This window comes from Streptomyces sp. NPDC005004 (genome assembly GCF_053600675.1).
The window spans coordinates 1-41,810 of sequence record NZ_JBSGAH010000033.1 but is presented as its reverse complement, the minus strand read 5'-3'; the positions used below and the strand labels follow the sequence as shown (position 1 = coordinate 41,810).

The following is a 41,810-nucleotide window of genomic DNA, read 5'->3' as shown; positions in this document are numbered from 1 at the left end:
AACACCAGCGCAAGCATGTGACCTACTACCCCACAACGGAGAAATGCCCGAAATGTGATGTTTTGATGGTGGCGGTGCAGGTCGGGGCGGGAGGCAGTCTACGACCGGCGGTAGGACGTGATCTACCTCCTATGACCACCACCACAACCACACCCCCCAAACCAGCGCCCACCAACCCCTCCCTTGCCGCCGCCGAGCCGCTCGCGAAGGCAGGCGAGCAGGACGCCCAGGGGTGTCGGCGCGAGGGGCAGGGCAACGAGGGTTAGCGCGGCCGGGGTGATGGTGACGAGGACGCCGGTGACCCCGAGCCGAACACCGGGCGCCGATCGCGGCCAGGGATCCGCAGGGCCTCGGCCACACCTGAGGCGCCGGCCCGGCGGTCGTTCGAGCGGAACCCGTGACTGCGGACCGTCATGACGCACCCACCCTCTGCTCATGAACCCGTGCACGGCGGCGTACGAGTGGTCCCCCCTGGGCGGGGTGGCCGGCTATGTCAGGGCTCTGACCGGAAAAGATCATCGGAAGCGCCGGCACCCGCAGACCCGGGCCACAGGTCCTGCAAGCCCACCACCCGCAGCAACTGCAGGCGCTCGTACGACTCCGTGCCCGGGCGGGCCGTGTGGATGACGAGCTGCTGGTTGTGGCCCGAGTTGACGAGGACCTCGCAGTCGAGTTCGAGGATGCCGATCGCGGGGTGCCGGAAGCGCTTCGTGGAGGCGCGGCGGACGGCGACCTCGTGCTCCTCCCAGAGGCGGGCGAACTCCTCGCTGGCTGAGCGGAGTTCGGCGACGAGGGCGGCGGGTTCCGGGTCCGTGGGGCGGGCCGACGCCACCGCGCGCAGGCCGGCCACCTGCTCGCGGGCGCGCTCCGGACGGTCCTCGGGCGGGAACAGCTCCTCGGCCGCCGCGTCCAGGAAGAAGCGGCGGATCATGTTGCGTTCGCGAGGCGGCCGGGCGAGGACGTCCCCGGTCAACGCCCGCGACAGCGCGTTCTGGGCGAGGACCTCGCCGCAGTCGGTCACCACCAGCGCCGGGGTGTCATGCAGCCGGTCCAGCACCAGGAGCAGACCCGGACGCACATGCGTGCCGGTCGCCTCCCGGCGCGGCGGCTCCTCACCGGTGAGGTGGAAGAGGTGGTCGCGTTCGTCCTCCGTCAGGCGCAGGGCGCGGGCCAGCGCGCCGAGCATCTGGCGGGACGGGCGCGGGCCACGGGACTGTTCCAGCCGTGTGTAGTAGTCCACGGACATGCCGGCCAACTGGGCCACCTCCTCGCGGCGCAGCCCCGGCGTACGACGGCGGGCTCCGGCCGTGAGACCCACGTCGGAGGGGGCCAGGCGGGCACGGCCGCGGCGCAGGAAGTCGGCGAGTTCGGCACGGTTCACCTCTCCAGGGTGCGGGACACCGCCTGGCTTATCCAGGGACTGCCGATCCCCTGATGACAAGGTCTCTCCCGTCCCTCCCCCGCTCGGCCGAGGCTGGTGACCGACGACAGGCGACACCGTGCGTGAGGAGCACATCATGCTGACTTTGGTGACCGGAACGACAGGACAGGTCGGACGCCGCTTCGTGCCCCGGCTGCTGGCCCAGCGGCAGCCGGCCGAGCAGGTGCGGGTCCTGGTCCGGGACGCGGCCCGCGGCGAGCGTTTCGCGGAGCTGGGCGCCCAGATCGCCGTAGGGGACATGCGCGAGGAGGAGTCGCTCGGCAAGGCGCTTGCCGGTGTGGACGCCGTCGTGAACGTCGCCGCCTCCTTCCGCGGAGTGCCCGACGAGGAGGCGTGGGCCGTCAACCGGGACGCCGCGGTGGCTCTGGGACGCGCCGCGCGGGCCGCCGACGTGGAGCGGTTCGTGCAGGTCAGTACCGGCAACGTCTACGGCACCGGACGGGGACGCCCGCTGACCGAGGAGGACGAGAGCCGGCCGGGCGGCGAGATGTGGGGCGCGTACCCCGAATCCAAAGCCGAAGCCGAACGCGAACTGCTCGCGCTGGAAGGTCTGGACGTACGCATCGGGCGGCTCCCCTTCGTCTACGGCGAAGGCGACCCGCATCTCGCCAACTCCCTGCACTGGGCCGCCCGCTGGGCCCCGCACCAGCGTCTGCAGATGGCCCACCACGCAGACGTCGCCCAGGGCCTGATGCGTCTGTTGTACGCGCCCGGCATCACCCGCCGGATCTACAACATCGCCGACGACGCCCCCGTCACCACGATCGAGCTGTACCAGCTCAACGGCGTCGAGGTACCCGCCCGACTCCACGAGAACACCGACCCCGACCCCTGGTTCGGAATCATGTCCACCCAGCGCATCCGCCGGGAACTCGGCTTCCGGCCGATCTACCCGAGCGTCTGGACCGCCCGCGACGCCGGAGCCCTGTAACCACCAACAGACCCCCCACAGCACCGAGGACAGCACCGGCAGACCGGGTGTGTACCGATCGGCGCGCGAGGGCGGCGCCCCCACCGGACGCCGCCCCCACGCCGGACCATCCGGGTCAGACCCGGTCGGCCACAATCAGCAGGTACTGGAAGCTGCCATTGCGGTAAGCGTCCAGGAACGCGTCCTCGATGCCCGTGACCAGGTGGTCCGCCTCCTTGCGCAGTTCCCAGTAAGGGATGGTCGCCGCGGTGAGGTCCTCGACATGGACGGGCACCAGACGGTTGCGGGCCATCGCCTTGAAGTACTCCGAGCGCGGATGGATGTCGCAGATGTAGTGCGCGTTGATCAGCGACACCTCGCGTGAGGCCTGCCCGTAGGTGTTGTTGTAGCAGCCGGTGATCGTCACGTACCGTCCGCCGCGGCGCAGCAGCCGGGCGTGCTCGGCGAAGAGCAGGTCCAGCTCGACGTACATCGTGGACTCGTTGTTCCACGACGCCGCGTACGCGCCCGTCTCGAAGCCGGTGTCGAGCATGTTGCGGTGGTGGTAGCGCACCTTGTCGCCGATGCCCCGGGCGCGGGCCTGCTCGTTGGCGAAGTCGCACTGCTTGGCGGAGATGGTGACGCCGTCGGCGTGGCAGCCGTAGCGCAGATGTGCCGTGACGCTGCCTCCGCCGCGCCCGCAGCCCGCGTCGAAGACCCGGTCGGCCGGGGACAGCGGCCCGAGGTGGGCGGCGAGCAGCTCGGCCTGGGCGTGCTCCAGGCGGTGCAGCTCGGCGGTGATCCGCTCCTTGCGCTGGCCCGGGTCGGGCTCGTCGAGGACCGACCGGTCGGCGGCACCGATGCCGTAGTGGTGGTGGTAGAGGTCGTCCACCTTTCCGAGTTCGAGGTTGACCGGGTTCTCCTCGGCGTTCCAGTACTCCGCGACGCGGTGCTGGTACGTGGACTGCGTCGGCACGGCGACGGCCGGTGCGGTCGGGGCGGGGACGGTCGTCAAGGGTGGCTCCTTGTTGCACAGGTGACGGTGTTCAGGGACAGCGGTGACGGTTGCCCGTGAGGGGCCGTCACCAGTAGTCCGGCAGGTGGTAGCGATGGGTGTTGGTCGCGTGCCACTCGTGGTTGCCGGACACCCAGGCGGCGAGCCCCTGGGTGTAGCGCTCCACGAGGGGTGAGCCGGCGGAGAGGAGCGCGGACTCCTCTTCGAAGGCCGCCATGATCCGGTTGTGGATCTCGACCGACTTCAGATAGGCGGCCTTCAGCCCGCGACGGTCGTTGGCCGCGACCACCTGGGGCAGGTTGAGATGGTCGGGGTCGCTGGCCAGTTCCTTGGTGAAGGAGTACAGGTCGTTGACGATCGTCGTGGCGTTGCAGGCCAGGGCGGTGATCCGCTGGATCTCGGGACGGGCGTAGATCTGCTCGGGCAGTTCGTAGCCGTCCACCGCGTCGACGATCGACAGACAGGGGCGGAAGTTGTTGAACTGCCGCATCACGAGGTACTCCCAGACCCGTGGCACGTACCGGGTCTCCGCCCAGGCGGCCTCCGCGAGATAGCCCATGTGGAGGCGGGCGATGTCGTGCACGAACCGGTCCGTCTGGCTGGGGGTGGCGAAGCCGGCGTAGTCGGCGAGGGCGAAGTGGTACGAGCGCAGGGGTCCGTCGGCCCGCACGCCCTCGCGCCACTCCTCTTCCAGTTCCGGGACTCCGTGGTAGGGGTCGACCGCCGACTGGGCCATGATCAGGCGGGCCCCGAGCCCGCGCCGCGCTCCGCCGCGGCCCTCGTCCTCTTCGCAGTAGCAGGAGTCCACGACGTTCTCCGCGAGCAGCAGCTTTCCCGCGACCGTCAGCCGGTCGAGGTCCAGGGCGCCGGGATGCTGGAGGGCGACGGCCCGCCCGAACTGGAAGCCCGAGAAATCTCCCTTCCAGGCTTCGGGGAACAGGTCCAGGCCGCGCGCCCAGGTCTCCAGCCGGCGGTCGATCTCGGCCGCCTTGACCGGGTCGGCGGGTGCGGCCGGGCGGTGGTGCAGTCCGGGGATCACCCCGGTGCGCCGCTCCCGGCGCAGGCTCCGGGCGATGTCGGGCGGGCCGGGCAGCGCGTAGGAGTCGGTGGATGTGCTCATGGCGTGCTCCAGACCGTCACTCGGCCGTCCGGCCGATCTGTACGTTCTCCAGGACTCCCGCCGCGTCGGGGACCAGGATGGCCAGCGAGTAGTAGGCCGTGACGAGGTAGTTGACGATCGCGGCGCGGTCGATGCCCATGAAGCGCACGTTCAGACCCGGTTGGTACTCCTCGGGGATGCCGGTCTGGTACAGGCCGATGACCCCTTGGCTGGCCTCGCCGGTGCGCAGCGCGATGATGCTGCTGGTGTGGTCCTCGGTGATGGGGATCTTGCCGCACGGGAGGATGGGCACACCGCGCCAGGCCGGCACCTCGCGCCCGTCGACGTCGGCGGTGCCCGGCACCAGCCCGCGCCGGTTGCACTGCCGGAAGAACGCCGCGATCGCCTTCGGATGGGCGAGGAACACCTTGGTGCCGCGCCGCATCGTCAGCAGCTCGTCCAGGTCGTCCGGTGTCGGCGCGCCGCTGTGGGTGCTGATCCGCTGGCCGTAGTCGATGTTGTGGAGCAGCCCGAACTCGCGGTTGTTGACCAGCTCCCACTCCTGCCGTTCGCGGATCTCCTCCACGGTCAGCCGCAACTGCTCGGCGGTCTGGTTCATCGGCTCGTTGTAGAGGTCGGCGACACGGGTGTGGACCCGCAGTACGGTCTGGGTGAGCGACAACTCGTATTCACGTGGGGCGAGTTCGTAGTCCACGAAGCCGCCTCGCAGCGTCTCCTCGCCGACGTGACCCGCCTGGACGGGCACCTCGGCCTCGCCCTTGCGGTTCATGGGCCTGCCCTGCCGCTCGGCGTACGCCCGCAGATGGGCGTCGAGGGACGGCACCCGGTCGGTCAGCTCCCGCACGGCCGCCCAGGGCAGCACCAGGACGATGCCGGCGGTCTCCGCCCGGACCGAGGCCGGCCACAGCGGATCGGACTGCCCGACCGCCTCGTCCCCCAGCTGGCCGCCGTCGGTGACGACGCCGAGGATCTCCTCCTCTCCGTACTTGCCGGCCGTGTATCGCGTGAAGCGGCCGTGCACCACCAGGTACGCCTCGGTGACCGGCTGCCCGGCCTCGAACAGCACCTGTCCGGGGCGCACCTCCTGCGGCCGGAAACGGGAGGCCAGCTCCCGCAGCACGTCCAGGTCCGGGTAACCGCGCAGGACCGGCAGCTCGGTCAGCGTCTGCGGCACGACGCGGATGTCGTCCGCGCCGTTCTGCTCGAAGTGCACGCGCCCACGACCGGTGCGCAGTTGGAGCCGTCGGTTGACCCGGTAGGTACCGCCTCGCACGTCCACCCACGGCAGCGACTTCAGCAGCCACCGCGAGGAGATGCCCTGCATCTGCGGTTGCGACTTGGTGGTGGTGGCGAGCTGGCGGGCCGCCCGGGTGCCCAGGCTGGTGGCCTGCCTGTCGGCCGGGGGGCCGGGTTCGGGCCCGTCGACGACGGAAGCGGTGGCGATGTCCGGTGTGGACACTTTCCTCCCATCACAGAGGTGAGCGATTGGCGGCGGATGGCGGTGGTGATCATCGGTGGCGGATGACGGCGCCCGGGAACGCTGGGAGCGACGGTGAACGGATCGGTCGGTGGTGCTCCGGATGCCGGTGTGCTGTGCCAAGCCAAACAGCGCGTGTGATCTACGGATACAGCGCGAAGGGGGCGGATTCGATCTTCGCGTAGCGCAAACCTGCTGTTGGAAGCACTCGGGGTAGCGCCGGTGATCACGCGCCCGTCTTCCGCTTCCGTGCGTGGAGGGGACGTCGTGGCCGGAGAGAAGGGGATGGGGGGGAGACCCTTGGGGGCGGTACGGGGCTTACGTGCCGGCCGGTGCGCGGCAGCGAGGGGTACGTCGCCGCGCCGGTTCCGCAACGCAGTGAGACGGTGGGCGCTGTCCCGCCGAGTGCTGGGCGGGACTGATCCTCAGCTGGTGATCACGGCTCTCGTCGGAAGTCCCTCAAGATCCGTCCGGGGTCTGCCGATAGAGCCAGCATGATCAGTGGATACGAGACCGGGCCGGAAGCCGTGAGCACCGGGGCGGTACCGCGATTGGACCCGGCGCTGGACACGGTGGCGTTCGCTGTCGATCAGCTGCGTGCCGGGCGCCCGGTGATCGTGGTGGACGACGCGGACCGCGAGAACGAGGGCGACCTCGTCATGGCAGCGGAGTTCGCCACCGCCGAAGCGCTGGGCTTCTTCGTGCGCTGGACCAGCGGTCTGATCTGCGCGCCGATGGCGCCGGAGATCGCCGACCGGCTTCGGCTGCCGCTGATGGTCCCCTCCGCTTCCGACCCCGATACCTGCGCGTACACGGTGTCGGTCGACGCGGTCGGTGTCGGCTCCGGGATCTCCGCCGCGGACCGCGCGCTGACCGTACGGACGCTCGCCGACGCCAGTACCGGCCCCGACCAGCTGATCCGTCCCGGGCACGTGTTCCCCCTGCGCGCCCGACCGGGGGGAATCGCGGAGCGGCGCGGTCACACCGAGGCCACCATCGATCTCCTGCGCCTCGCCGGCCTGGCCCCGGTCGGCGTGCTCAGCGAGGTCTGCGAGGACGACGGGTCGACGGCCCGCTTCGACCGGCTGCGGGACTTTGCCGACGAGCACGCCCTGGCACTGGTCTCGATGGAGCAACTGGCGCAGGCGCTGCGCCCCGCCGACCCGGTGCCCGCGTGAACCCAGTGCGCCGGGCAACCGTCTTCGACCTGGACGACACACTCGTCGACAGCGGTGCGGCATGGTCGAGGGTGTGCAGCGCCTTCGCCGCCAGGTACGGGCACGTCTGGAGGGCCGAGGACCATGCCGCGCTGCACGGCAACGGCGGATGGGCCTCCTACGTCGCCGGGCTGTGCGGCGGCGCGGCGAGCGCGGCCGAGGTGGTGGAGTCCTGTACCACCGCGATGGCGACCGAAAGCGCCGAGGGTCGGATCATGGCGTTGCCCGGCGCGCTGGACCTCGTCCGGGAAGCCGAACGCCACGGCCCCGTCGCCGTGGCAACGGCCAGCTCCCGTCGCTACGTCGAGGCGATTCTGCGCGAACTGGGCCTGGCAGAGCGGTTGTACGCCGTCGTCTGCGCCGAAGACGTCACCCACGGCAAGCCCGCCCCGGACGCTTACCTGCGTGCCGCGGCCGGCCTCGGCCTGCCGCCCACCAGTTGTGTGGCCGTGGAGGACTCCCCCAATGGCATCCGCTCCGCGGCCACCGCCGGGCTGCGCGTCCTGGCCATCCCCCGCGCCGGCACTCGTCTCCCCGCCGAGGTGGCCGGACTCACCGTGGTTCAAGCCCCGACCGCGTCCGACGCTCTCCCCCTCTTGGCCCAGTTGCAGACGCTTCGGCACACATCGCCCCCGCCCGCTCCGCTCACCGTCTGAGCGACCGGGAACGCTGCCTCACCACAGGACGCCGTCCTGTGGTGAGGCGGCGTTCGAACACCACCAGGCCGAATCACATGGCCACATCGCGGTCTTGGCCCGGACACTGTCACCCGTTAAGGTCCGGACTGACAACGTTGCCAAGCCGGGTACGGTCCCGCGCTCGTGCCGTGCCCCCTTCCTGTGGAGAACCTGATGCCGGGTCCACATTCGAAGAGCCGCATCCTCGACCGGAGATGGACGCGTGTGATGTGCGCCTTGGGCGTGGCGTTGGTCCTTTCCGTTGCCACGCCCACGACGGCCGCCTGGGCGCGGGCACGGTCCGGGCCCGGCGCCGCCTCGGCCGACGCCGCCGCGGGACTCGGCTACGTCGCGATGGGCAGCTCCTTCGCGGCCGGACCGGGCATCCCGCCGGCGCAGACGGGAAGCGGAGCAGCGGTGTGCGCCCGGTCGGCCGCCAACTACGCCACCATCGTCGCCCGCGGGACCGGGGCAGATCTGACGGACGTCTCGTGCAGTGGCGCGACCACCGCGAACGTGCTGACGGCCAGTCAGTCCGGTCTGCCGCCGCAGGTCCGGGCCGTGACCCCGTCGACCCGGGTGGTCACGGTCACCATCGGCGGAAACGACGTCGACTACCTGGGCAGCGTCAACACCTATTCCTGCCAGACCGGCGGCGGCACCAACTGCGGGACCGTGGACCAGAACGCGATCGACCAGACCTTTCCCAGCCTGGCCGGGCGCATCGAGAACATCGTGAACGCCGTCCACGGCACGGCACCGCAGGCACAGGTCTACCTGGTCAACTACTTCACCATCCTGCCGGACGCCGGGGTGTGCACCGACGTCCCGCTGACGGGCGACCAGGCGGCGTTCGAGCGTGGCATCGCCGCACGCCTGGCGGACGCCACCGCCACCGCGGCCTCCGCCACCGGAGCGACCCTGGTCGATCTGGCGGCCGCCAGCCACGGACACGACGCGTGCGCCGAGAATCCGTGGGTGGAGACGTACCGTCCGGCGGCGGGCCGCTCCGCGTACCACCCCAACGAGGCGGGGATGGCGGCGGCCGCTTCGCTCGTGGAGTCCGCGCTGACGTCCCACGGCCAGGTCGGCACCGCGGTGTTCCGCTCGGGTATCCCGGGCAAGTGCGTCGATGTGCGGAACTCCGGCACGGCCGACGGCACGCGGGTTCAGTTGTACGCGTGCAACGGCACCGACGCGCAGCGGTGGACCTACGTTCCCGGCGCGGGCGGCACGCTGCGGGCGCTGGGCGGCTGCCTCGACGTGAGCGGCGGCGGGACCGCGAACGGGACCAAGGTGCAGCTCTGGCAGTGCAACGGCTCCGGCGCACAGCGCTGGGTGCCCGGCCCCGACTCCTCGCTGGTCAACCCGCAGTCGGGACGGTGCCTGGACGACCCGGCGAGCTCCACCGCCGACGGTACGCAGCTGCAGATCTACGACTGCAACGGCACGGCTGCGCAGCGCTGGGTGCCGGCCGCCTGACACGGGCGCCGATATCTGGGCAGAGGTACGAGCCTCTTGGTCCGCGGTCCGCCACGCTCGCTCTCCGACCGTGCCCGCGCCGATCACCATGACGTCGTACGCGCGGTCGCCCATGTCAGTTCTCCCTGGTGGCACGCCCCAGGCGCAGGGCCGAGACGAGGAAGAAGATGCCGCCCGGGACGGCGTAGCCGACCGCGCCGGTGAGCATGGGATGGTCCGCGCCGGCCGACGCGACGAACGACGCCCCCGCCAGGACCGAGATTCCGCCGCTGAGGATCATCGGCCACTGGCCACCCAGTTCGCGACGGGGGACGGCCACGATGAGCTGGACCAGCCCGGACACGATCGCCCAGGCTCCCCACACGCGCAGCACCGCCGGGATGCCGGACGTACCGGCGATGGCCACGCCGACGGCGGCGGCCAGGCTGACCGCCATGTTCACGTAGAGAAGTGCCGGTGATCCCGTGGTGCGCGACGACCGCGCGTCGACGACGGCCGCACCCACGTCGAACAGCGGATACAGCACGAGCAGGACGATCCCGACCGGACTGAGCCTGGCGGTCATCGTGAACATCACGAGGGCCCAGACGATGGCGAACGCGAACCGGACGAAGTACAGCCGCCGCAGGGCGGACGCCGTACTGGTGATGCCGGATGGAGCGGCAAGGGTGCTCACGATGATCCTTTCGACGGACCTGCGAAGGGCGAGGTGACGCGGGGTTTCCTGCGGTCGGCCTTGTCGCTCGGGACGACCGCCTTCACCGAGAACGAACGTTCTGTTCATCAACATTGGCAAGGGTGCCACGGCTTGTCAAGACCGAACGTTCTACCCTTTAAGATGGCCGTATGGTGCGCAGCGAATCCGAAGGCCGGCCGTCCGAAGCACGGTCCCGGCTGCTCAGGACAGCCAGCCAGTTGTTCTACGCGGAGGGGATCCACAGCGTCGGCGTCGACCGCATCGTCGCGGAAGCGCAGGTGACACGGGCCACCTTCTATCGCCACTTCCCCAGCAAAGAGAGCCTCGTGGTCGCCTATCTGGAAGAGGCCGACCGCACTCTGCGAGGGCAGGCGGACCAGGCTGTCGCTGCCGGGCTTCCAGCGGCCGACACCGTCCGGGCCATCAGCTCGTCCATCGCGCAGGGCATCCAGTCCCCCGGCTTTCGGGGGTGCGCCTTCCTCAACGCCGTCGCCGAGTACCCGGACCCCGAACACCCGGTGCACCTGGCCGTCCTGGCGCACCGCAAGTGGTTCCTCGACACCGTGACGGGACTTCTGGCCGAGATCCGGGAGCAGCCCGCCGAACCCGCCGCCCGCCACTTCGTGATGATGCGCGACGGGGCGATGGCCGCCGGCTGCCTTTTCGACCCGGCTCTGGTGTGCGAGACCTTCCTGCTCGGAGTCGAGGGGCTCCTGAAAGCCCACGCCGCGACGCCCTCCCCCGCCGAGCCGACGGACACCTGAGCGCGGAGCGCCTCCCCGCGCCGCACCGCTGCCTGACTCAGGACCGCGGGGCGGTGAAAGGGCCGTCCTCTGTGTGCCGGTACCCCCGGGCTTCCGATGGCTGGAAGTCGTGGGGGTCCAGCCTGCACCGCCCGTGCGCGGCTGGTCCCGGGGACGGCGTACCGGCCCGCGCGGCTGGGCACGGCACCATGCTGCCGCCCTCCTCTCAGCCTGCCTCCGCGTACTCCGGCAGTCGCAGCGCCGTGCTCGCCGCGCGACCTTCCGCGCCCGTCAGGGCCGCCGTGTCGCGCAGCACGTCGTCGCGGGCGGCGAGCATTTCCGGGGTGCTGGGGGCGACGAAGGAGCCGCCCGTCGTCGCCAGCGCCTGGTTCCGCTCCACGAACTCGCGCGTCAGGCGCTCGTACGCCGCGAACGCCTCCGTGTGGTCGGCGTGGCGGGCCAGTTCGCCCGCCAGGACGTAGGCGCCCACCAGGGAGACGCTCGAACCCTGGCCGGACAGGAACGACGTGGCGTGGGCGGCGTCACCCGCCAGGGCCACCCGGCCGTGGGACCAGGTGGGCATGTGGATCTGGCTCACGATGTCGAAGAACAGGTCCTCCGCCTCGCCCATCGCCTCCACCAACCGGGGAATGTGCCAGACGCGCTCCGGGAACGTCTTGGCCACCAGCGCTCGCTGCGCACCGGGGTCGCGGAAGGCGTCGTACGGCGGCACCTCCTGGGTGAACGTCAGGAAGCCGTGGAGGCGGTCCGACGGTTCGTGGGCGTACAGCACCGCCGCACGACCGGGGGTGTTCCAGATGACGCCCTCGTGGGCCAGGCCGAAGTCGTTGGGCAGGGTGAAACCGGCGAAGGTGTAGCCGAGGTAGCGGTGGAACCGCTCCTCCGGGCCGAAGACGAGGCCGCGGGTGTGGGAGTGCAGACCGTCGGCACCGATGACCAGGTCGAACGTGCGGCGGGTGCCGCCCGCGAAGACCACGTCCACGTCGTCGCCCCGGTCGTCCAGGGTCGCGATGGAGTCGCCGAACAGGAACTCGACCCGGTCGCGTATCGGGGTGTACAGCGCGTCGGCCAGGTCGCCGCGGCGTACCTCCAGGTCAAGGCCCTCCTCGCCGCCGGTCAGGGACTCGGGACGCAGGGAGGCGATGGGGGCGCCGACGGCGTCGACGAAGGACAGCTCGCGGGTGTCGACGTGGGCCTCGCGCAGGCGCGGCAGGAGACCCATGCGGGAGACGACTTCGCGGGCGGTGCCACGGATGTCGATGGCGTAGCCTCCGCCCCGGACCGCGGCAGCCTTCTCGACGACGGTGACATCGAAGCCGTAGCGGTCGAGCCAGTAGGCGAGGGCGGGGCCGGCGATGCTGGCGCCGGAGACGAGGACGGTGCGGTTCGCGGAATGGTTCACTGCGGGGGTCCTTCCCGGACAGACCAAAGATACGTACTTTAGGTATCCTTTTTGGGGGTACAGGCACCCCTGGGACACTTTCGCACCCGAGTGTATAGATACCTAAGTTAGGTATGCAAGTGGAGTTGATGTGAACGCCGAACCATCGGACACGCCGTCGGCGGACGTGCTCGCCGTCGTGCCACGGCTCGCGCAGTTGAGCAACGCCCTCAACCGTGGCCGCCTCGCCGAACGCGCGACCGCGGCCGCCGGGCTCTCGCTCGACCGGCCCGCCATGGGCGTGCTCGTCACCCTCCACATGGCCGACCGGCCGCTGCGCGTCGGCGAGATCGCCGAGCGGATGCAGGTTGTCGGCCCGCACGTCACCCGTCAGGTCCAGGAACTGGAGCGCCGCGGTCTCGTACGGCGCATCGCCGACCCCCACGACCGGCGCGCCAGCCTCATCGAGCCCACCCCGGACGGCGCCGACGCGGCCAACCGCTACGCCGCCTCCCTCGTCGGCTGGTTCACCCAGGCCGTCGCCGACTGGTCCGAGCAGGACCGCAACGACCTCACCCGCCTCCTCGGGCGCCTCGTCGACGACGTCACCGCCCGTATGAACCGCATCGAACAAGACGCCGGGGAAGGCGGAGGAGGGGAATCTCCGGTGGGTGGTTGACCTGGGGGTGCGGCCCTCGGCCCGCCGGCCGGGCCCGGCTCCCCGGCACCGCTCGGGAGCCGGACCCTCCGGCCGCCTCAGGTCAGCGGGCCCCGCGTCGCCACCAGCGTGCCCAGCGGCATCGGCGGGCCGTCCGTGCCCGACAGGGCCAGCAGGGGGGTGCCGTCCTCACCGTCGCGGCCCAGGTAGCGCCACGAGCGGCCATGGCGGTCGGCGAGGGGGCGAGCCAGGTCGTAGACGCGACCGCCGAGACGGTACGGGGTCACCAGCGTGCGGGACGCCTCGTCCAGCAGGCGGGGCACCTCGTGGGCGGTCAGGCGGACCTCCGTGCCCTCGATACGGCCCGTCACCACCTCCGCGTCCCCCACCCGCAACGTCCGCGCGTCCGGCGGCACGCCGATCACCGCCAGCCAGTACTCCCAGTCCGCGAGGCCCAGGGCGTGGATGTGCACCCCCACCCGCTCCGCGTCCGCCGTGATCTGCGTGACCTCGAGACGGCCCGCGCTCTCCACCCGCAACCGCCCCGCCAGCAGCATCGGAGCGCCGGTCCCCTCCCCCGCCTCCGGGGCCGGAAGCATCACGTCCTCGCCGGCGGCCGTCGGCGGCTCGGGCAGCGGGCGTTCCGAGACCGGGCGCGGGGCGGGGGCCGGGTCCTCGGGTGGCGCGGCGGGTGCGTGGCGGCGTGTGTGCGGGAGCGTGATCGCACCCCGCAGCATCCCGGCGGGCGGGGTCGCAACCGGCTCCAGCCGCGCCGCCGGATCGGGCGGTGCCTCCGCGGCGCGCGCCGGGGACATCACGGGTACGGCCGGCTCCGGGACGGCCTCGAAGTCCGGCACCTCGGACGCCACCGGCATCGCCGGGTCCGGTACGAACACGGCCTCGCGTCCCCCTGACACCAGGGGCGACGCCAACTCCGAGACGGCATTCGCCTCTTGGTCCGGTACCCCGGACATGATCGGTGAGACCGCACCGGAGACGAGCCGGACCTCCGGGGCAGACGTCCTCAAGCCGGCATCGGACACGACCCGTTGAAAATGCGCCGGACCCTGACGCGACGTCAGCGCGACCACCCGCTCGGGCGGCCGGTCCAGACGGCCGCCCTCCCCCCGCCCCGCGTCTCCAGGCTCCACCAGCCGTCCTTCCGCCCGGAGTTCGGTCACGAAGGCGCGCGCCACACGAGCCAGCCGGTCGGCCAGTTCCCGCTCGATTCCGGCCGCGCCACTGAAGTCGAAGTCGTCCGTCATGCCGCCGCCCCCGAGTAGGCCTTGCGCAGCGAGCCCAGGGCGCGCCACTGCAGCGTCTTGACCGCGCCGTCCGTCGTGCCCAGCGTGCGGGCCGTCTCGCTGATCGACATCTCGTCCAGGAACCGCAGCCGGATCACCGCCTGTTGGCGGGGGGTGATGCCCGCGAGGGCGTCGAGGAGACCGTCCACGTCGAGGGTGGACAGGACGGTGTCCTCGGCGGTGCTGACCGGGACCGCCCATGTGTCGCCGATGTGCGTGATCTGGTCCACGAAGGTAAGGCGGCGGGTCGCGGCCACCTTGAAGTGGTCGGCGACCACGTGGTGGGCGATGGTGCACAGCCACGCGCGGATCGGGGTGCCCGTCCAGCGGAAGGTGGAGATCTTGGACCATGCCTTCACGAACACGTCGGAGGTGAGGTCCTCCGCCAGGGCGGGGTTGGATCTGACCCGGCGGCCGATGAACGCGGCGACGACACCGCGGTGCGATCGGTACAGCTCGCCGAACGCCTCCGGGTCACCGTGCCGGGCGCGGGTGATGAGCGCCGGCTCCTTGGGGGTGAGGGAGGTGGGGGCGGGGCCGGTCTGGGGGGAAGTGGTCAAAGTCTGCTCCCGGGTCTGTCAGTTGGGTGGCCATCGCGGACGGGGGTGCGCCGGGGGGCTCCTGCGACGGGTGCGGGTCGTCGTAGACGAGGGTGTCCATGCAGACGCCGTAGACGCCGCGCAGCGTCCACAGCGTCGGCAGGCTCGGCTGCTTGGTGCCGGCCGCGAGGCGGTGGAGCGTCGACCTGCTGATGCCGGTGCGCCGTGCCACGTCGGCGACACTCGCGTCACCGAACTCCCCCGCCTTGTCGAGGAGTCTGGTCATATGGAGACGGAGCATGGTCAAACGACCCCCTCAGGGACGTGCGCCGCGCGGCTGGCCCCCGCGCACGCAACGTATGCAAGTTGCCCAACTCACGTGACGCAAGGGCATTCTGATTCGCACACAGATGCGAGATTGACCTCGTGGCCTGCGGAAATGTCGATCTAGGTGCTTGACCTGCGAAAGTGCACGCATGCAACTCACGGGGCCCGTAGCGGCCGCGCGCTACCCTCCCGACATGCGGAGCACGGAGGATCTCCACGGAAGCCGGGGCGGGCGTCAGGCCCAGGCGCGGCGGGTCGGCGCGTACCTCACCGCGGTCGCGACGGCGGCCGGGTACGACGTACGCCGACGGCAGGGCGGGCGGGCGCAGTTGGCGGCCGTGACGGGGCTGAGCCTGACGACGATCAGCCGGACGCTGGACGGCAAGACCCTGCCGTTGCCCGCGCAGTTGGCGACCTGGGCGGCCGTACTGAACCTGGATCACGGCCGGATGCTGATGGAGAGCGGCATCATCCCCGCGCAGCGCGGTCCGCGGGACGCCGAGCGCGGACAGCGGCGGGCGGTGTCCCCCGTGCCGGAGTCCCCCGTCGGGGAAGCGCGTGTCCACGCGCCCCACTTGCACGAGGGGCCCTGCATCGACCCGTTCTCCCCCGCCGTGTTCTCCGCGCTGGCGTCCCTCTCCCCCGACGAGGCGATGAACGCCTGGGGGATCACCGATCCGGTCCTGCGCAGGACGCTGACCGGGAGCATCGTGCAGGCGGTGCAGTTGCAGCGGGAGCTGGACGCGGCGCTGGCCGGGGGGCTGTGGCACGAGGGCGAGTGACACGGGAGACGGCCGGAACCCCGGGTGCGGGGTTCCGGCCGTCGGGTGCGGCGGAGGGGCGGGTCAGAAGGCCGTCAGGGTGAGGGTGAAGCCCGAGGGGGACGTGTCCTGGATGAAGGAGGCGAAGTCGGCGACGTCGTCGAAGGCGAAGCCGTAGGCCTTGCCGTCCTTGGTGGCCTCGTGGATCGCCTTGGAGTAGTGGTTGGTCAGCTCGGCCTTGTAGAAGGCGGCCGCGTCGGTGCTGGGCTGCGCGGTGTCGGTGAGCAGCGTGGAGCGGTTGAACCCGGCGCCGAGGACGGCGGCGACCGGACCGGTGGTGCCGTCGTTCGGGGCGGCGAGCTTGCCGTCGCAGAAGAGGACGTCACGGGTGGAGGGCTTGTCGAAGGACACCGAGGCCGGTCCGTCGAAGGTGAACTTCTCGCCGCGCACCCGGCCGGTGAACGTGCCGGCATTGGTGGTGATCTTGAGATCCTTGCCGGTGAAGGTGGACCACACCTCGTCGATGTACGGCGCGAAGTAGTCCTTGGCGAAGATGCCCGCGTCCAGGCCGTGACCCGGGGCGATGATGCGCTTGTCGTCCACGACGAGGCCCGCGAAGTCCTCGACCTGCTTGACGGCGGCGAAGGCGGCGGCGCGCCCCCCGTCGCGGATGGCGCCCGTGGTCTGGTCCTTCTCGCCGGTGAGACGGATGTTCATCGGCACGCTGAACATGTCGACCATGGTGGTGTTGCAGAACATGCCGCTCGCGTTGTACGTGAACTCGGCGCAGTCGTGCAGGATGCCGAAGTTGGGGTCGGACTTGACCCAGCCGGCCGGGAACTGGAGCGCGGCGTTGCCGTTGCCGTCGGTCACGGCCTTGAACTTGAGCTTGTCGCCGAGCGAGACGTAGATGCGGCCCGACATGAAGGGCAGGGACAGCTTGGTCTCGGTGCCCGAGAGCGAGATGGCGTAGTCGGTGAAGCCGTCGGCGCCGTTGTCGGAGACGGCGATGGGGGCGAGGGTGCCGTCCGGGGTGAGGCGGACCTGCTTGCCGTCCTGGTTGCCGACGACGTAGACGTGGATGTTGGCGTTGTCGAACGAGCCGGTGTTGTTGACGACGGTCACCGGGAGCGCGCCGGAGGCCGCCTTGGTCTTGTTGGCGGGCTGGTCCGCGAGCGCGAAGGGAGCGATGGCGGCCGCGGCGGGGATGGCGACGGCGGCACCACCGAGGCCGATCATCAGCTTGCGACGGGTCAGGTTGCGCTGGTGACGAGGCGTCATGCGAGGGGCTCCTTGCGGTGGGGACCCGGGGTGGGGCCGGGTGCTCGGTGGGGGGGAGGTGAAGTCGTCTGCCGCGTGGGGGGGGGTGAGTGCCGGGTCAGGACGGGATACGTCCCGCCGGGGCGGCTCGGTTCAGCCCACGGTCCACTTCTGGTTGGCGTTGCCGCCGCACGTCCAGATCTGCAGGCGGGTGCCGTCGGACGACGAACCGTCCTTGGCGTCCAGGCACTTGTCCGCCCCGACGTTGGTCAGGTCGCCGGCGGAGCTGTAGCCCCACTGCTGGGCCTTGCTGCCGTTGCAGCGGTAGAGCTGGACGGGGGCGCCGTTGTCGGTCGAACCGCCCTTGACGTCGAGGCACTTGCCGAGAGCGCGGACGGTGCCGTCGGTGCCGAGGGTCCACTTCTGGGCGTCGGCGCCGTTGCAGTCGTGCAACTGGATCGGGGTCTCGTCGGCGTCGGAGGCGCCCGCGACGTCCACGCACATGCCGCCGATGCCCTTGATGGCGCCGGTGCGGGCGGTGCCGCTGCCGCCACCGGAGGTGGGCTGGTCCGAGGCGGAGACGTGGACGTAGTCGACGGTCATCGTCTGCGGGAAGGAGGTGCTGCCGTCGGGACCGCCGGGCCAGTCGCCGCCGACCGCGAGGTTGAGGATCATGAAGAACGGGTGGTCGTAGACCCACTTGTTGCCGTTCACGTCGGCCGGGGTGCGGGTCTCGTAGTTGTGGCCGTCGACGGACCAGGTGATGGCGTTGGGGCTCCAGTCGACCGCGAAGACGTGGAAGTCGTCGGCGAACGCCTTGCCGTCGGGCGCGTTGTAGGGGGCGCCGATGCCGTTCGCGCCGGAGTAGCCGGGGCCGTGGATGGTGCCGTGCACCGTGCTCGGCTCGTTGCCGACGTTCTCCATGATGTCGATCTCACCGCTGTTGGGCCAGCCGGCGCTGCCGAGGTTGTCGCCCAGCATCCAGAAGGCGGGCCACATGCCCTTGCCGCGCGGGATCTTGATGCGGGCTTCGAAGTGGCCGTACTTCTGGGTGAAGGTCTGCGCGGTGTTGAGCCGGGCCGAGGTGAACTGGCAGGGGCCGTTCCAGCACTGCAGGCCCGAGTCGGTGTTCTTGCGGGCGGTGATGACGAGGTTGCCCTTGCCGTCGAGCGCCGCGTTGTCCGTGCTCTTGGTGTAGTACTGCAGCTCGTGGTTGCCGTTGCCGTTGCCGCCTGTCTCCAGCGTCCACTTGGACGAGTCGGGAGCCTTGCCGGCCGGGCCGTCGAAGTCGTCGGACCAGGTCAGGGCGGACGCGGCGTCGGCTCTGTGCGCGGCGGGACCGGTCGTGGTGTAGAGGACGGCCGAGGCGAGAGCGGCGGTGATCAGACACACCAGCCCTGCGAGTGACCATCGGCGTGCGCGATGAGCGGCCATGACGGGGAAACACCTTGTCTGTGGGGGGAGTTGCGGGTGGGGACTGTTGGGAGAAGCTGTTTGTTCGTCGGGGGCGTGCGCGGGAAGCCTGTCCGGGCTGCCCTGAGAGTGCGTGCGGCTCCGAGCGTCGTGCGGTGCACACCGGGCGCAGGGTCCAACCAGGGCCTGAGAGCGCTCTCTTGTGTGCGGGGGCGCCCGCTGGTGGGCCCTGACCATACGCACGTTCAATTGCCCCGGCCAACCGTCGCGGCGGGGCCAAATCCCCCTGAGCTGCGGTTAGCTGGGCAATTGCGTGCGGCGTCCAAGAACGTTTAAGGGCCGATTAACCCGCGCTTAAGAAGAACCGGACCAGGTGGGGCCGGCGGCCGGGCGGTGGCGTCGTCAGGAACTCGCCGCGGTGATCGGGCGGTTGGGCAGGGGGCTGGAGTAGACGACGCTGGTGGTGACGGAGCCGAGGCCGGCGATGCGGCCGGTGGTCCGTTCCAGGTCGCGCATGGAGCGGGCGGCGACCTTCAGGACGAAGCAGTCCTCGCCGGTGACGTGGTGGGCCTCCAGGATCTCGGGAGTCGTGGCGAGGAGGTCCTCGAAGGGCTTGTAGTTGGCGTGCGGGTAGCGCAGCCGTACGAAGGCCAGGATGCCGAGGCCGAGGCGCTCGGGGTCCACGACCGCGGCGTAACCGCGTATCACGCCGCTCTCTTCGAGCCTGCGGACGCGTTCGGTGACGGCGCTGGGAGACATCGACACGGCCCGGGCCAGCTCGGCGTAGCTGGCCCGTCCGTCGCGCTGGAGGGCCGCCAGGATGCGCAGGTCGGTGTCGTCGAGGGATTCAACGGTCATGGGCGATTATCGCCACGGGATTCCCTGACGGTGGTCCGTCACGCCGTGGATCTTCGGTTCCGTCCGGGCGGCGTGCTTCGTAGGGTCCTTCCCATGACCGACATCGACACGAGCCCGGCGCTCCGGGTACCGCCCGCCTCCCCCGCCGAAGCCGCCGCGTTCTTCACCGCACGTCTGACCTTCCAGGCGGACGTCTCCGACGTGCACGCCTCACTCGGAGCCGGCGACCCGGGATTCGTCCTGGTCGACTCGCGGGGCGTGGAGGGCTGGGAGCAGGGGCGCATACCGGGGGCGGTGCATCTGCCCGGTGCCGAGATCGCCTCGCGCGCCTCCGAGTCGCTGGACCCCTCGGTGCCGGTCATCACCTACTGCTGGGGTCCCGGCTGCGACGGAGCCACCCGCGCGGCGCTCGCGCTCGCCCGGCTCGGCTACCGGGTCAAGGAGATGATCGGGGGCTTCGAGTACTGGGTCCGGGAAGGGTTCGCGGTGGAGACGGCGGCGGGGACCGAACGGTACGCGGTGGACAGGCTGACGGCGCCCGTCGGGGCTGCTGCGTGCGGGTGTTGAGCGGGTTGGGTCACGGCGTGGCAGGGCGTGTCACTTCCCGGGCGTTCTCCCAGTGCCGGTCGAAGTACGACTTGAAGTACGCCGCGGCCTCGCTGTCCTCGATGCGGATGCCCTGGACGCGGTCGCCGACGGTGAAAGCGAGGAACACCGCGCTCGTGTCCATGATGGCCATGCTCATGAGGTCGGCCTTGATGGGCCAGGTGACCTCGCGGAAGGTGTAGCTGCGCAGGTGGCGGGTCTGTTCGCGGTGCCGTGCGGTCCAGCCCGCGTATCCCCGGGACGAGCCGAGGCAGAACAGGCGGCGTACCGATCCGCCGTCGCGCGCCCAGTCGAGCACGGCCTGGAAGTAGCCCTCGAAGGCGGGGGACGACGCGCTGAAGTCGTCCGGGGTCTCAAGGCGCATGTACCAGGCGTCCATGTGGCTGGGGTGGCGGTGGACGAGGTAGTCGATCTCCGCCTGGTAGAAGGCCGCCGCGTCCGGGTAGTGCTCGATGCGGGACGCGTTCACCTGGTCGAAGTCCCGGCGCAGCGCCGCGGCTTCGGCGCGGAGTGCGGCCAGTTCGTCGCGCGTCGAGGCGAGCGGGACGAGGGAGCGCAGGATCGCGTACACGGCGGTGAACAGGAACGGCATCTGCCAGGCGGCGGACAGCCCGAAGAGCGCGGCCGTCACCGAACCGCAGACGGCCACGAGACAGGCGATGGCCAGCCCCCGCTGGTCCCAGCGCTCCAGAAAGCCTTCCGGCTCCGGGTCCTGCGCGGTACGCGAACGGGCCATGCCCACCTCGGGGTCTCGGTGTTCCACCGGGCGGGTGGACCTCATCCAGCCATTTCCCGGACGGCGCCGACCTCAATCGCCGTTGCGCGCTCCATGTCAGACACCCGTACCTCGAATTCCTCCGCACACCCGGCGCGAGCCCGCTTCACGCATCACCCCGGCCCGCTGAACGAGGGACGCCGCGGCCTTCTCCCACTCGGGGAAGGCGAAAGCGAACCCCGCCGCGGCCAGTCGTCCCGGTACCACCCGGCGGCTCTTGAACAGCAGTTCCGTGTCCGAGCGCAGCGCGAACGCGCCCAGTTCGGCCATCCAGCGCGTGGCGGGCAACCCCAGGGGGACGCCCCAGGCTGTGCGCAGCGCGCGCATGAAGTCGCGGTGTGGAAGGGGGCCCGGGGAGGAGAGGTTCACCGGGCCGTCGAGGTCGTCTCGGGCGATCAGGAAATCCACCGCCCGCACGAAGTCCTCGTCGTGGATCCAGGACACGTACTGCGCGCCGCCCGCCACCGGACCGCCCAGTCCGAGTCGCACCAGTTGTGACAGTACGTCGAACACCCCGCCCCGGTCGGGGCTCATGACCATCGCCGCGCGCAGCGCCACCTTGCGGGTCGCGGGAGTCGGCGCCTCGGCCTGCGCGCGCTCCCAGTTCTTCGCGATCTGGACGCTGTAGGCCCAGTAGTCCGGCACGAGGTCCTCGGAGCCACCGATCACTCCGGTCGCCTCGTCGTTCGCCGCGTCGAAGCGGTGGGCGTAGACCGTCGCCGTACTCATCTGCAGCCAGACGCGCGGCGGCCGCGAGGCGGCGGCGATCGCCTCGCCGACGACCCGGGTGGAGTCGACTCGGGAGTCCATCATGGCTTGCAGGTTCTCGGCGGTGTAGCGGCAGGAGACGCTGCGTCCGGCCAGGTTGATCACGACGTCGCAGCCGTCGATCGCCGCTGCCCAGGGGCCGAGAGTGGTCCCGTCCCAGCCGATGTCGTGCGCCCGCGCGGGACGCCGGGTCAGCACCGTGACCTCGTGACCCGCCGCCGTCAGCGCACGGTCGAGAACCGCGCCCACCTGTCCGGTTCCCCCGGGCAGCACTACCTTCATCGAATCCCCCTCGGCTTCGCTCGGCATGAGCGTAGCCCTTCTTTTTGAACACGTTCAACTCAGCGGGTCGCCGCAGGGCGGGGCGACGCGAGGCAGGGGTCGAAGAGCCCGTCGGAGGCGGGGGCGATCAGAGGATCAGGCAAGGGTCCGCCCACCCGGCGTATGGCGTCGTCACGCTTCCCGCCGGACAGTGACACGGCAAGTGGAATGCGGACGGGCGCCGGTCGCACGCGTCAGGGCTTCGCCGGGGACGGACAGGTGCACCGATGATGCGTCACCGCTCCGGGGGGGTCAACCGTCCTGCAGGGACTGGTTCTTGAGCCGCGCGAGGCGAATTCGACACGGGTGACGGCGAACGCGTGCGTTGCCGATTTGTGACAAGTACAAGCCATTGACGTTGCCGGGAAAGGGCGTCCATCATCCTCGCCATGCCGTGTCAACGATGACATAAGTCAACGATGACACCTCGGGACGGCATGCACCGATGCCGGCCGCGCCGCTCGCAATCCCGCAGGAGTCGTTCATGTCTCGCATCACCCGCCAGCGTTCGACCGTCCTCAGAGCCGCCGCGTGTCTGGGTGTCGCGGCGCTCACCCTCACCGCCTGCGGTTCCGGCTCCGGTTCGGGTTCGGGGTCCGCGGGCTCCGGCTCGGGCGGGGTCAAGGTGGGTCTGATCACCAAGACCGACACCAACCCGTTCTTCGTGAAGATGAAGGAGGGCGCGGAGCGGGCAGCGAAGCAGAACCACGCCCAGCTGATGACCGCCGCGGGCAAGTTCGACGGGGACAACGCCGGGCAGGTCACCGCCATCGAGAACATGGTGGCCTCGGGGGTGAAGGGCATCCTGATCACGCCGAGCGACTCCAAGGCGATCGTCCCCGCGATCCAGAAGGCCCAGGCCAAGGGTGTCCTGGTCATCGCGCTGGACACGCCCACCGAGCCGCAGAGCGCGGTCGACGCGCTGTTCGCGACGGACAACCTCAAGGCAGGGGAGCTGATCGGGCAGTACGCCAAGGCCGCGATGAAGGGCAAGAAGGCGAAGATCGCCACCCTCGACCTCGCGCCCGGTGTCTCCGTCGGCGTCCAGCGGCACGACGGCTTCCTGAAGGGCTTCGGGGTCGGCGCCAAGGACCCGTCGGTCGTCTGCTCGCAGGACACCGCGGGCGACCAGGCCAAGGGGCAGACCGCGATGGAGAACTGCCTCCAGAAGGAACCTGGCATCAACGTCGTCTACACCATCAACGAGCCCGCCGCACTGGGCGCTTACACCGCGCTGAAGGCCAAGGGCCGCGAGAAGGACGTCCTGATCGTCTCCGTCGACGGCGGCTGCACCGGCACCAAGGCCGTCAAGAGCGGGCAGATCGCGGCCACCGCGCAGCAGTACCCGCTGAAGATGGCGGCCGAGGGCGTCAAGGCCGTGGTCACGTACGCCAAGAACGGCAAGAAGGCGTCCGGTTACACCGACACGGGCGTCAACCTGATCACCGACAAGCCCCAGTCCGGGGTCACCTCGAAGGACACCGCGTACGGCCTGGACAACTGCTGGGGCTGATCCGCCCCGCGGCCGCACGCCACCGACCGGGGCGGCCGTCCCTACTCCCCTGAGGGACGGCCGCCCCTCCCTTCCTCAACGCCTTCTCGTGCCGGACCACTTCGCGGCCGGGGCACTCCGGCCACTCCCGCGATCCCCGCCCCGAGGTCCTCCCGCAAGACCCTCGACAAGGACTCCGTATGACAGCCACGACCACGCCGTACGCCGATCTCTCGGCGCCCGGTACGGCGCGCCGACTGCTCACGGCGCCGACCACCGGCCCGTTGGCCGCGCTTCTGATCGCCTGTGTCTTCTTCTCGCTCTCCACCGACCAGTTCCTGACCGGCGGGAACTTCTCGCTGATCGTGCAGCAGGTCATGGTCGTGGGGACGCTCGCCATCGGGCAGACCCTGATCATCCTCACCGCCGGCATCGATCTGTCGTGCGGCGCGGTGATGGCGTTCGGCAGCATCATGATGGCCAGGATGGCTGCCGAGGGCACGCTGCCGCCCCTGCTCGCGATCGGGCTCGGGCTGCTGGTGTGTGCCGGATTCGGGCTGCTGAACGGGGCGCTGACGGAGAAGATCCCGCTGCCTCCGTTCATCGTGACGCTCGGGATGCTCAACGTGGCGTTCGCGCTGACCCACATCTACTCGAAGGAGCAGACGGTCACCCAACTGCCCGGGATGCTGACGGCACTTGGGCAGACGTTCCCGCTCGGGCACACCGACATCACCTACGGGTCGCTGGTGACCATCGCCCTGTTCCTGCTCTTCGCCTACGCGTTGAGCAGCACCGGCTGGGGCCGGCACGTGTACGCCCTGGGCAACAGCGTGGAGGCGGCGCGGCTGAACGGCGTGCGCACCTCGCGGCTGACCATCGGCGTGTACACCGTCGCCGGGCTGCTGTACGGCGTGGCCGCGCTGCTGCTCATCTCCCGTACGGGGGTGGGCGATCCGCAGGCGGGGCAGACCGACAACCTGGACTCCATCACCGCGGTGGTCATCGGCGGGACGAGTCTGTTCGGCGGGCGCGGTTCGGTGCTGGGCACGTTCATCGGTGTCCTGATCGTCGGCGTCTTCCGCAACGGGCTCCAGCTGATGGGCGTCGCGTCCATCTATCAGACGCTCATCACCGGAATCCTGGTGATCCTCGCGGTGACCGTCGACCAGTTCTCCCGGAAGAAGGCCCGATGAGCGCCGCCGACTCCCCCACCCCCATCCTCCAGGCGCGTGGTCTGGTCAAGCGGTACGGGCAGGTCACCGCGATCGACGGGGCCGATTTCGATCTGCTGCCCGGTGAGGTCCTGGCCGTCATCGGGGACAACGGGGCGGGCAAGACCAGCCTGATCAAGGCGCTGACCGGGGCGCTGGTGCCGGACGCGGGTGAGATCCGGCTCCACGGGGAGCCGATCCGGTTCTCGGGGCCGCAGAGCGCGCGGGCGCACGGGATCGAGACGGTGCACCAGGACCTGGCGGTCGCCGCGTCGATGGACATCGCGTCGAACATGTTCCTCGGCCGTGAGCTGCGGCGTCCCGGGGTGCTCGGCAGCGTCTTCCGGATGCTGGACAAGAAGCGGATGCGGCAGGAGGCGGCCGGGCACATGGCGGATCTGAAGATCGGGCTGCGTTCGCTCACCCAGGCCGTCGAGACGTTGTCGGGCGGGCAGCGGCAGGCCGTCGCGGTCGCGCGGTCGGTCGCCTGGGCACGCAGTGTCGTGGTCATGGACGAGCCGACCGCCGCGCTCGGTGTGAAGGAGTCCGGCCAGGTGCTGGACCTGATCCGGCGGGTGAAGGACCGGGGACTGCCCGTCGTCCTGATCAGCCACAACATGCCGCACGTCTTCGAGATCGCGGACCGCGTCCATGTGCACCGGCTCGGGAAGCGGGCGGCGGTGATCAAACCGTCGGACTACTCGATGGCGGAGGTGGTCGCGATCATGACCGGCGCGCTCACCGTCGACGAGAGCGGGGATACTGTCGTCGCCGACTCCGAGGCCGTGAAGGCCGCCGGGGTCGAGACCCCCTGACACCCGGGCCGCGACCCCGCCGACACCCGGGGTCGAGCCCTCTCTGACACCGCGGGGCCGGCGCCGACGCCGGTCCGGCGCGTCAGCACTCACGCGTCTCCGGCCGAGGCCGCGGCCGGAGGCGACGAGCACAGGAGACGTGTGCCCCATGGCAGCGAACCGCCGCCCCACTCTGGCCGACGTCGCACGCGAGGTCGGTGTCAGCGCCAAGACGGTCTCCCGCGTCCTCAACGAGGACGGGCCCGCCTCGGCGGGGACCAGGGAGCGGGTGCTCGCCGCCGTCGCCCGCCTCGGCTTCCAGCCGAACCTGATGGCCCGCAACATCCGTGTCGGCGGTCCTGACACCACCATCGGGCTCGTGGTGCCCGATCTGGGCAATCCGTTCTTCGGCGCGGTGGCCGGGAGCATCGAGGACAGCGTCCGCGAGCGAGGACTGACCCTGCTGATGGGTTCCTCGACGGACGACGCGGGCCGCGAGCGGGCGTTGACGGACAAGTTCCTGGCGCGCCGGGTCAGCATCCTCATGGTGGTGCCGTCCGTGGGCGCCGATCATTCCCATCTCAAGCCGCATCGCGCGGCGGGACTTCCGGTGGTCTTCGTCGACCGGCCGGGCGCGGGGCTGTCGACGGACAGCGTGGTCAGCTCCAATCGCGAGGGTGCGCGCGCGGGCGTCGCCCATCTGATCGCCCACGGGCATCGCCGGATCGGTTTCGTGGGCGATCTGCCGACCAAGCTCTACACGCGTCGCGAACGGCTCGCCGGGTACCGCGAGGCGCTGCGGGAGGCGGGGTTGCCGGACGACCGGCTGCTGGTGGCGAGCGCCCACGACCAGCGCGGTGCGGGTGAGGCGACGGCGCGGCTGCTCGCGCTGCCCGATCCGCCGACGGCGCTGTTCGCGGGGAACAACATCGTCGCCGTCGGTGTCGTCGCCCGCCTCGCCCGCGACCGGCGCAAGGACGTGGCCGTGGTGGCCTTCGACGACATCGCGCTCGCGGACGCGCTCGAACCGGCCCTCACGGTGGTCGCCCAGAACCCCGAGGAGATAGGCCGCACGGCCGCGGTCACCGCTCTGTCCCGGCTGGACGGCGACCGCAGCCGGGTCCGTACGGTCACGGTGCCGACGCGACTGATCGCGCGGGGGTCGGGTGAGCAAGGGGCACAGGGGGGCACGTGACGGCGCGACCCGTGTGTGAGGGACGGCCGCCGATCGCGAACGCGGTTGCCTGTCAGCCGGTGTTCCTCGGTGATCGCCAGGCCGCATAGGGCGGGGCACGGTTCCGTGGGGGTCGTTGGGTGGGGCGAGGCCCCGGCCCGGTCGGCGTGGCCGTCCGGGCCGGGGCGTGCTGACCGTCCGACGGTCAGCCACTGGATCGAGGGCGCTCGACTCCGCTCAACTTCGTTCCTGGCTACCGGTACTCGACGGTCACGCCGGTCCGGACCGAGACGGCGGGCAGGGTGACCGTGAGGGATTCGGTGTCCGCGTCCCACTTCCAGGCCGAGTGGGCCAGTTGCCTGTTGCCGGCCGTCATCCGCGTCGGGGCGTGGTCCGCGCCCTGGAAGGTGACCGTCCAGGAGCGGCGGGCGACCTGTCCGTGGAAGGAGCCCTTGGCCGGGCCGATGCGGAGGGTGTGGCGCCCGGAGTGCTCGGTGTAGTGGAGGCGGGTGGTGGCCGCGCGGTGGCGGGAGGGGGTGCTCACGCCGTCGTCCTCGTAGAGGGTGAAGGAGCCGGGCGCGCCGGTCGCGACCGAGACGGCGACCTTGTCGAGCGGGGTCCCCGCGTCGTGGTCCACGTCGGTGGCCCGGGTGGTGACGATGCCGCCCGCGCGGACGAAGACCGGCATGGTGTCGAGGGTGGTGGTCACGTCGTACGTGGCGCCGCCGGTGCCCGCGCTGTAGGTGCGGCCGGTGAAGTAGTCGGTCCACTGGCCGGGCGGGAACCACACCGAGGTGGTGGTGCTGGTGCCGGGGGCGGTGACGGGTGCGACGAGCATGTCGGGGCCGTAGAGGTACTCGCCACCCGCCTTGCCGTAGGCGTTCTCCTCCTCGGGGTAGTCGAGGTAGAGCGGCCGGGTGATCGGGACGCCGGTGGTGTTCGCCTGCTGGGCCAGTGTGTACGTGTACGGCACGAGGGATTCGCGCAGGTTGAGGAACTTGCTCGCGGAGTCGCGGGCCGCGTCGCCGTACTGCCAGGGGAGCCGGTCGCTGTGGTTGCTGTGCAGCCGGTCGACTGGCTGGAAGGTGCCGAACTGCACCCAGCGGGCGTAGAGGTCGTCGGGGAGCTTGGTGGTGCGGTGGCTGTGGCCGTCGTCGGTGGTGTAGGTCTCGGCGCCGGGGATGCCGTGGCCGTCGACGTGGCCGCCGATGTCGTGGCTGACGGCCGCCATGCCGGTGGCGACGGATTCGCCGGGGGTGTAGCCCACCTCGGCGCGCAGGGTGCCCCAGGTGGAGTAGGTGTCGCCGGTGAAGTGCAGTGTGCTGCGCTTGTCGGCCCAGGGGCCGGTGGGCAGGCCGACGCCGCCGCTGTAGCCGCCCGCCTGGAGGGAGCCGTAGGCCCGCGAGAGGACGAAGCCCCGCTCACTGGTCTCGGCGGTCAGGTCGGCGTACTTCTGGTTGATCCAGGCGTCCGGGGTGACACCCGGCTGCGAGGAGCGGGAGGCGTCGCAGCACCAGTCCAGCCACCAGAAGTCGTTCCCGGCCCGGTCGAAGGGGCGGTGCAGGTCGAGGTACGCCTTGAGCTGGTCCGGGTCGCCGAAGTCGAACGTACGGCACGCCGAGCCCGCGCCGCCGGCGCAACCGCCCTTGGCCAGCTTGTTCTTGGCGGTCGCCATCGCCTTCGCGTACTGCGGGTCGGACTCCAGGATGCTCGGGTGCACGTTGAGCGTGTTGTGCAGGCCCTCGGCGGTAGACCAGTCGAAGAACCCCTTGGGATCGGGGTATTTGTTCGGGTCGAAGTTCCAGCCGCTCCACGTGTTGGGCGACTTGAAGTCGGTGTCCGTGACCAGCACGTCCAGCGGGACGCCCGCCTTGCGGAACGCGGGGAGGATGGTCTTCTCGTAGTCGTCGGCCGTGCGGTCGATGTACTCCGAGTACCAGACGCCGTAGGCCCAGCGGGGCAGCAACTGCGGCGGCCCGGTCAGGGTGGCCAGGTCGGTGAGGCCCTGCTTGTAGTCGTGGCCGTAGCCGAAGAGGTAACCGTCCTGGTAGGGACCGGCGCCGTGGGAGGGGCGCGGGACGGCCTTCTCGGTGCGGGTGTCGTACGTCGCGGAGGCGGTGTCGTCGAGCAGGTACCAGCCGTCGCGGTGCAGCAGACCAGGTGTGGTGCGGGGGTTGGGGTCGTTGTCGCCGTTGACCCCGTCGAGGCTGCGCCGGTAGCCGCCGAGGGCGAGGTGGGGCTGGGGGGCCGGGTCCGTGCGGGCGGTCACCGCGAGGGTGTCCGCGTTGACGTGACAGCTCGTGGTGTCGGGGCAGTTGAGCGTGACGTCGTTGGTGCCTGCCTTCAACTGCACCGGTACGGAGGCCGACTTCCAGGTGTCCCAGTTGTCGGTCGCCGGGAGGGTGAGGGTGGCGTCGGTGCCCGCTCCGGTACCGACGCGTACCTCGCGGGCCTGGTGGAGGCCGTCGCCGCCCGTGCCGTTGGCGTAGCGCACGTGGAGGAGGTAGGTGCCGTCGGCGGGCACGTCGGTGACGTGGGCGGTGAGCCGGGCGTCCTTGTTCAGTTCGGCGGCGAAGCCGTCGCCGGAGTAGCCCTGGTGGTCGGTGGCGAGGACGGCGGACCCGGCGGGCAGGGTGTCCTCGGCCTCGCAAGCCGTGCCGAAGTGGCAGCCGGGCAGTGCCGTCGCGGCCTTGCCCGGATAGTCGGCGCCGGTGGTGAGCAGGGCCGCGCTGTCGATGTTGACGGCGCCGGAGTCGGTGGCGTTGCGGTGCAGCCGTACGGTGTGGTGGCCGGCGCCGAGCGCGAGCGGGATGCGGGCCACGCCCCAGGCGTTCCAGTCGGCGGTCGCGGGGAGGCTGAGGGTACGGTCCGCTCCCCCGTCCACGCTGAGGCTGAGGGTACGGGTCTCGTGGCGGCCGTCGGAGCCGGTGCCGTTGGCGTAGCGGACGGCGTAGTCGTAGGTGCCCGACTTGTCCGAACGCACGTCCGTGGTCAGGGAGTTGTTGGTCACCTCGAAGCCGGCGAGGAAGCCCTTGCCGGTGAACCCGGCGTGGTCGGTGGCGAGTCCGGGTCCGTCGTGGAGCTGGTCCTCGGCCTCGCACAACGTGCCGACCGCGCAGTCCGGGTGCTGCCAGGGCGCGGCGAGCACCTGGTCCTGGCCCGCCTTCAGCCGGACGGTCAGGTTGTCGGCGGAGAAGGGCCCCGAGCCGACCTCGTAGCGCAGGGTCAGGGCGCTGGTGGTGAGGGTCAGGACGCCGTCCTTGACGGACGAGGTGTACGCGGGCGGCGTGAAGCCGTCTCTGCCGATCGCGTTGAACGTCGCGCTGTCCTCGAAGCGGTTGTCCCCGGCGTACTCCGTGCGGATCAGGGTCGGGGACAGCACCTGGAATCTGGCGTTCTGGACGGCCACGGTGGACGTGCGGGCGGGCTTGGCCGCCGGGCTCGCGGTCGCCGGATCGGCGCAGGTCAGCCCGAGGGCCGCCGTCGCGCAGACGAGGACGATCCGGGTGAGCCGTCCGCGGGGTGAACGGGACAGGGGTGGTCGCACGGCACGCTCCATGGGGGGCAACGGCGCTCTCGCGAGCGCGGTGGACGTACGGAGACGACGAGTGCACTGGACTGCCGGTCGGACCGGCGTGGCTACAACGTTGTAAAGCCGGTCCTCAGGCATGAGAACATGCCGTCCCTGCGGTGTCCACAGGTGTAACTCGCCTCTTTGGCAACGGGGTTCACGGATCGCTCGGCACGTGGGTCACGAGGCGTGCGCGTCGCGCCCGACCAGGGACAGCTCGGACACCAGCGCGCGGGCGATGTCGGCGAAGTACCGCTCGTCCGCGTCGGGGGGCGAGGCCGAGGGTGACGCCCTGGCCGAGGCCGGCGAACAGGTCCCTCAGCGCCGTGGTCAGACGTTGCGCCTGATACGGGGTCACGACGCCACCGTTGTACGGTCGTCCGGTGAACAACGCAACGAGGTGACTCTCCTGCGCCCGGACGGAGGCGGCGAGCCGGCCGCCTCCGCCCCGCTCGGGGGGCTGCTCGGCGTTCCCGTCTGGCTGCTGATCGTCGCGGGTGGGTCCCTGCTGACCTGCGGCGGCATCGAACCGGGCAGCACACGCAGCCGTCCGATGCGCGCGTACACGCGGCTGATGGTCGGATACGGCACGGGCTGGGTGCTGACGGCCCGCGTCGGCCTCCTGGTGGCGTGGCGGGGCGGCAGCGCCGGGGGCGAGGTGTGGGTGGGGTACCAGGCGGCTCGCGTCCCTGGTCTTCGCCGTATTGTTGACCGCGTCCGCTCCGGCACGGGCGGTCTCCCTTCCCGCCGCAGACGTCGTTTCCCGGCTTGCGCGAACTGGTCCGGCTGACGGCCCTGTTCTGCCGGGAGAACCAGTACCGGACGGACATCCCCGACGACGAGGACCTGCTGGGGATCTACGACACCTACACCGTGGGCGGGCTCTGACGGGGCGGCTCAGGGCGAGCGCAGATGCGCCGGTACGGGGCCGGACGAGGGAGGCCGGGGCTCAGGGGCGCGTTCCGGCCGAGTCCGTTCCGGGGCTGGACAGACCCTTCCGGCGGTGCTGTCGTGCACATGACCGGAATGGTTCAACGTTGGAAAGCTTTGGATCACTCTGATTGCTCGGCCCCTTGGACGAACGGACGACCGACAGGACGGACGCGCCATGCCGACTCGCAGACATCGACTTCTCGGTGGACTTCTCGCACTGGCCCTCGCGTTGGGCGGGCTCCTTGCCCTGCCCGCGCCGTCCGTCGCGGCGACGGCGGTGTGCGCGCTGGCGTGTGACACGCTCGACCCGTCAAAGGCGAAGCAGGAGAGTTTTCCGGTGGGCGACCGGAACATCAACGGGCGGGTGCTACGGCTGCACGTGTCCGAGGCGGACGACATGGCGTGGGCGAGCATCGACCAGGGTGTGCAGGGGGATTCCGTCTGGCTGGACCGCAGCGGGGACCGGGGAAACACCTGGGACGGGCTGCTGGGCAAGGCGAGCATCCCCGGCTCGTGGACCGGTACGCGGACGCTGATGTACAACGTCACCGACCCGGTGGCACACCGGCGCGGCTGGGTCCGGGCCTGCGGGGACGCCGGGGCGGTGACCTGCACGGACTGGTTCCGGCCGCAGGTGTGCGACGGCTCGGCCTGTGACGGCGCCGATCCGGCGACGGCGGCGGGCGACACGCGCCCCGTGCCCGCGACCACGCTGTACGGCCGCACGATCAGCCTCCACATGGACCAGACCACCGGCACGGCCTGGGGTGTCGTCGAGAACGGCGGGGCGGGGGACGAGGTCTGGCTCGACCGGTCCTGGGACGAGGGCGGGAGCTGGCCGGAGGGATCGTCGCTGGGTCGCACCTCCGTGACGTCCGGTGCGTCCTCCGCCCGTACGAAGATGTTCGCCACCCGCGATCCGCGCGGTCTGCTGTACGGCGGCGCCGTACGGGCCTGCGGGCGCGAGGCGTCGCACCAGGACGGCGGTTGCACGGCGTGGGCGCGGCCGGTGCCCACTCGGGCGCGTGCGGCGGCGGACGCTCTCGTGGCGTCGTATCAGGTGAACGAGGGCTGGTGGCGCAGCAGTTGGTGGAACTCGGCGGTGGCACTCACCTCGCTGATCGACTTCGCGCGCACCAGCGGACGGCACGACTACGACTGGGTGATCGCCCGGACCTTCGAGCAGAACGACGGCGTCTTCCCGGCGGGCGGCCGCGGTTCGGACCCGATCGAGGGGCACTTCATCAGCCGTGCGATCGACGACGCCGGGTGGTGGGCGGTGGCCTGGGTGGCCGCGTACGACTACACGCACGAGAAGCGGTATCTGGACGAGGCGGTCACCATCACGAACTACGTGCAGCAGTACTGGGACACCGGCACCTGTGGCGGCGGAGTCTGGTGGAACCGGGAGCGCACGTACAAGAACGCGGTGACCAACGGGCTCTATCTCTGGCTGGTGACCGCGCTGCACCAGCGGGTGTCCGGCGACACGACGTGGGGCGCGCGGGCGACGACGGCGGCGGACTGGTATCTCAACAGCGGCATGATCGGTTCGTCGGGTCTGGTGAACGACGGGCTGACCTCGTCGTGTGCCAACAACGGCCAGACGGTGTGGAGTTACAACCAGGGGCTGGCGATCGGCGCGTTCACCGAACTGTGGCGGTCGACCGGGCAGAGCCGTTATCTCGACACCGCCCGGCGGCTCGCGGACGCGGCGACGACCTCCTCGCAGCTCACCCGGAACGGTGTGCTGACCGAGTCCTGTGACATCGGGTCCGCGTCGTGCGACGACAACCAGAAGCAGTTCAAGGGCGTGTTCGTACGGCATCTGGCCGATCTCGCGGACGCCACCGGGTCGTCGGCCTACCGTACGTATCTCGCTCGGCAGGCCGACTCGCTGTGGGGCACCGACCGGGACGCGCTGAACCGGCTGGGGGCGCGCTGGACGGGTACGACGCCGAACCCGGTGGACTGGCGTACACAGGCGAGCGCGCTGGAGGCGTTGACGGCCGCCGGGTGAATCCGACGCCGGGGACGCCGTGCTCACCCCACGCGCCGCCGCCTCGCCAGCCACGTCTGGGCGATGACCACCAGGACGAGGAACGCCCCGCTGGCGACCTGCTGGTAGGCCGAGTCCAGGGAGCCGATCTGGTTGATGACGTTCTGGATGACCTTGAGCAGGAGCACGCCGACGAGGGAGCCGCTGACGTATCCGAGACCACCGGTGAGGAGGGTGCCGCCGATGACGACGGCGGCGATGGCGTCCAGCTCCATGCCGTAGCCGAGGATGGTGACGCCGGAGGCGAGGTAGGCGGCGCTGAGTGCGCCGGCGAGTCCCGCGAGGAGGCCGGAGAGGGTGTAGACGGCGATCTTGGTGCGGGCGACGGGGGCGCCCATGAGGGCGGCGGCCTGTTCGTTGCCGCCGATGGCGTAGACCCGTTGCCCGAAGGCGGTGCGGCGCAGCAGGACGCCGCCCGCCAGATACAGAACGGCGGTGATCCACACGGGTGTCGCCACGCCGAGCAGCTTGCTCTGGCCGAGGGTGGCGAAGAAGGAGCCCTTGGCGACGAGGTAGGTGTCGGCACCCTCGTCGGTGATGGCGAGCATGACGCCGCGGGCGGCGAGCATCGAGGCGAGGGTGACGATGAACGGGGCGAGGCCGGTGCGGGCCACGAGGAGGCCGTTGACCAGGCCGATCACCGCGCAGACGGTGAGCGGCAGCAGGAGGGCGACGACCGTGCCGTACTGCGAGCCCCAGGCGGCGAGGACCCCGCCGAGGACGAAGACGGAGCCCACCGAGAGGTCGATGCCGCCGCTGACGATGACGAAGGTCATGCCGAGCGCGACGGTGGCGAGGAACGCGGAGTTGACCGCGATGTTGCCGAGGTTGTCGCCGGTGGCGAAGGAGTCGAAGGACAGGGAGGCGACGGCGGCGAGGACGACGAGGGCCACCAGGGCGCCGTGCCGCTGGGCGAGGGCGGCGATGCGGTCGCCGCGCCGGGTGGTGTCCTCGGGGGGTGCCGCCTGGGGGGCGGTCGTGGGGTGTTCCTTGGTGCTGGTCACCGCTTGCCCCTCTCCCGTGCCGCGTACACCGCGAGCACGATGACCAGTGCCTGGGCGATCTGCGTCCAGGACGTGGGCAGATCGTGTTTGATGAGCGTGGCCGTCAGGAGCTGGATGAGTACGGCTCCGGCCACCGTGCCGCCGATCCTGACGCGTCCGCCGGTCAGCGGGGTGCCGCCGACCACGACGGCGGTGATGGCGGACAGTTCCATGAGATTGCCGAGCGAGCTGGGGTCGCTGGCCTGGAGGCGGGCCGTGGCCAGGAACCCGGCGATGGCCGCGAGGACACCCGAGCAGATGTAGACGGCGATGAGCACGCCGCGCACCGGGAGTCCGGCGAGCTGGGCGGCGGGCCGGCTGTCGCCGACGGCGAGGAGGCGGCGGCCGAAGACGGTCCGGCGCACGACGAAGCCGACGATCACGGCCAGGGCGGCCGCGATCAGTGCCAGGTACGGGATGCCGAGGACGCTTCCGGAGCCGAGCGAGGCCATGGTGGGGTCGCGCACGTCCTTGAGCTGGGGCAGCAGCACCAGCGCGATGCCGCGCCCGCCGACCATGAGCGCGAGGGTGGCGACGATCGGCTGCACGCCGACGTACGCGACGAGGGAGCCGTTGGCGAGTCCGACGACGGCGCCGCCGGCCATCGCGATGAGCAGCGCGAGCCAGGGGCCGTAGCCGAGGTAGAGCGAGGTGACGGAGGTGGCCAGCGCCATCACCGCGCCCACCGACAGGTCGATGCCCTCGGTGCCGATGGCCAGCGCCATGCCGAGCGCGACGATCAGGACGGGGGCGACCTGGACGGCCTGGGTGCGGAAGTTCTCGCCGGAGACGAAGTGGTCGGTGAAGAGCACGTTGAACAGCAGCAGGACGGCGAGTCCGAGGTAGACGCCGTAGTTCTGGAGCCAGGCGACCACCGCGGTCCGGTCGGCGAAAGCCCTTCTGTCGAGGGCGAGTTCAGTCATGGCGGGGTTCCTCCTCGGCCGCCTCGGCGATGGCCCGCATCAACTGGTCCTCGCTCACGTCGTCGCCGGTCAGCTCGCCGACGACGGCGCCGTCCCGGAGGACGACCACGCGGTCGGAGCCCTCGACCAGCTCCTCCACGTCGGAGGAGATCAGCAGGACGCCGAGGCCGTCCTCGGCCAGTTCGTCGATGAGTTTCTGCACCTCGGCCTTGGCGCCCACGTCGATGCCCCGGGTGGGTTCGTCCAGGAGCAGCACCTTGGGCTGCATGGCGAGCCAGCGGGCGAGGAGCACCTTCTGCTGGTTGCCGCCGGAGAGTTCGCCGGCCTTCTGGTGCGGGCTCGCTGCCTTGATCCGCAGGCGTTTCACGAAGGTGTCGACCACGCGGTCCACGCTCGCCTCGGAGACCAGGCCGAAGCGGGACATGCGGGGCAGCGCGGCCAGGGCGATGTTCTCCCGGACGGACAGGCCGGGCACGATCCCCTCGGTCTTGCGGTCCTCGGGCAGCAGGCTGATCCCGGCGCGGATCGCGGCCGGGGTGGAGCCGGTGCGCACGGGCTGTCCGGCCACGGTGACCCGGCCGCCCGCGAGCGCGAGGGCGCCCGCGATGGCCTTGGCGGTCTCGGTACGCCCCGAACCGAGCAGTCCGCCGAGCCCGACGACCTCGCCGGGGCGGATGTCCACCGAGACGTCGTGCAGCAGGTGCCGCTTGCTCAACTTCTCTGCCCTGAGGACCGGTTCGGTGCCCGCGTCGTGGTTTCCGGCGAACTTGGTGACGCCCTCCGCGCTGACCTCGCTCGTCTCCCTGCCGAGCATGAGCGAGACGAGCTGGAGGCGGCCGGTCTCGGCGAGCGGTCCGGTGTGCACCAGCTTGCCGTCGCGCAGCACGGTGACCGTGTCGCAGACGGCGTACAGCTCGTCCATGCGGTGGCTGACGTAGAGCACGGCGATGCCCTGGGACCTCAGTCGCCGGATGACGCCGAACAGCGTCTCCACCTCGCGGGGTTCGAGCGAGGAGGTGGGTTCGTCCATGACGACCACGCGGGCGTCGACGGAGACGGCGCGGGCGAGCGCGACCATCTGCTGGGCGCCGACGCCGAGTTCGCGCAGCGGGCGGCGGACGTCGACGTGGACGCCGTACTCGGCCATCGTCTCCGCCGCCTCGCGGTGCATCCGGGCGAAGTCGATCAGGCCGAAGCGGGTGCGCGGTTCGCGGCCGAGACAGAGGTTGCGGGCCACGCTCATCAGGGGGATGAGGTTGACCTCCTGGTAGATCGTGGAGATCCCGGCGTGCTGAGCGGCGAGCGGGGTGGAGAAGACGGCCGCCTCGCCGCGGTAACGCAGTTCGCCCTCGTCGGGGCGGTAGACGCCGGTGAGGACCTTGATCAGGGTGGACTTGCCCGCGCCGTTCTCGCCGACCAGGGCGTGTGTCTCACCGGCCCGGAGCGTGAACGTGACCCCGTCCAGGGCCAGTACACCGGGGAAGCGCTTGGTCAGGTCGCGTACGGCGAGTACTTCGTCGGGAGGTGCGGTCACGGCTGCTCTCCATGGGGGTCATGGGCGACGTGCCTGCTCGGGGCGCCGGGAGCGGTCGTTCCCCCGGCGCCTCACGATCACGAGCCGTCGGCAAGCCCTGTCGAACTCGACGGGCCGTGTGTGGCTCGGAGTCGCCTCGCGGCCTCAGAAGGCCTTGTCGAGGTCGGCCTTGGCGTTGGCGCTCGTGTACTGGCTGTCCTTGATGACGATGTCCTCGCCGACCGGCTTGCCCTGGGTGAAGGAGTCGAGCGTCGAGAAGGCCAGCGGTCCGAAGCGCGGGTTGGACTCGATGACGGCGCTGATCCAGCCGTCCGCGATGCCCTGGACGGCGTTGCGGGTGCCGTCGATGGTCACGATCTTCACCGCGCCCGGCTTCTTGCCCGCGCCCTTGAGGGCGTTGACGGCGCCGAGACCCATCTCGTCGTTCTCGGCGTAGATCGCCTTGATCCCGGGCTTGGACTGGATGAGCTGTTCGGTGACCGACTGGCCCTTCTCACGGGTGAACTCGCCGGTCTGCTTGAAGACGACCTTGAGTCCGGGGGCCTTGGCCTTGATCTGCTCCTCGAAGCCCTTGGTGCGCTCGGTGGTGACGTTGTTGCCCGCCGCGCCGAGCAGGATCGCGATCTCGCCCTTGCCGCCGGTGGCCTCGATGAGCTGGTCGGCGGCGCGCCGGCCCTGCTGGACGAAGTCGGAGCCGATGAAGCTCACGTAGTCCTTGCAGGGAGTGGCGTTGATCTGGCGGTCGATCGTGATGATCGGGATCTTCTTGGCGCGGGCGGACTGGAGCACCGGGTCCCAGCCGTCGGAGTTGAGGGGGGCGATGACGAGGAGCTTGGCGCCCTTGGCGATGAGGTCCTGTACGTCGCTGATCTGCTTGGAGAACTGCGACTGGGCGTTGGCGGTGAGCAGCTTGACGCCGCGCTTCTTGGCCTCGGCCTTGATGGAGGCGGTCTCCGCGATGCGGAAGGGGTTGGCCTCCTTCTCGGACTGCGAGAAGCCGACGACCGTCTTCGACAGGTCCAGCTTGTCGGCGCCGTAGTCGCCGATCACGCAGGTCTTGCCGCCACTGCCCTCTGCGACCTGCTTCCCGGCGTCGTTGTTCACGGCGGTGCTGCCCGAAGAGGCTTTGTCGTCCTCGGACTTGGTGCAGGCGGCGACGAGCGCCAGGCTGGCGGTGAGACCCACGGCGAGGATGGTTCTGGTGGTGCTGCGGGAGTGCGGCTTCATGCGGATTACCCCACTTCGGGACTGCGGAAGGCCGGTCCGGCGGTGACCAGATCAGGATGCTTTTTACATCGTTGCAAGGGCCGTGTAAACACCTCGGACAGCACGTCATCCAACCGCAATCCGTGCCAACTAAGCCTCGGTGTAGGGCGTTTGCGCTGGTCAGTCGGTACGGACGCGCCGCCCGAGCGTGCTCTCCCGCTCCACGAGCGTGAAGCCCGGCTGGAGTTGGCGGGCCGGTCGGGGCGCCTCGTGGTTCTGCTCGCCCTTGAGGCGGCCGACCACGGATTCCACGGCGAGGCGGGCGATCGCCACCTTGTCCGGGGAGACGGTGGTGAGCGTGACGGCGCCGTAGCGCGACTCGGTGATGTCGTCGAAGCCGACCACGGCCACGTCCTCGGGGATGCGCAGGCCGCGCTCGAACAGCACGCGCATGGCGCCGAGCGCGATCAGGTCGTTGTAGGCGAACACCCCGTCCGGCCGCTCCCCCGCGTCGAGCAGTGCGGCCATGGCCCGTGCGCCGTCCTCGTGGCCCCAGCCCTGGGTGGTGGCGACCAGGCGTTCGTCGGCGACGAGCCCTGAGGCGGCCAGTTCCGCCTGCCAGCCGATGAACCGCAGGTGGGCGGGCTGGTGGAGGCGGTCCTGGCGGGCGCCGAGGAAGGCGATGCGGCGGCGGCCGAGGGAGAGCAGATGGCGCACGGCGGCGCGGGCGGCGGCGATGTTGTCGATGACGATGTGGTCGTAGGGCAGGTCGTAGCGGCGCTCGCCGAGCAGGACGAGGGGCGCGTCGTCGCGGCGGGCGGCGAGGTCCTCGGTCTCCAGCTCCAGCGGGCTGAGGATCAGACCGTCCATGACCCGGGCGCGGAAGCCCTGACAGACCAGGATCTCCTGTTCGCGCAGGCCCTGGGTGTGGTCGAGCAGCACGGTGTACTCGTGCTGGGCGGCGGCGTCGATGACGGCGCCGGCCAGCTCCGCGAAGTAGGAGTTGCCGAGTTCGGGCACGGCCAGGCCGATGATTCCGGTCCGTCCCTTGCGCAAATGACGGGCGGTCAGGTTCGGCCGGTAGCCGAGTTCGTCGATGGCCTGCTGGACGCGGGCCCGCATGGCCGGTGTGACGTGCGGATAGTCGTTGACCACATTGGAGACGGTCTTCACGGAGACCCCCGCACGTTCGGCCACGTCCTTCAGGCTCACGCGCATCTGCTGTCCTCCCACGCCTCGTGTCAGACACCTGGACAGAGCGCAGGAGGCGTGTTCTCATGCCAACTGCCCTTGTTTCCAACGTTATACAAGATGTTCCGAAGCACGGGCAGAGCACGCACCCGCAACTCCGTTTCCCTCCGGAGGTACACGTGCATCCATCCTTCTCCCACCGCAGATTCCGTCCCGGCCGCTGGCTGGCCTCCGCCTTCACCGCCATGGCGCTGGTGCTGGCCGGTGCGGTCGGCTCCAAAGCCGCGCCCGCGGAACCCCGGGCGGCCGAGGCGCCCGTCGCCCACGGGCTCAAGGGCGAGTACTACACCCAATCCGCCCCCGGCGCCTTCGACTTCGCCACCCTCAAGGCGACCACCTTCGATCCGAGCCTCGACTTCCCCGACCTCGAACCGCGTCTGCAGGCCCGCACCGGGCAGCAGGACGACGTGAGCGTGCGCTGGACCGGCAAGCTCACACCGGCCACGAGCGGCGCCCACGTCTTCTCGATCACCGGGGACAACGGCTTCCGGCTCTGGATCGACGGCAAGTCCGTCATCGACCACTGGGTCGACGACTGGGACAAGGAGCAGACCTCGGCTCCCGTCACCCTGGAGGCGGGCCACGCCTACGACTTCAAGGTCGAGTACTTCGAGCACTACGGCGGCTCGAACCTGCATGTGCGCTGGACGCCGCCGGGCGGCAGCAAGCAGGCGATCCCGCAGTCGGCGTTCACGCTGCCCGACGGTTTCACCTACAACGGCCCCAACAGCGCGGCCATCCAGCCCGACGGCAAGACCCTCGTGCTGAACTTCGACCGCCCGCTCGCCGCTCCCCCGGCCGGCTTCGACGGCCACCTCGACATCGATGTCGGTGGCTCGGCGTGGCCGCGCGGCACCGCCCGTCTGGACGCCTCCGACCCGTCCAAGCTGGTCGTCCCGCTCACCGAGCCGGTCGTCGGCGGGCACGGCGGTTACGCGGACCTGCGCTACGACGGCAAGGGCGGTCTGACCGAGGCCGACGGCACCGCCGTGAGCGACTTCTGGAGCACCGGCACCAACAAGTCGACCTACCAGCTCCGCACCAAGTGGGCCGACAAGGTGAGCGCGAAGAACGCCCACCCGGAGTACCCGCGACCGCAGTTGACCCGCGACGCGTGGAAGAACCTCAACGGCACCTGGGAGTTCGCCGGTGCCAAGGCGGGCGAGCAGCCGCCCACCGGGAAGAAGCTGGCCGAGAAGATCCTCGTCCCGTACCCGGTGGAGTCCCAGCTCTCCGGGATCGAACGGCACGAGGACCGCATGTGGTACAAGCGGTCCTTCACCGTGCCGTCCGACTGGCGCGCGCACAAACAGCGGCTCCAGCTCAACTTCGACGCCGTGGACTGGCAGGCCGTGGTGTACGTCAACGGCCGCAAGGTCGGTGAGCACAAGGGCGGTTACGACCGGTTCAGCGTCGACGTGACGGACGCGCTGAAGAGGTCCGGCGCGCAGGAACTGATCGTCGGCGTCTACGACCCGACCGACTCGGCGAGCGGCGAGAACCCGCCGGTCGGCAAGCAGCGGATCGACCCCAGCGGCATCTGGTACACGCCGAGTTCGGGCATCTGGCAGACGGTGTGGATGGAGCCGGTCGCCCGCGACCACGCCGCGGACGTGAAGACCACCGCGGACCTCGCGAAGCGTTCGGTCGCGGTGGACGTGCGCGGGGTGCGTGACGGTGTGCCGGTCACGGCGGTGGCCTACGACGGCCGCCGCGAGGTGGGCCGGGCGCACGGCACCACCGGTACGGCGCTGAAGGTGCCGGTGCCGCATCCGCACGCCTGGACACCGGACGACCCGCATCTGTACAAGCTCAAGGTCACCGTGGGCAGGGGCGGTTCCGTCGACCGGGTGGGCAGCTACTTCGGTATGCGCTCCATCGAGGTCAAGACGGTGAACGGCAAGCAGCGCACGCTGCTCAACGGCAAGCCGGTCTACATGATGGCCACGCTCGACCAGGGCTTCTGGCCCGACGGTCTCTACACGGCCCCGACCGACGACGCCCTCGCCTACGACCTCAAGGTCCACAAGCAGCTCGGCTACAACTCGGTGCGCAAGCACATCAAGGTCGAGCCCGACCGCTGGTACTACTGGGCGGACAAGCTGGGTCTGCTGGTCTGGCAGGACATGCCGGCGATGAACACGGTCAACCCGTCGGCGTCCGCGCGCACGGAGTACGAGCACGAGCTCAAGCAGATGATCCAGCAGCACGACAGCCACCCCTCGGTGATCATGTGGGTCACCTTCAACGAGGGCTGGGGACAGTACGACCAGGCCCGGATCGCGGACTACGCCAAGTCCCTCGACCCGACCCGCCTGATCAACAACATGAGCGGCCTCAACTGCTGCGGCGCGGTGGACGGCGGCAACGGCGACATCGCCGACGCCCACGGCTATCCGAGCCCGCAGCTCCCGGCGGCCGACGGCAAACGGGCCCTGGTCAGCGGCGAGTACGGCGGCCTCGGCCTGGGTGTCCCCGGACACGCCTTCCCGGTCCAGATGACCTATGTGGGCGTCACCCCGGAGACCTACACCGATGTGTACCTCGACCGTCTGAAGGAGGTCGAGCAGCTCGCGGCCTGCAAGGGCGGCAACGGCGCCGTGTACACCCAGATCACGGACGTCGAGGGCGAGTTGAACGGGCTGATGACCTACGACCGCAAGGTCCTCAAGCCCGACGCGAAGCGGCTGCACGCCGCGCACGAGGCGCTGATCAAGGGCGCCGAGAACGGCACGCTCACCTGCACCTCCTGACCGCGCGGCCCGCCCCGCCTCCCCGGCTGGACCCCCGACGAGCAGGCGGAAGTGGAGAAGCTCCGCCGCCGTGAGCACGAACTCGCCCCGGC

General features: G+C 70.6%; 36 protein-coding genes and 1 pseudogene. 16 read left to right on the top strand and 21 right to left on the bottom strand.

Annotated features, from left to right (window positions below):
* Positions 1-131 precede the first annotated feature (131 nt).
* Complete coding sequence (locus tag ACWEEU_RS29475) at positions 132-266, top strand: hypothetical protein (RefSeq protein WP_385751015.1); 135 nt, start codon at positions 132-134, stop codon at positions 264-266.
* 227 nt (positions 267-493) lie between these two features.
* On the opposite strand, the gene ACWEEU_RS29470 is transcribed toward ACWEEU_RS29475, so the two are convergent.
* Entirely contained in the window at positions 494-1,381 is an 888-nt protein-coding gene (locus ACWEEU_RS29470) for a helix-turn-helix transcriptional regulator (RefSeq protein WP_385751018.1), read from the bottom strand.
* Between the two features lie 136 nt (positions 1,382-1,517).
* Here ACWEEU_RS29470 and ACWEEU_RS29465 point away from each other — a divergent pair, with 136 nt between their 5' ends.
* Entirely contained in the window at positions 1,518-2,372 is an 855-nt protein-coding gene (locus ACWEEU_RS29465; RefSeq protein WP_451736533.1) for an NAD-dependent epimerase/dehydratase family protein, read from the top strand.
* A 115-nt stretch (positions 2,373-2,487) separates the two neighbouring features.
* Here ACWEEU_RS29465 and ACWEEU_RS29460 read toward each other — a convergent pair whose 3' ends face one another.
* The 3 genes from ACWEEU_RS29460 to ACWEEU_RS29450 form a co-directional block, all read right to left on the bottom strand.
* Positions 2,488-3,366, bottom strand: coding sequence for a geranyl diphosphate 2-C-methyltransferase (locus tag ACWEEU_RS29460; protein WP_451736530.1), 879 nt, complete (start codon positions 3,364-3,366; stop codon positions 2,488-2,490).
* Between the two features lie 67 nt (positions 3,367-3,433).
* Positions 3,434-4,486: a family 2 encapsulin nanocompartment cargo protein terpene cyclase gene (locus ACWEEU_RS29455; protein ID WP_451736528.1), complete on the bottom strand. Its 1,053-nt coding sequence runs from the start codon at positions 4,484-4,486 to the stop codon at positions 3,434-3,436.
* 16 nt (positions 4,487-4,502) lie between these two features.
* Positions 4,503-5,945: a family 2B encapsulin nanocompartment shell protein gene (locus tag ACWEEU_RS29450; protein ID WP_451736526.1), complete on the bottom strand. Its 1,443-nt coding sequence runs from the start codon at positions 5,943-5,945 to the stop codon at positions 4,503-4,505.
* A 512-nt stretch (positions 5,946-6,457) separates the two neighbouring features.
* Between ACWEEU_RS29450 and ribB the strand changes: the two genes are divergently transcribed.
* From ribB to ACWEEU_RS29435, 3 genes are all read left to right on the top strand, one after another.
* On the top strand, positions 6,458-7,141 hold the full coding sequence (ribB, locus tag ACWEEU_RS29445; protein WP_451736525.1) for a 3,4-dihydroxy-2-butanone-4-phosphate synthase: 684 nt from the start codon (positions 6,458-6,460) through the stop codon (positions 7,139-7,141).
* Positions 7,138-7,836, top strand: a complete 699-nt coding sequence (locus ACWEEU_RS29440) for an HAD family hydrolase (protein ID WP_451736522.1) — start codon at positions 7,138-7,140, stop codon at positions 7,834-7,836. The genes ribB and ACWEEU_RS29440 overlap by 4 nt, the downstream gene beginning before the upstream one ends.
* A 264-nt stretch (positions 7,837-8,100) precedes the next feature.
* Positions 8,101-9,339, top strand: coding sequence for a ricin-type beta-trefoil lectin domain protein (locus tag ACWEEU_RS29435; RefSeq protein WP_451736519.1), 1,239 nt, complete (start codon positions 8,101-8,103; stop codon positions 9,337-9,339).
* 115 nt (positions 9,340-9,454) lie between these two features.
* Here the strand turns inward: ACWEEU_RS29435 and ACWEEU_RS29430 are convergent, their stop codons facing one another.
* The gene (locus ACWEEU_RS29430) at positions 9,455-10,015 is read right to left on the bottom strand and encodes a hypothetical protein (protein ID WP_451736517.1); all 561 of its coding nucleotides are present in this window, start codon (positions 10,013-10,015) and stop codon (positions 9,455-9,457) included.
* A gap of 170 nt (positions 10,016-10,185) precedes the next feature.
* On the opposite strand from ACWEEU_RS29430, the gene ACWEEU_RS29425 reads away from it, so the two are divergent.
* Positions 10,186-10,800, top strand: a complete 615-nt coding sequence (locus ACWEEU_RS29425; RefSeq protein WP_385748677.1) for a TetR/AcrR family transcriptional regulator — start codon at positions 10,186-10,188, stop codon at positions 10,798-10,800.
* A gap of 205 nt (positions 10,801-11,005) precedes the next feature.
* On the opposite strand, the gene ACWEEU_RS29420 is transcribed toward ACWEEU_RS29425, so the two are convergent.
* Positions 11,006-12,202, bottom strand: coding sequence for an FAD-dependent monooxygenase (locus ACWEEU_RS29420; RefSeq protein ID WP_451736514.1), 1,197 nt, complete (start codon positions 12,200-12,202; stop codon positions 11,006-11,008).
* A gap of 130 nt (positions 12,203-12,332) precedes the next feature.
* Here ACWEEU_RS29420 and ACWEEU_RS29415 point away from each other — a divergent pair, with 130 nt between their 5' ends.
* On the top strand, positions 12,333-12,860 hold the full coding sequence (locus ACWEEU_RS29415) for a MarR family winged helix-turn-helix transcriptional regulator (protein WP_451736511.1): 528 nt from the start codon (positions 12,333-12,335) through the stop codon (positions 12,858-12,860).
* A gap of 77 nt (positions 12,861-12,937) precedes the next feature.
* Here the strand turns inward: ACWEEU_RS29415 and ACWEEU_RS29410 are convergent, their stop codons facing one another.
* Genes ACWEEU_RS29410 through ACWEEU_RS29400 form a run of 3 tightly spaced genes read right to left on the bottom strand, consistent with a single transcriptional unit; the run spans position 12,938 to position 14,983 of the window.
* Complete coding sequence (locus ACWEEU_RS29410; RefSeq protein ID WP_451736509.1) at positions 12,938-14,104, bottom strand: BN159_2729 family protein; 1,167 nt, start codon at positions 14,102-14,104, stop codon at positions 12,938-12,940.
* Entirely contained in the window at positions 14,101-14,703 is a 603-nt protein-coding gene (locus ACWEEU_RS29405) for an RNA polymerase sigma factor (RefSeq protein WP_385748687.1), read from the bottom strand. Before ACWEEU_RS29405 ends, ACWEEU_RS29410 begins: the two co-directional genes overlap by 4 nt.
* Positions 14,618-14,983: a helix-turn-helix domain-containing protein gene (locus ACWEEU_RS29400; RefSeq protein ID WP_451736506.1), complete on the bottom strand. Its 366-nt coding sequence runs from the start codon at positions 14,981-14,983 to the stop codon at positions 14,618-14,620. Before ACWEEU_RS29400 ends, ACWEEU_RS29405 begins: the two co-directional genes overlap by 86 nt.
* Before the next feature lie 220 nt (positions 14,984-15,203).
* Here ACWEEU_RS29400 and ACWEEU_RS29395 point away from each other — a divergent pair, with 220 nt between their 5' ends.
* Positions 15,204-15,791 (top strand): transcriptional regulator, encoded by a 588-nt coding sequence (locus tag ACWEEU_RS29395; RefSeq protein WP_385748693.1) that lies wholly within the window; start codon positions 15,204-15,206, stop codon positions 15,789-15,791.
* A gap of 63 nt (positions 15,792-15,854) precedes the next feature.
* On the opposite strand, the gene ACWEEU_RS29390 is transcribed toward ACWEEU_RS29395, so the two are convergent.
* The 3 genes from ACWEEU_RS29390 to ACWEEU_RS29380 form a co-directional block, all read right to left on the bottom strand.
* Entirely contained in the window at positions 15,855-17,051 is a 1,197-nt protein-coding gene (locus ACWEEU_RS29390; protein WP_385748695.1) for a beta-1,3-glucanase family protein, read from the bottom strand.
* Between the two features lie 132 nt (positions 17,052-17,183).
* Entirely contained in the window at positions 17,184-18,464 is a 1,281-nt protein-coding gene (locus ACWEEU_RS29385) for a ricin-type beta-trefoil lectin domain protein (protein WP_385748698.1), read from the bottom strand.
* 381 nt (positions 18,465-18,845) lie between these two features.
* A complete protein-coding gene (locus ACWEEU_RS29380) occupies positions 18,846-19,301 on the bottom strand; it encodes an Lrp/AsnC family transcriptional regulator (protein WP_451736501.1) in 456 nt (151 codons plus the stop codon).
* Between the two features lie 93 nt (positions 19,302-19,394).
* On the opposite strand from ACWEEU_RS29380, the gene ACWEEU_RS29375 reads away from it, so the two are divergent.
* Positions 19,395-19,868 carry a rhodanese-like domain-containing protein gene (locus ACWEEU_RS29375; RefSeq protein ID WP_385748703.1) on the top strand — a complete coding sequence of 158 codons (474 nt, stop codon included), beginning with the start codon at positions 19,395-19,397 and terminating at the stop codon, positions 19,866-19,868.
* 10 nt (positions 19,869-19,878) lie between these two features.
* On the opposite strand, the gene ACWEEU_RS29370 is transcribed toward ACWEEU_RS29375, so the two are convergent.
* Entirely contained in the window at positions 19,879-20,688 is an 810-nt protein-coding gene (locus ACWEEU_RS29370; RefSeq protein ID WP_451736498.1) for a hypothetical protein, read from the bottom strand.
* A gap of 51 nt (positions 20,689-20,739) precedes the next feature.
* The gene (locus ACWEEU_RS29365; RefSeq protein ID WP_451736496.1) at positions 20,740-21,732 is read right to left on the bottom strand and encodes a TIGR01777 family oxidoreductase; all 993 of its coding nucleotides are present in this window, start codon (positions 21,730-21,732) and stop codon (positions 20,740-20,742) included.
* 523 nt (positions 21,733-22,255) lie between these two features.
* Between ACWEEU_RS29365 and ACWEEU_RS29360 the strand changes: the two genes are divergently transcribed.
* From ACWEEU_RS29360 to ACWEEU_RS29345, 4 genes are all read left to right on the top strand, one after another.
* Positions 22,256-23,284: a substrate-binding domain-containing protein gene (locus ACWEEU_RS29360; RefSeq protein WP_451736493.1), complete on the top strand. Its 1,029-nt coding sequence runs from the start codon at positions 22,256-22,258 to the stop codon at positions 23,282-23,284.
* 179 nt (positions 23,285-23,463) lie between these two features.
* Positions 23,464-24,459, top strand: coding sequence for an ABC transporter permease (locus tag ACWEEU_RS29355; protein ID WP_385748714.1), 996 nt, complete (start codon positions 23,464-23,466; stop codon positions 24,457-24,459).
* Positions 24,456-25,292, top strand: a complete 837-nt coding sequence (locus ACWEEU_RS29350; protein ID WP_451736489.1) for an ATP-binding cassette domain-containing protein — start codon at positions 24,456-24,458, stop codon at positions 25,290-25,292. The genes ACWEEU_RS29355 and ACWEEU_RS29350 overlap by 4 nt, the downstream gene beginning before the upstream one ends.
* A gap of 148 nt (positions 25,293-25,440) precedes the next feature.
* Positions 25,441-26,466 (top strand): LacI family DNA-binding transcriptional regulator, encoded by a 1,026-nt coding sequence (locus ACWEEU_RS29345; protein WP_451736487.1) that lies wholly within the window; start codon positions 25,441-25,443, stop codon positions 26,464-26,466.
* A 232-nt stretch (positions 26,467-26,698) separates the two neighbouring features.
* On the opposite strand, the gene ACWEEU_RS29340 is transcribed toward ACWEEU_RS29345, so the two are convergent.
* Both ACWEEU_RS29340 and ACWEEU_RS29335 read right to left on the bottom strand, forming a co-directional pair.
* Positions 26,699-29,992: a TIM-barrel domain-containing protein gene (locus tag ACWEEU_RS29340; protein WP_451736484.1), complete on the bottom strand. Its 3,294-nt coding sequence runs from the start codon at positions 29,990-29,992 to the stop codon at positions 26,699-26,701.
* A 204-nt stretch (positions 29,993-30,196) separates the two neighbouring features.
* Positions 30,197-30,458: pseudogene (locus tag ACWEEU_RS29335) on the bottom strand (TetR/AcrR family transcriptional regulator); the annotation flags it as partial.
* On the opposite strand from ACWEEU_RS29335, the gene ACWEEU_RS29330 reads away from it, so the two are divergent.
* On the top strand, positions 30,417-30,806 hold the full coding sequence (locus ACWEEU_RS29330; RefSeq protein WP_451736481.1) for a hypothetical protein: 390 nt from the start codon (positions 30,417-30,419) through the stop codon (positions 30,804-30,806). The pseudogene ACWEEU_RS29335 and the gene ACWEEU_RS29330 sit on opposite strands and share 42 nt — an antisense overlap.
* A gap of 318 nt (positions 30,807-31,124) precedes the next feature.
* Positions 31,125-32,969: a glycoside hydrolase family 76 protein gene (locus ACWEEU_RS29325; protein WP_451736478.1), complete on the top strand. Its 1,845-nt coding sequence runs from the start codon at positions 31,125-31,127 to the stop codon at positions 32,967-32,969.
* 23 nt (positions 32,970-32,992) lie between these two features.
* On the opposite strand, the gene ACWEEU_RS29320 is transcribed toward ACWEEU_RS29325, so the two are convergent.
* The 5 genes from ACWEEU_RS29320 to ACWEEU_RS29300 form a co-directional block, all read right to left on the bottom strand.
* On the bottom strand, positions 32,993-34,012 hold the full coding sequence (locus ACWEEU_RS29320) for an ABC transporter permease (RefSeq protein ID WP_451736476.1): 1,020 nt from the start codon (positions 34,010-34,012) through the stop codon (positions 32,993-32,995).
* A complete protein-coding gene (locus tag ACWEEU_RS29315; RefSeq protein ID WP_451736473.1) occupies positions 34,009-34,974 on the bottom strand; it encodes an ABC transporter permease in 966 nt (321 codons plus the stop codon). Before ACWEEU_RS29315 ends, ACWEEU_RS29320 begins: the two co-directional genes overlap by 4 nt.
* Positions 34,967-36,508, bottom strand: a complete 1,542-nt coding sequence (locus ACWEEU_RS29310; protein WP_451736470.1) for a sugar ABC transporter ATP-binding protein — start codon at positions 36,506-36,508, stop codon at positions 34,967-34,969. Before ACWEEU_RS29310 ends, ACWEEU_RS29315 begins: the two co-directional genes overlap by 8 nt.
* Before the next feature lie 144 nt (positions 36,509-36,652).
* Positions 36,653-37,735: an ABC transporter substrate-binding protein gene (locus tag ACWEEU_RS29305; protein ID WP_199588093.1), complete on the bottom strand. Its 1,083-nt coding sequence runs from the start codon at positions 37,733-37,735 to the stop codon at positions 36,653-36,655.
* A 159-nt stretch (positions 37,736-37,894) separates the two neighbouring features.
* Positions 37,895-38,932: a LacI family DNA-binding transcriptional regulator gene (locus ACWEEU_RS29300; protein ID WP_385750073.1), complete on the bottom strand. Its 1,038-nt coding sequence runs from the start codon at positions 38,930-38,932 to the stop codon at positions 37,895-37,897.
* Between the two features lie 218 nt (positions 38,933-39,150).
* Between ACWEEU_RS29300 and ACWEEU_RS29295 the strand changes: the two genes are divergently transcribed.
* Positions 39,151-41,718, top strand: coding sequence for a PA14 domain-containing protein (locus ACWEEU_RS29295; protein WP_451736538.1), 2,568 nt, complete (start codon positions 39,151-39,153; stop codon positions 41,716-41,718).
* The last annotated feature ends 92 nt before the right edge of the window (positions 41,719-41,810 follow it).

Coding starts and splice junctions, on each gene's coding strand:
- ACWEEU_RS29475 (WP_385751015.1), top strand. CDS start 132: ATGACCACCACCACAACCACACCCCCCAAACCAGCGCCCACCAACCCC.
- ACWEEU_RS29465 (WP_451736533.1), top strand. CDS start 1,518: ATGCTGACTTTGGTGACCGGAACGACAGGACAGGTCGGACGCCGCTTC.
- ACWEEU_RS29455 (WP_451736528.1), bottom strand. CDS start 4,486: ATGAGCACATCCACCGACTCCTACGCGCTGCCCGGCCCGCCCGACATC.
- ribB (WP_451736525.1), top strand. CDS start 6,458: ATGATCAGTGGATACGAGACCGGGCCGGAAGCCGTGAGCACCGGGGCG.
- ACWEEU_RS29425 (WP_385748677.1), top strand. CDS start 10,186: ATGGTGCGCAGCGAATCCGAAGGCCGGCCGTCCGAAGCACGGTCCCGG.
- ACWEEU_RS29410 (WP_451736509.1), bottom strand. CDS start 14,104: ATGACGGACGACTTCGACTTCAGTGGCGCGGCCGGAATCGAGCGGGAA.
- ACWEEU_RS29400 (WP_451736506.1), bottom strand. CDS start 14,983: ATGCTCCGTCTCCATATGACCAGACTCCTCGACAAGGCGGGGGAGTTC.
- ACWEEU_RS29395 (WP_385748693.1), top strand. CDS start 15,204: ATGCGGAGCACGGAGGATCTCCACGGAAGCCGGGGCGGGCGTCAGGCC.
- ACWEEU_RS29390 (WP_385748695.1), bottom strand. CDS start 17,051: ATGACGCCTCGTCACCAGCGCAACCTGACCCGTCGCAAGCTGATGATC.
- ACWEEU_RS29385 (WP_385748698.1), bottom strand. CDS start 18,464: ATGGCCGCTCATCGCGCACGCCGATGGTCACTCGCAGGGCTGGTGTGT.
- ACWEEU_RS29380 (WP_451736501.1), bottom strand. CDS start 19,301: ATGACCGTTGAATCCCTCGACGACACCGACCTGCGCATCCTGGCGGCC.
- ACWEEU_RS29375 (WP_385748703.1), top strand. CDS start 19,395: ATGACCGACATCGACACGAGCCCGGCGCTCCGGGTACCGCCCGCCTCC.
- ACWEEU_RS29370 (WP_451736498.1), bottom strand. CDS start 20,688: ATGAGGTCCACCCGCCCGGTGGAACACCGAGACCCCGAGGTGGGCATG.
- ACWEEU_RS29365 (WP_451736496.1), bottom strand. CDS start 21,732: ATGAAGGTAGTGCTGCCCGGGGGAACCGGACAGGTGGGCGCGGTTCTC.
- ACWEEU_RS29360 (WP_451736493.1), top strand. CDS start 22,256: ATGTCTCGCATCACCCGCCAGCGTTCGACCGTCCTCAGAGCCGCCGCG.
- ACWEEU_RS29355 (WP_385748714.1), top strand. CDS start 23,464: ATGACAGCCACGACCACGCCGTACGCCGATCTCTCGGCGCCCGGTACG.
- ACWEEU_RS29350 (WP_451736489.1), top strand. CDS start 24,456: ATGAGCGCCGCCGACTCCCCCACCCCCATCCTCCAGGCGCGTGGTCTG.
- ACWEEU_RS29345 (WP_451736487.1), top strand. CDS start 25,441: ATGGCAGCGAACCGCCGCCCCACTCTGGCCGACGTCGCACGCGAGGTC.
- ACWEEU_RS29325 (WP_451736478.1), top strand. CDS start 31,125: ATGCCGACTCGCAGACATCGACTTCTCGGTGGACTTCTCGCACTGGCC.
- ACWEEU_RS29315 (WP_451736473.1), bottom strand. CDS start 34,974: ATGACTGAACTCGCCCTCGACAGAAGGGCTTTCGCCGACCGGACCGCG.
- ACWEEU_RS29305 (WP_199588093.1), bottom strand. CDS start 37,735: ATGAAGCCGCACTCCCGCAGCACCACCAGAACCATCCTCGCCGTGGGT.
- ACWEEU_RS29300 (WP_385750073.1), bottom strand. CDS start 38,932: ATGCGCGTGAGCCTGAAGGACGTGGCCGAACGTGCGGGGGTCTCCGTG.
- ACWEEU_RS29295 (WP_451736538.1), top strand. CDS start 39,151: ATGGCGCTGGTGCTGGCCGGTGCGGTCGGCTCCAAAGCCGCGCCCGCG.